This window comes from Acinetobacter sp. Marseille-Q1618 (assembly GCF_902809855.1).
GTDB lineage: Bacteria > Pseudomonadota > Gammaproteobacteria > Pseudomonadales > Moraxellaceae > Acinetobacter.
Window position 1 is genome coordinate 115344 of the sequence record NZ_CADDWJ010000001.1, and the last position, 57671, is coordinate 173014.

Here is a 57671-nt window from a genome sequence, read left to right on the forward strand (position 1 = left end):
TCACCTTGATTCTGATTCAGAATCACATCTTCAACCGCAGCTTTTAGTTCAGGGTCAATATCATCGTAAATCGCCATTTGACCAGCATTGACGATCCCCATGGTCATGCCTTGCTTGATGGCATGATAAAGGAATACCGAGTGAATCGCTTCACGTACAGGTTCATTACCACGAAATGAGAATGAAACGTTGGATACACCACCTGAAATCATGGCGTGTGGCAGGTTTTGTTTGATCCAGCCAGTCGCCTCAATGAAATCTACTGCATAGTTGTTATGTTCTTCGATCCCTGTTGCCACAGCAAATACGTTCGGGTCAAAGATAATGTCTTCAGCAGGGAAGCCAACATCATTGACCAATACATCATAAGAGCGTTTACAAATTTCTTTTTTACGTGCCGCAGTATCTGCCTGACCATTTTCATCAAATGCCATAACAATCACGGCTGCACCATACTGACGACATAAACGTGCTTTATGCACAAATTCGTCATAGCCTTCTTTGAGCGAGATCGAGTTCACCACAGGCTTACCTTGAACGCATTTCAAACCTGCTTCAATGATTTCCCATTTAGATGAGTCGATCATGATTGGCACTTTGGAAATTTCAGGTTCAGAAGCCACCAGATTAAGGAAATGCACCATCGCAGCTTGCGAGTCGAGCATCCCTTCATCCATGTTAATGTCGATCACTTGCGCACCTGCAACCACTTGTTGCAAGGCAACGTCTAAAGCTTCAGCGAAGTTTTCTTCACGGATTAAACGTAAAAATTTCTTTGAACCTGTAACGTTGGTACGCTCACCGACATTCACAAACAAAGAATCATCATAAATGTTAAATGGCTCTAAACCACTCAAACGACATGCAGGTTTAGTCTCAGGCACTTGACGTGGTTTAATATCTTTTACAGCATTGGCAATGGCGCGGATATGATCAGGCGTGGTACCACAGCAACCGCCTGTGATATTGATCAAACCACTTTCCGCAAACTCTTTTAAGAATGCTGCGGTTTGTTCAGGAGTTTCATCATAACCACCAAACGCATTTGGCAAACCTGCGTTTGGATGTGCTGAAACAAAAGTATCTGCAACATCAGATACTGTTTTTACGTGTGGGCGCATAGCATCAGCACCGAGCGCACAGTTAAAACCGATCGACAACAAATCACCATGACGTACTGAGTTCCAGAACGCTTCTGCCGTTTGACCTGTCAAAGTACGCCCTGAAGCATCGGTAATCGTGCCTGAAATCATTAGTGGTAATTCATAACCGATTTGATGAAAGACTTCTTTGACTGCAAAAATCGCTGCTTTACAGTTTAAAGTGTCGAAAACTGTTTCAATCAGCAGAATATCTGCACCACCTTCGATGAGGGCATGTGCAGCCTCAATATAGTTTTCTTTGAGTTCATCAAAAGTAATGTTACGAAAAGCAGGATCATTCACATTCGGTGAAATTGAACAGGTACGTGATGTTGGCCCCAACACACCTGCCACAAAACGTGGTTTATCAGGCGTTGAGTATTTCAAACAAGCTGCTTTGGCAATACGTGCTGCTTCACGGTTGATCTCAGGGACGAGGTCTTCCATGTGATAGTCAGACATAGAGACACGTGTACCATTGAACGAGTTCGTTTCAATGATATCTGCGCCTGCATCTAAATACGCTTCATGAATGCCTTGAATGATTTGTGGTTGGGTCAATACCAAAAGGTCATTGTTGCCTTTTAAGTCCGAAGCCCAATCGGCAAAACGCTCACCACGATAGTCGGCTTCTTCAAGTTTATGACGCTGAATCATGGTACCCATAGCACCATCAATAATCAGAATCCGTTGAGCCAGTAGCTCTTTTAGAGTGGTAAGCGTGGACATAAATAACCCAATCCGATGGAATATAAAATCGGCATATATGTTAGCAGAATTCACATCAGTTTTATTGTTATTCATGCTTAGAGGGGCTTAAATTATTTTTTTGCTGCCCTTTTATCAGCAATTTTTGAGAAAAATAAATGTATTTGTTCTTGAATATTCATGTAAATGTCATGCTCTAAGTGTAAATTGCTTCGCCCAAAAAAATAATCTGCAATTTTTTATTGCAAATATTACAAATATTTCAAGAGCTAAAAACAATGAAAAGTGTGCTTAAATGCTAATTAAAATTATTTAAGTATTTGAATTTAAATATTTAAATTAATTTTTTCATGATTTGTTGTGATTCTTAATATATATGATTCAGCAAAAATGTTGCTTTATATGATAGTTATTTGTCATATAATTGTCACAATTTAATTGAACAATAAGCGCATTTTATTATCCGCTTAAACCGTCTGCATGAATTCTAATTTACCTCCCGTTTCAGATGCATCACACTCATCGACTCCAAATAAGTCGACGAATGTTCATGTTCCGACACCAAAGTTTTTTATGCCGGTGTTTCTTACGATTATTATTTCAACACTTATTTATATCGGTGTTCAGCTTTCTGCTGATTTGGCGCATGTGCCGCCTTTAAGCTTATATTCGGTTGTATTGCTTGCGACTGCTTTATTTATTGCGTTGGGTTTTGAGTTTGTAAATGGTTTCCATGATACAGCCAATGCTGTCGCAACGGTCATCTATACCAATGCATTGCCTGCGCCTGTTGCAGTGATGTGGGCTGGTTTCTGTAACTTTCTTGGGGTTATGGTGGCAAGTGGTGCGGTAGCTTATGGCATCATCGCATTACTGCCTGTTGAACTCATTATGAATGTGGGAAGTGGTGCTGGCTTTGCCATGGTCTTTGCCATGTTGATTGCAGCGATCTTATGGAATTTAGGCACTTGGTTCTTAGGCATCCCAGCGTCAAGCTCACATACGTTAATTGGTTCGATTTTAGGTGTGGGAATCATGAACTACATTTTGCACTCGGCAAGTGGTGCAAGTGGTGTAGACATGGATCAAGTCATGAAAGTGGGTAAGGCTTTATTGTTCTCTCCATTGATTGGTTTTGCCTTTGCTGCTGTTGTGTTCTTGATTGTGAAAAAGATTTTCAAGAAACAATTGGAGTTATTCCAACCACCACAAGGTAATAAGCCGCCACCGCCTTTGATTCGTGCGATTTTGATTTTCACATGTACAGGGGTGAGTTTTGCGCATGGTTCAAACGATGGTCAAAAAGGTATGGGGTTGATCATGTTGATTTTGATCGGTTTAGTACCATTGGCATATTCTTTGAATAAGAACTTAGATCAGCAACATTTACAATCTTTCTCTCAACTATCTGAACAGACAGCATCTGCAATCTATGCACAGCATTCAGATATTCCAGATGAGCAAGCACGTAATACCATTACCAAATATATTCAAACCAAAGAAATCACACCTGAAGTTGTGCCTGCTTTGGCAAGTTTGACTGATCATTTGGGTGAGCGTGTTGGTAAATTTGGTGACTTAAAAGATATTCCTGAGTCTGAAGTTTCATCGTTGCGTAATGATATGTACTTAAGTACAACAGCTTTTAAACGTTTGGATAAAGCTGAGCAATTGCCAAAAATGGATGAAGCACAAGCAAAAACAGTGAAAGAGTATCGTAAGAATCTTGATTCATTCCTACAGTATATTCCGACTTGGGTGAAAGTAGCCGTAGCATTGGCACTTGGTCTAGGCACAATGGTGGGTTGGAAGCGTATTGTGGTTACTGTGGGTGAGCGTATTGGTAAACATCATATGACCTATGGTCAAGGGATGTCAGCTGAACTTGTGGCGATGTCGACAATTGCAGCAGCTGATGGTTTTGGTATGCCTGTTTCTACAACGCATGTTTTAAACTCTGCTGTAGCAGGGACTATGGTTGCAAATAAATCAGGTCTAAACTTTAATACCGTTAAAACCATTCTTTCCGCTTGGATTTTCACATTACCCGCAACGATCTGTTTATCAGGTGCTTTGTATTGGTTGTTATTAAAAGTATTTTAATAACGAGATGAATGTTTGAAGTTCAATAAAAAACGCTGCAATCGCAGCGTTTTTTATAGGATTATTTTTTAAATTTTCCAAGTACTTGTTTGATGGGTAATTTGTCATTGGCAAAGCCATAAATTGCTGCAAAAGGCAGGGCGGTACGAGCCAAATATGCGACACGCCATAAGCCACCATGGTTTGCACCTTCCATGATTAATTCCAAAGGATGTTCAATCTGCGTTTCAGGATTTGCCACTGAGGTTGGATTTTTTAAATCATGAACCCATAATGCTGCCATTAAGGCATTGGTCGTCTCAGGTGCAAAAGCTTCTACATCAAATAAACTTGCCCCATTAAATGCAGCTTTGAGTAATGGATTTTTAGTCACAGAAACTGTGGTAGTGGAAGGAGCAATATTAATACTGACTTTTTGCCCATGATGACGTGCTAAAGTTGCTCGCCACTGTTGGATACGTTTGGCTAAAGCATAGTTTGGCCCTTGCTCAATCACTAAACAATCGGCAATACCATAACTTTTTCCATTGTCGGAGTTGATTAATTGCTGACTATTATGTCTAAAAAAATGTTTCATAGATGCGGTTGCAACGCTTTTACTTAACCATTTTTCAATTTTTGAACGTTGGTGGTATTTTTGCGTAGACGCTTGAATGACGTCTTTAGGCACAGCATAGACATCGGTAGGCGTACACATATACATCAATGATGTATCTGGTTTTTGTGCGCTGACATGGCTCATGATGCTGTCCATTGCCATCGACACACGTACGTGTTTTTCACCATCTAAATAGGCAATTGCAGCTAAATCTAAAGTATTCGGATTTTGCGCTAACCATTGTGCGATTTCGGGTGTTTGGGTAAGTAGGTTTGCGCCTAGTTTATTTTTTAATTCATTTATTTCAATATCTCCAGTCAATGGTGCTGTAGTAGGTGCATATAATGTCGCATTGCCTTGCTGTATGGTACTGAGGATTTTTTCCCAAACTTTGGCATTTGGTAAATCAATGGCAATGATGTTGGCTTTCCATTTGGCAAGCCAAGTTAAGGGACCTGCTTCGGATGCTGCGCCAAATAACACCATAGAACGATCAGACAAATCAAACCATTCAGGATGTGCAATCACTTCCCGTAAGGCATCGGCATGGCTAGTTTCAACAATGCCATGATTTTCCCAAATTTGGATTTGATCAAGTAAGGCTTGCCCTTGCAGTTTTTGACCATGATAAGGCACGTACCATTCAGGTGAAGCCGTGCTTTGTCCTTGATATTTAAATGTATGGAATGTTTGAATATTGGGCACTTGCATGACATCTTTTAGACGATAGCATTGTCCATTTCGATAAAATTCAAAACGATTTTGTGCTTCGGCTAAACCTTGTTTTGCGATGGTGATGGGCGCATTCACTGAACGAATCCCATGCGCAACTAAGGTTTTAAAATGCCGAGGATAATTTTTACGCCAATTTTTTTCATTTAAAGCATTTTGTGAGCTGACCTCATCCACCAAAGAAAGCGCTGCTGCAATAATTTCTTTTCCTGTACTTGAAGAACTTGCTTTTTGGGTGTCAGGGTGGATGGGGAATTGTAAACCGTCAAATGAAGTAGACATGCAAAAAATCTCTATTTTTTCGTCATTAATATACAGATGTATACATTATCCACGTCAGGTTTAAATATACGGTAGCAATATCTGCCAAAATAGAGCACTTTTCAATAAAATATTTTGAAATTCAAGTTATGAAAAAGCCTCTAAATAGTGAGGCTCAAAAATTTAACAACGTCCTTTCTTAGCTTGTCCTGGTGGACAAAAATCACCGCGATCTCCTCGATCATGATAATGACCATCTGGGTCAACCACAACACTTCCTGCTGGCGTATGTACAGCACAAGCACTGAGTGAAAAGACAATAACAGCAGTCCATAAGCTGAGTATTTTTTTCATATTCATTCCCTTTTTTATCTCAATAATCCTATATAAATACCTTAAATTTCAAAAAAGAATAACGAGTTTTTTGAATAAATATGTAAATAGTTAAGTAATTTAAAATACTGTAAGGCTGAATAAAAATTTGGAAATTATTTCAAATTATATAAGTTTTTTAGCAAATTTAAAGCTAAATACCTCATTTGAGGAATAGAAGTATTTTTATAAAACAATACATTGAGCGTGGGGAAATTTGATCTAAGAATCTGTGAGAAATTTATGAAAATTCAATTCGGGGCATATCTGGTTAGTGGTTTAGCGCTTTTTGTTATGAGTAATGTACAAGCAAAATATATATTTACTGCGCAAATTAATGTAGATCAAGGACGTTATCAAACACAAGGATATAACAATATCAGCGATGCAATTGATCAATATGCATCAGTCAATATGAAGCAGTTATTTCCAAATTATACAGAAACCACATATGCGCATTCTGCATTAAATCTAAGAGGTGTGAATACGCAATTAGAGTTTGCAAAAGATTCATCACAACTCAAATTCAGCATTCCAGCTTTAGGGATTCAAAAAGTTTATGGTGAGGTAGGGGGAACACGTGAGCAAGCCAAAGATGCTTTTCTAGATGCGCTTAAAGGTCAAGACCATTATATTTTAAAAGCACTCACCAAAGAATGGGTAAAAAACACAGCCATTGATCCTGTTGCAGGTAATCCAAATAGCTTAATGAGTACAATGACAGTCAATACCACAGATGCGATGTCTGATATGACTTCAGATCACGCATTTGGTGTAAAAACTGAAGGCTCACGGACAAGTTTTGGTATTGCACCACGTTTTGGACGTTATACCCAAGGGGATTATGGTGTGGACGTTTATAATTTGCCCATCAGTTATAGCCATTGGTTTGCAGGCGATAAAGTCGGTTTAGCCATTGATGCGCCAATTACTTTGGTGGATACAGAAGGTGCATATTCTGCGAGTTTCAATTTGGGCTTGGGTGTAAACGTTAAAGCTTATGAAAATAAAGATCTAACTTGGTTTGTTATGCCACAAGTACGTGTGGGTGCAACTGGTTCAGAGGATTTAGGTTCGGCTGCCATCATTTATGGTGGTGGTTTAGTGAGTAATCTACAGTTTCCTTTAAGTTGGGATGCATCGATTAATATCATCAACATGGCAACGGTATATAAAACTGACTCTATCAAAATTGGTGATTATGAAACCCATTATGATTTAAAAAATACTGTACTTCGTAATGGTGTGGAATATAGCCAAGTCTTAAAACGTAGTATCAACAATAGTCCATTGATTGCAAAAGTCTCTTTGGCTCGTACAGATTTTCATGGCGATGAACTTTACACTGAAGTGTCACATGACATTTCTGCATCCATTGGCTTTAAAAACCTTAAACCCAATGCGTGGATTTCAGATTATCGTATTGGAGCAACCTATACCTACACTGACAATGACTTAAAAGGTTTCATGGTCAACATGGGCTATACCTTCTAAGTTTTTTCACTACTTTTTTGAAAATGCTTGTATTTTATACTACAAGCATTTTTATTTAATTTTTGACAATCGTTCTGAATCCCACATGCGTTGTGGCTAAATCGAGTTCTTGTGGATGACGACTACTGGCTCTAAAACGAGCACAATAATTATTGGCACATAAAAATGAGCCGCCTTTAATTACAAAGTTTTGTGCATGTATGTGTTGTTGTCTTAAATGACGATAATTTCCCATGTGTTCATCATGTGCACCTGTGTATGGTGAAGATGTCCATTCCCAAACATTCCCAATCATGTCATACAGTTGAAACGCATTGGCTGGAAAACAGCCTACAGGTGCAATGCCTTCAAATTGATCTTGTTTTAAATTCTCAAAAGGAAATTCACCTTGCCAATAATTTGCTATAGGTTGGTGTTCAGTATTTTGAGGTTCATGATGCATGGCAACATCTTGTGAGGTTGAGGTTTTGGCTGCATATTCCCATGAAATTTCATCAGGTAATTCATGATTTAACCACGCTGCATAATGTTCAGCATCATTCTTGGTTACATAGCGAACTGGCTCAGCAGGGTGTGGTTTTTGACCAGTTTTACCATTTGGGGTTTTCCATGTATAACCTGATTTGAGTTGCCACCATTGTTGAGGTTTTGTGGGATCTGGGCTAAAAACAGCAGCTTCATTTTGTTTTTCTGCATCTGTTTGATAATGCGTCGCGCTGACAAAACTTGAAAATTGGGCGACAGTGACTTCAGTTTGATCAATCCAAAAACCATTCACTTTACGATTTTTCTCGCCATGATTGATCTCATCGGGATAGGCAAGATTTGAACCCAGTTGAACGTGCCCTTTTTCAATCCAAACCATGCCAGCATGAGGATCTTTTAACCAGTTTTTAGGTAAACCTGAATAGTTTTTACATTTAGTCATTGAGCCTAAACTCACTGAATGTGTGGTTTTGGCTGTATTAGATGTTGATTTTTTATCTGAATGTGAAAAGTTACAACCTGTCAAAAACAGGCTGCAACTGATCCAGAATATTGGAAGTTTACGCATTATTTTTGATATTCCAATACACCATTTTGTTGTGTGTATTTATTATATACTTCTACAAGTTTAGCAACTTGTTCAGGATGTGTAGACGCAAGATTATTACGTTCTCCACGATCATTCTTAAGATTATACAGTTCCCATTGACCTGTTCCTAAATTGCTTTTTGCTTGTAATGCAATTTTCCAATCGCCTTGTTTGGCATATTTACTTCCATGTAGTTCATCTGCAAAACTAAAGTTATCAGGACGGATAGAAGCTTGTTTATTTTCTAAGGTTGCTTTCCAAGAGTAGCCTGTCGGATTGTTAATTTTCCGTCCTTTGTATTGATCCTTCGGTAGATTGATTTGTGCGAAATCTAATACGGTTGGCAATATATCAAGTACAGAAGCAAAACCATGATAGTGGCTTTGAGCTTGTTTTTGATTTGGAAGTTTAATGAGTGCAGGGGCTGTGGTTGCTCCTTCACCTGCAGTATCTTTCCAGAGGTGGAAAGGTGCAGCACTCACTTCTGCCCAACGTGGTCCAATGTAATGATAAGATTGATCTGTACCTACCGCAGCTAAAGAATGATCAAAGAGTTTATTATCCGCTCCGCCACGTACAAAGCCTTCCGCGCCATTATCTGAAACAAAGAAAATCAATGTGTTGTCATACTGACCATTGGCTTTTAAATATTGCACAATTCGACCAATATTATAGTCGAGGTTCTCTACCATGCCTGCATAGACTTCCATTTTTCGGGCTTCAATGGCTTTTTGTTCTGCTGTTAATTCATTCCATTTTGGATAGTTTGGAATATTGGTTGTGTCTAAAGGTTCGGCTGCTTGAAAGTTTTCAGGAATAATGCCGAGTTGTTTTTGACGAGCAATTCGATTATTTCGAATGATTTCATAGCCAACGTCATATTTACCTTTATATTTGTCACTATATTGTTGGGGTGCTTGAATTGGCCAGTGTGGCGCAGTATAAGCAGCATAGGCAAAAAATGGCTTATCCGATTTTTTATCATTTTCTAAGTATTGTAATAACTTATCTGTATAGAAGTCAGTCGAGAAGAAATTCTCAGGTAAAGCAGAAATTGGGACTTCTTTACCATCTTCTGTATAAGTTGCACCACGGTTATATCCACTCGGTGCATGTTTGAAGTGTAAATCTAAGCCTTGTAATAATGTAAAAGAATGATCAAACCCTTTGGCATGTGCATTTGTTTCAGGTGTTAAACCTAAGTGCCATTTACCACTGATATAAGTTCGATAACCATTGTCACGTAAAACTTCAGCAATGGACAATGAGCGATTATTTAAATACCCTTCATATCCAGCTTGATCACGTAAATGTTCAGGGGTTAACTCAGCCATTGCACCAATGCCTGCTTGATGGTGATCTGTACCTGAGATTAACTGCGAACGCGTGGGTGAACAGGTAGGAGCAGTATGATAATCCGATAAGATTCGTCCTTCATTGGCAAGTGCATCAAGATTCGGTGTGTGGATTTCACCACCAAATGCACCTAAATCAGAATAGCCTAAGTCATCTGCCATAATAAACAACACATTTGGTCTTTTCGGGGAAATGACTTCTGCCGTGTCATTGTCTTTATTATCATTACATGCTGTGAGATATGGCGTTAAAACTAATATGGAAATGAGCTGAACAATGGTTTTTCTTTTCATCTATGAAGGTCTGTTTTAAAGGGTTGTAGATAGACTAAAAGAAGGATTTAGGATAAAAAAATAATAAAAATTGAATTTTTTAGTATTTATATGTCTTAGCAAATAATATGAAATTGATATGTAAAACTGAGCAAATACTCATCCATTGGAACCAATGAATGAGTATTGTGTTGTTTAGAATTAGAAAGAGGGAAACTGCATCAACTGACTTAAAAAATTTGGAATGACTCTTGGTTCAATAATAATAGTCATGATCACACCATAAGCTGCACCCCACAAATGCGCACTATGATTGATATTTGAATTGCCTTTTTTACCTGACCAAATACTATAACCCACATATAACACTGCAAAAATAATCGCAGGAACAGGGATAAAAAAGACAAAAATTAATTTCCAAGGTTGAAATAAGATATAAGCGAACAGTACCGCAGACACTGCACCTGAAGCGCCTAAACTTGCCCAATGGCTGTCATTTTTATGTTTTAAATAGCTTGGAAGTATTGCAAAGATTAAAGCACCCATATAAAACAGCACAAAACCTAAGTCATATAAATATTGACGATAAAAACTTTCAATCACGCTACCAAAGAAAAACAAGGTAAACATATTAAACAGCAAATGCATACCATCGGCATGAATAAAACCATGTGAGATAAAGCGGTCATATTGCGCTTTTTGCTGAATCGCAGGTGGCCAAAAGATCAGACGATCCATAACTTGGCGATTTGAAAAAGCAATTAGAGAAATGATCACGGTAATTAAGATAATCGTGATGGTATGATTAAAGGGTAAATGCAGCATAAGTATGTATAAGGTAAAGGTAGAAGATCAATTTAACAGCAATTTAGCAGTTACACACGAGAAAATCATAGGCTTTAACATCAATTCCGACAAATTTAGTTGATTTTTTATCTTTTAGCCGCATCTTCAGTTAAAATAGCAGCTTCAGCTTGAGGAAATAGTTATGTCGACTGAGAACACCAACACTGCAGTTGCAGAAGAACTTCCAAATTTATTGATTACTCCGACTGCGCAAGAGTATTTAAAAGACTTGTTGGAGAAGCAAAACACTCCAGGGATTGGCGTTCGTGTATTTGTAGAAAATGCAGGCACGCCACGTGCTGAATGTTGTATGGCATATAGCGCTCCTGAAGAAGTAATTCCAACTGATTATCGTCAAGATTACGCAGACTTTCCAGCATTCATTGATACGCCATCTATCCCATATTTGAAAGATGCTGTGATTGATTACAATAAAGACCGTTTTGGTGGGCAGTTAACGTTTCGTGCACCGAATTCAAAAGTTCCACGTGTTGGTCCAGATGCTTCGATTGAAGAGCGCATTACTTATGTGTTACAAGCCGAGATTAATCCAGGTTTAGCAGGGCATGGCGGTAACTGTGCGTTGGTTGAAGTGCTGGAAGATGAAGAACATGGTTTAACTGCTGTCCTTAAATTCGGTGGGGGTTGCCAAGGTTGTTCAGCGATTGATGTGACCTTAAAACAAGGTGTTGAGACCACTTTAAAACAACATGTGCCTGAATTAATACGTGTGGTGGATCAAACTGACCATAGTCAAGCAGATGGTGCATATTTCAAATAATTTTTGAGCAAAATTGTTTAAAAAGCTTCTCAGATTGAGGAGCTTTTTTTTGTTTAACGTTTTTTAAATGATTTATTTAAAAAAATAATAAACCTAAAAATATTTTCAAAAAATAAATAATTTTGGGCAAAATCAAAATAAATTCTGTTTAATATAATGAGAATTATTATCATTATTATTGTAATTTAGATTTTATTTGTTACACTTAGTCACGAAAACCACACTTTTTATCCTTTTTTAATCATTTTAAAACGTCGGGGGATGCTTTTATGTCAAACCGTATTATCCAATCTGTGCTATCCATTTCTGTTCTATCCTTGATGATCGGACATGTTTATGCAGAAGATTCACAAGAAAATTCTAGTAATATTCAGTCACCCGTGCAATTAGATGAAATTGTAATGACAGCAAAAGGCTTTGAACAAAGTGCTAAGAAGGCTGCTGCTTCTATTTCTGTATTAACCCAAGCGCAAATTAATAAAAAAGCCTATCGAGATGTTACCGATGCTTTAAAAGATGTACCGGGTGTGGTGGTCACAGGTGGAGGAAGTTCGAGTGATATTAGTATTCGCGGGATGGGAAGTGCTTATACGCTCATTTTAGTTGACGGTAAAAAAGTAAATACACGTGCTGTACGACCAAATAGTGATAATTCAGGTATTGAGCAAGGATGGTTACCAGGAATTGGTGCAATTGAACGTATTGAAGTGGTGCGTGGTCCAATGTCTGGTTTGTATGGTTCAGATGCGATGGGTGGGGTGATTAATATTATTACTAAAAAAACCTCACAAGACTGGACGGGTACAGTGAAATTAGATTCAACATTGCAAGAAGATCATCACTCTGGAAATCTCTATCAAGCAAATGCTTATGTTTCTGGCGCTTTGATTGAAAATTTATTAGGGTTTAAAGCTAATGGGACTTTTTCGCATCGTGAAGAAGACGAAATTATTGGTGGCTATAAAAAGCAAAGAATGCGTGCAGGTGGTGCCACATTAAGTTTCACGCCAAATGATTTGCATACACTGGATTTGACATATCAGCGTTCTATTCAAAATCGTGATGGTACTGTAGGAAAAACCATTGAAGACAAAGCCAATAAAAATGGTCCTGCAACAAATGCTTATAATGATTATTACCGCACAGAATACACACTTAGCCATCAAGGCGAAATTGGGGCTGTTCGTACATCATCTTATATTCAACGTGAAGAAACTGACAATAAAACACGGGAAATGGAAGCGGTAAATACAACATTTAATACAATTAATCAGTTTTATTGGGGAGATCATGATCTGAGTTTTGGGGGCTCATATTTAAAAGAAGAATTAGATGATCAAGGAAATCAATTAATGATCAATGGTCAAAAAATCACAAGTCTAGACCGCTATAGTTGGGCATTATTTTTAGAAGATAACTGGAGAATTTTTGAACCTTTTACCTTAACAACATCTATTCGTTTGGATGAAGATGAGAAATTTGGTAGTCATTGGAGCCCAAAAGTTTATGGGGTGTGGGAATTAAATAATGAATGGATTGTCAAAGGGGGTATTTCCACTGGATATAAAACACCAGCTTTAAGAGCAACCGTGCCGGGTTGGGGACAAGTAACAGGTGGTGGACTGAGTAATGGGGTAATTATTGGTAATGAAAATCTGAAACCTGAAAAAAGTGTCAACTATGAAATGTCTTTGAATTGGGCAAATAATAAAAACTTAAATGCCTCTTTAACTGTGTTTAATAGTGAATTTAAAGACAAAATTACTGAAGTAGGAAATTGTGATGTCAAAGTAAATACTGAATGTGTGCTTTTTGGCGAGCAGTTTGATTTTATCCGTACACGGGAAAATGTAGATAAAGCCAATATGCGTGGTGTTGAAGCAACTTTTGGTTGGAAAATGACACCTGATTTGAACTGGACTGCAAACTATACATTTACAGATACCGAGCAAAAAAGTGGGCAGTTTAAAGGTAAGCCTTTAAATGAAATGCCTAAACATATGTTTAATACCACACTCGACTGGCAAAGCACAGATCAAGTGAATATGTGGGGGCGTTATAACTTTAGAAGTGAAACCTCAGATTATTTAGGTCGTACCAGCATGTCACAAGGTAAACCTGCCTATGGCATGATTGATATGGGAGTCAACTATAAACCAACCAGCCAAATTCAAATTGCTGCGGGTATTTATAATGTATTTGATAAGGAAATTGATACAGCCACATATAGTTATGTGTTAGATGGTCGTCGTTATAATTTGGGTGTGACTTATAATTTTTAAAGTTTAATTGATTAAAAATACCATACATTAAACTCATCAAGCCTTTATGTATGGTCAATATTTTTACTAAGAAAAACACGTAAATATTAAGATATTTACGTGTTTTAAAATAAGTAAATTAGACTAGGCATCATCTATCTTGAGTATCTTTAAAGTTTGCTCAGAATAATAAAACTTCTCTAAATAGAATCGAGCACGGGTTCTGAGTTGTTCTGATGAAATAAGATGTTGAATAATTGGACTAAGTAAATTTTTTAATTCACTTTCAATCAATGCTTCATCAATATTTAAATCACGTAATAATAAATCAAAAGGGCGTTCTTGATTACGAATGTACCATGCATATACACCATCATGAACTTGTTGTTGAAGATAATCCGTTTGGCGCAAATGCTCCCAAACTTCATGCCCCATACCTACGGTATTTGGCAAATCATTTACTTCGACATAATTACGCACAACATTTAAAGGCTGCTTTTTGATTTTATGCCACAAGTTTGCTTGGAAATGATAGAGCTTATCATCATCAAAATGTTGGTTAATCACTTGCTCACTGAGTTGACTGATCTTGATGATATTTTTTTGTAAATAATGTTTTACTGTGTCATCTAAATTGGTATCCGTTACCGTTTCTAATACGGATTTGCCCATTTTCATAAAGCGCCCAACGCCTGGCACTTTTTTACTCATGACTGAATTATCCATATAATCTTGGATTGAGTGATGAATCAATTGCGTAAGCATCACTGAAAATGCAGGGTTATTCACGACTCTATGAATCAATGCCTTACGATGCGAAGACTTGCTTGCAACGTATTGCGCAATTTTATCAATGGTTTTGACAGGGACAATATCTTCGATATTTGTATTGTCATTACTTGGATGAATCAGCGCAAAACGGATATGTTCCCAAATTTGCTCAATTAAAAACACACTTGCAGGTGTGGCTAAAATTTGTTTTTGCAACAATTGGTTGATTTGCTCAAAACTCCAAATATTTTGCAGAGTTTGCTTTCTAAACCAAAGATAAAATTCTTTAAATTCAGTTTGAATGCTTTCAGGCTGAGCAAATTCTTGATCTAAAAAAGCCAGTTGCGCATCGATTAATTGTTCAATTACTGGATGAGTCATAAATTAAACCTTGATTATAAAATCTTTTGATCAGCCAAAGGATTTTTTTGCAATTGAACTTTATTTAAAAAAGTGAGATAGGCATCCACAACTTTTGTCGGCGCTTCCAATAACGGCATATGACCTACACGGTCTAACAGTACAGGTGTTTCGCTACGTTTAATAATTGTTTTCAATTCTTGAGCAACTTCTACATTGACGATTTGGTCTTGTTTTCCCCATAAAATTAATGTGGGGGCTTCAATATTTCTGACCATCGTTGCAAATGAAGTCGTAGTGTAGAGTTTATTTAAGGCATCCAGTTGATCAATGACTTTTTTATTATCTTGTGCTTTTAATATCAATAATTTCTCACGTTCATTGTTGATAATGCTCGGGGTGAAAGGAGGATTATACATGACTTTTTTCATGACAAAATTCAAATCCCCCGACTGTGCCACTAACAACTGTTTGAGATAGACAGGGTTTTTTAAGTAATTGGTATTGTTACTTTTAAACACACCACCAGAACTCAGTAGAAATAAACTTTGCGTATCAAAAGGATATTGTGAGGCATAGAACATCGCAATCGAACCACCTAAGGAATGGCCAACCACATTTAAGTTATTTTGAATACGTGCAGCCTCAATAAAACGGCGCAATTGTTCTGTAACATTTGGAACAGAAACATCAAAATTTTCAGAAACTTGCGTGGTGCCTGCAAAAGGTAGATCAGGAATAACAACATGATAATATGGCGTAAGTTGCTGGGCCACATCATTCCATGTATCTCGACTGCTGCCTAAACCATGAATCAGCAAAATGGTAGGTTTACTACGATCACCACCTTCGCTATATGACCAAGCCACATCCCCTACACGTAACGTTTTACTCGATAGACCTGCCCAAGCTCTTTCTTCTTGTAATATTTTTTGGTAATCAAGCGTTTCTGCTGCTGCATGTGCGTTGCTCAAGCCTACGCCAGATAAACCGATACCGATACTACTGAAAATAACTGCTGCTCTACAAAATTTGAGAAAAGTTTTTGAGGGCATTTGAGGCATGTATCTGATTCCTTCTGAACAATTCATCATTATATAAAGCAAACACAAATTTTTGATGACCTTATTTCTGTAAAATCTTGGTATATTTTGCATAAGCTATTATTTTTAATAGATACTGTTTATAAAATAATCTGAAAATATGGTAAAAATGTTAAGTAATTCAAATTATTTGTTTATTGTGTAGATCATTTAAATAATAAAAGTATATTTGACTGAAAAATTAACATTTAACTTAAATTGTAACAGAGTTTATATTTAGTCAGTGACTTTCAAAAAACAGAAGATTAAAATAATTTAAAATTTAAAACATGAATGGAAACCCGCATGCTAACTGCAGAAGAAGCTTTAGAACGTTTGAAAAAGGGCAACCAACGTTTTGTTAATGGTGAAACCAATCACACCAAGATGTTGTCACATCAACAACGTGCAGAAATGGCAGAAAGCCAAGAACCTTTTGCTATTATTTTAGGTTGTTCAGACTCTCGTGTACCTGCTGAAATGGTATTTGATCAAGGTTTGGGCGATTTATTTGTGATTCGTGTTGCAGGGAATATTGTGGCACCTTCGCAAGTCGGTAGCGTAGAGTTTGCGGCTGAAAGTTTTGGGTGTCCTGTGGTGATTGTGCTGGGTCATACACATTGTGGTGCGATTAGCTCTACCATTAAGGCATTACAAAATCCACAAACACCACCGTCTGCAAACCTAATGTCGATTGTGAATCGTGTACGTCCATCTGTAGAAATTTTAATGCAAACCGAACTAAAAGATGATTTAGAAAAATTATCTAAGCATGCAGTTCGTGCCAATGTATTTGGGTCTGTTAATCAGCTTCGTCATGGTTCTGCAGTGTTAGAGAACTTGATTGCCAAAGGTAAATTGAGAGTAGTAGGGGCTGAATATTCACTTGAAACAGGTGAAGTAGTTTTTTATGACTTTTAAACTTTTCTAATGATTTTAAGACCTCACTAAGAGGTCTTTTATTTTATCTTCTAAAAATAAAAAATCCCACTTTCGTGAGATTTTTTATTGGTTTAAATCACTTAGAATTTATAACCGAGTTTTAGACCATATGCGATTGCATTATTGTCTGAAAAGTCTGCAACATATTCACTTCCACCAGCTTGTGCACCAGTTTGAGCTTTTGCATCACCTAACCAGAAATATTTTACACCACCCGCAATAAATGTCGCAGGTGTAGGGCTATATTGCACGCCTAAGCCTACATTCCAATAACCTTCAGTTGGGCCAAGTGTAGATACTGGGTCACCTGCACCAGAGTCCCAACCTACAGAAACGTTACCAGCCCATTTATCGTTAAGTTTACGACCTACACCAGCAGTTACAGAATATTGATCATCTGAGTATTCAACGAGATTAAAGCCATTAGGACGAGCAATTGTTGGTAATTGTCCAACCACATCAGAAACTAAACCAAACTTATATGGTCGAATAGAAAAATCTTTCCAATTCACCCAGCGAAGATTTGCAAATGCAACAGTATTTTCCATTACACCTGTTTGGAAGTCTAAGTTAACAGATTGAGGAGTTGTGATTTTTGTTTTACCTGAAGCAGCTGCAATTTGTTGAGCGGCAGCAGCACCTTCAGCACCCAACAATGAAAGAGCACCAAGGGTTGGTAAACTTTCTTGCGCATTTACATCATGATCAATTTCAGAACGATAAGTGATTGATGCTTTTAAGGCGATTTCAGGGATTTGATACGCAACACCTGCCAACCAACCTACACCGCTAGTTTCTTTAATTTGGGCATCATAGCCATTATAAAGACTATATGCTTGCCCACGAAGGCTAACATTACCTTTAATGGTTTGATATGCTGCACCACCATACACGTTCAAATTTTTAATGGGTTGAAAACCAAAAATCATCGAAAGGTTTTGAGTATCTACTTCTACACTTGTAGCGCCTTTACCAAGCGTTGAATTTACTTGATCAATCCCAGCATCAACAGCTTGAGTTACTCCAGCAGTTACTTTATCTGTAATTGCTTTTGTTACACCATCTGTAATTTGCTGCATTGCCGCAGCATTATTACGAATACCTGCTTCAACTAACGCTTGCGGAGTACCTGCTGGAACTTTCCCTGCGGCAATCATTGCTTGTGCTTGTGCTGTAACAGTTTGATCAATTCCAGGCTGTAAATTGCTAGCTAATTGACCTGGTAAAGTGGCATCAATATTTTTTGCAATTGTTGATGTGCGAATAGCCGCTAAGCTAGATGTTGGTAAAATAGTATTTGATGGATCAGATACAAAAATATTATTGCCATGATATTTTGCATCAGCACCAAATGGTTGATCATATAAAAGACCAAATGAAATATTGTCAGTAAGTTGCAGTTTTAATGCAGCTGAAGGGAAATAATAATCTTCCCCCATATCTTCAATTTCACGGCGAGTTTCGCTGGTTCCTGATTCACGACCTTCAACCGTTGGATCTAAAATAGAAATGCCTGCTTCAAAATAGTTGTCTGGCTGTAAAAAAGCTGACATCGATTGACCAGATCGATCTAACGCTGCTGCAAAAACGCTTGTTGCTGGTAGTGTTGCAAATAAAATTGCAGTTGTTAACGTTTTTAATTTCATTTTAGTTTTTCCCTAGACCATAAAATGAATGATTTGAAGCATTTGTAAACAAAACTTAGAATATTTGTGGTTTACAAATAATGTTTGAAATTTACCACTTTTTACAAAATAACATATAAAAAATAAGAGTAAATACTCTAAGTATTGAAAATGAGAAAAAAATGTAAACGGCATAGTTTATAATTTATGCTACATTTTATTAAGATTATATGAATCAATCGTTTAATCGGTTAAGTTTGGGTAAAAGTATATTAAAGTCATAATGTCTGTTTGTTGAATAAAAATACATTGAAAATACAGTGATTTTTCTTTACTGATGCTTAGCTTTTCTATGCTTAGATTTAGGTAACAATCATGTAGACCATTCACCATGATTTAATAGATAGCATTTGTATCAAACAACAGAATTTGAAAAAGCCATATAAGCTAGAAATAAGTTAAGTAATGAAAAGAGCATTGATTAGGTTATTGCACTTCGTATTACAATCTACATCACATGAAACAAATTTGAACAATAGGATATTTTTGTGGCAACCACATTTTTTGATTTAAGGTTAACGGTTCAACCTGAACATATTGATATTTTAGGACATGTTAATAATGTAGTCTATGTGGCGTGGATGCAAGATGTGGCAACAGCGCATATAGAAGCTTTAGGTTTGGGAGTTAAAGATTATTTAGAATTAAAACATGCAATGGTTGCGGTAGAGCATCATGTTCAGTATCGAAAAGCAGCATTAGAAGGTGATGAAATTATTCTAAGAACGTGGCTCAGTGACCTTAATGCTTTATACTCTTTTCGACAATATGCTTTTTTTCGTGTAAGAGATCAGGCGTTGTTATTCACAGGGAGTACTAAATGGGCATGTGTAGAGATTGCGACTGGTCGCCCAAAACGTTTATCTCCAACGTTTATTCAAGCCTATCAACCTTTAGATGAAAATATTGATCCTTATGATCTGAGTAAACTAAAATCACATTGAAATTGTTTTTGTTTGGTTAATTGATTTTTAAATTATTCAATTGCCTGATCATTATTATGGATACTTTAAAAAAACCATCTGCTATAATCCCTCGCAATTTCTATTCAGCTTTTGTTATGTATATCTTTTCAGTACATAGCGTGTTTTTCTTCAAGGTAGCCCATGGCGCAAGCTAAAAAATCTGTCGATATTAAAAATATTCGTAATTTCAGTATCATCGCGCATATCGACCACGGAAAGTCGACACTTGCAGACCGCTTCATTCAAACATGCGGTGGTTTACAAGACCGTGAAATGCAAGCGCAAGTTCTGGACTCAATGGAACTAGAGCGTGAGCGTGGGATTACCATCAAAGCAACCTCTGTGACCTTGTATTACACGCATCCCAATGGTCAAGAATATCAACTCAACTTCATTGATACACCGGGACACGTCGACTTTTCTTATGAAGTATCACGTTCTTTGGCAGCCTGTGAAGGTGCATTGTTGGTTGTAGATGCAGCACAAGGTGTAGAAGCACAGTCAGTTGCAAACTGCTATACAGCGATTGAACAAGGTCTGGAAGTTCTTCCAATCTTAAATAAAATCGATCTACCACAAGCAGAACCTGAACGTGTCATTCAAGAAATTGAAGATATTATTGGGATTGAAGCGACTGAAGCACCGACTTGTTCAGCAAAAACAGGTTTAGGTATTGAAGGTGTATTAGAAACACTGGTCAATGTCATTCCTCCACCAGAAGGTGATCGTGATGCACCTTTACAAGCATTGATTGTCGACTCATGGTTTGACAATTACTTAGGTGTCGTATCCTTGGTACGTGTAAAACAAGGGCGTGTGAAAAAAGGCGACAAAATGTTGATGAAATCAACAGGTCAGTCGCACATCATTACTTCTGTGGGTATTTTTAATCCAAAACATACTGAAACAGGTATTCTTGAAGCGGGTGAAGTTGGCTTCGTGATTGCAGGAATTAAAGATATTTTTGGTGCGCCAGTGGGTGATACCATTACTTTAGCAACCACGCCAGAAGTTGGCTCATTACCCGGCTTTAAAAAGGTGAAACCACAGGTATATGCAGGTTTATTCCCAATTGATGCCAGTGATTTTGAACCATTCCGTGAAGCATTACACAAACTACAAATTAACGATTCAGCATTATTCTTTGAACCTGAAAGTTCTGATGCTTTAGGTTTTGGTTTCCGTTGTGGCTTCTTGGGGATGCTACACATGGAGATCGTGCAAGAGCGTTTAGAGCGTGAGTACGATTTAGACCTGATTTCTTCAGCACCGACTGTAATTTATGAAGCGGTGATGAAAAATGGTGAAACGATTTATATCGACAGTCCATCAAAAATGCCAGATGGTTCAACTGTTGAAGATTTACGTGAACCGATCGCAGAGTGTCATATCTTAGTACCGCAAGATTACTTAGGTAATGTCATGACTTTATGTGTTGAGCGCCGTGGGGTGCAAAAAGACATGAAATTTATGGCAAACCAAGTGTCGATTACCTTTGAAATCCCGATGGCTGAAGTCGTGATGGACTTCTTTGATAAACTAAAATCATGCTCACGTGGTTTTGCCTCACTTGATTACAATTTTGTACGTTTTGAATCTTCATCTTTGGTTAAGGTTGATGTGCTAATTAATGGTGAAAAGGTGGATGCTTTAGCCATGATTTGTCACCGTCAAGATGCGCGTCATCGTGGTATTGCATTGGTGGAAAAAATGAAAGACTTGATTCCACGTCAAATGTTTGATGTTGCGATTCAAGCAGCAATCGGTGCACAAATTATTGCGCGATCTACTGTAAAAGCGATGCGTAAAAACGTATTAGCAAAATGTTATGGTGGTGACGTTTCACGTAAGAAGAAACTGTTATCGAAACAAAAAGAAGGTAAGAAACGCATGAAACAAGTGGGTAGTGTTGAAATCCCACAAGAAGCGTTTTTGGCTGTATTGAAAGTCGATAGATAAGAAGTAAGAGGTCGTATCGCTCATGGATTTTGATTTTAATTTAATTCTCGTACCTGCAACACTGGTATTTTTTGTGTTGTGGTTACTCGATAAATTCGTGTTTAAACAACGCGAAACAAAGGGTAAGGGGAATGAACATTTTATCATTTCATGGGCATATGATTTTTGGCCGGTCCTTGCGGTGGTGTTAGTTTTACGTTCATTCTTATTTGAACCTTTTAATATCCCATCTGATTCTATGGTGCCAACCTTAGAAACGGGTGATTATATTTTGGTAAATAAATACCAATATGGCGTACGCTTACCAATTACCAATACCAAAATTATTGATATTGGTGAGCCACAACGTGGTGAAGTTGCTGTATTTCGTTACCCAGAAAATCCAAAAATCAGTTATATCAAACGTATCATCGGCTTACCGGGTGATCATATTGTCTATGAACAAGGACAATTAATCATTAATGGTAAAAAAGTTGAACAAAAAGCAACTGAGTTTAGTCGTGAAAAAGATGTTTTGGATACACCAAAATCACTGTATTACACAGAAACTATGGGTGAACATAAACATCTCGTTCGTATTTTAGAAGGTCAAAATACGTTGGTCGGTGCTTTCCAATATGCACAGAAAAAAGAAGATTTGCCATTTGTTGCACGCGATAATGATCGTTTTGTAAAATCAAATGGACAAAGTTGGGAAGTTACAGTGCCGAAAGGTCATTATTTCGCAATGGGTGATAATCGTGATCAAAGTGCGGACAGTCGTTTTTGGGGCTTTGTACCTGAAGAAAATTTAACTGGACATGCAATTTATGTATGGATGCACAAAGAGCCCGGTTTCAAATTACCATCATTTAGCCGTAATGGTGCGATTGACTAAGTTTTATAATGTTTAAATGATAAAAAGACCAATTTATATTGGTCTTTTTATATTTGGGGCTGTTCTAAATTCACAAACAATAAAATTACAAAAATATAGATAAGATGTTTTAGTCTTTAAAGTTTTTCTCTAAATTATTCATGATCTTCGGCATCAAACTTTGTATTTTACTTTGCATCAACGTCATACTTTTATTCATGACCATTGGCATTTTTTCAATGGTAGATTGCCCAACAGGAGTTTTATAAAATGTAATTAATCCATCGATCTCTTCTTGGCTAAAAGATTCTGCATAAATTTGAATAAAATCTTGTTTGAGTGTTTTCCAATTCAATTCATTTAAGATCAGCGTATTACTATCTTTTAAATATTTTTCAATTTTAATTTTCTCTTTGTCAGTGAGTGTTCGTCCTTGTGATTCAAGTGACTGATTCATACTTTCTTGCATGACAGGTAGCACTTGGGCTTGGGTTTGTTCAATCAGTTGTTCGGTTTTGGTGATTTTTAAAAGTTCTTCAATTGATTGTGTCGATGCAGGTGCTGCAAAGCAGTATTGGATGCTGTATAACACTAAAAAAATTGTTGAAAAGTAAGTTTTTTTCATTTTTAAACTCTCATTTAAGCATATTATTTATATAAGCATTATATGTTATCCAATGGGATTGAACGATGAAGCATGGGGTTTAAATCTACTCATTTATCATACTATTAAAATATTGTAATAAAACAGTTTCACCATTGAAAATTTTCGTTAAAAAAACTATGGTGGAGCACAGCAATGTTTAGAGAATAAATGCGCATGTTTTTCAAGAAATCACTATATGCTGCTGTATTGGCAAGCTTATCTTTGCCTATTTTTGCCCAAGGTTTGGTACTAAATAACGAAGATATCCGTACAGATTTAAACTGGTTAAACCAACAAGGTGTCATTCAAATTAGTACATCAACTTGGCCAATGAGTGGAGATGAGATTCAACGTGCGCTTTTGGCAGCAAAGGTAAGCAATAACACGCAGCAAAAAGTTATTGATTCTATTCAAAATGCTTTAAAAGCAGATAATCAAACTGCAAAACTTGGTTTATTTGCTGAAACTGATCAAAAGAATGTGCCTCAAGCATTTGGTGATAGTCAAAAAGCACAATATGTTGGTTCACTTGAGTTTAATGCGGGTGGTGAAAACTGGGACGCAAAAATTCGTGTGAATGGTGAAAAAGATCCACAAATTGATAACGGTCAGGATGTCAATGTTGAAGGTTCTTATCTTGCAGGAAAATTATTTAACCAATGGTTGATTGCAGGGCAAATGCCAACATATTGGGGACCTGGACATGATGGAAGCTTAATTCGTGGTGATGCAAGTCGTCCTGTGTATGGCTTTACTGCGCAGCGCGCAGAACAAAAAGCATTTGAATCTAAATGGTTATCTTGGATTGGTCCTTGGCAATATCAAGCATTTTTTGGTCGTTTAGATGATTATAATGCTGTTCCAGATACGAACTTAGTAGGTTTACGTTTAACAGCACAACCATTGCCTTATTTGGAGTTGGGAGCATCTCGTACTTTCCAAATCGATGGAGAAGGTCAACCAGGTAGTGCAAAAGCCTATTGGAATGCATTTATTGGTAAAGATAATAAGTGCGATGATAATGGTTGTTCGAATGATGAAAATGCATCAAATCAATTAGCTGGTTTAGATATCCGTCTAAATCTACAACAATTGGCTGATGTGCCGATGAGCTTATATGCACAATATGTTGGTGAGGATGAGGCAGGTTTGTTGCCGTCTAAAAAAATGTATTTAGCTGGCGCAGATTATTCATCATCCTATAAAGATATGCCATTCCAACTTTATGCTGAATGGGCAAATACTGAAACCGATGGCGATGCAAAAGGCATTTCTTATAATCATCATATTTATAAAGATGGATATTACCAACATGGTTTCCCGCTAGGTCATGCGATGGGTGGAGATGGTGAGATGGTTTCTGTGGGCGGTGATATTCGTTTTGATCTCATGAACCGTTTAAGTGGTCGAGTTTTATTTGCTAAAGTGAATCAGTCCAATCGTTTAACAAATGTGGCTTTCCCAGAAGACGATAAAGTTAAAGCATTAGATTTAACTTGGACTCATTACATAAAACCGACGATTCCTTTGAAAATCAATGGCTGGATCAGTGATTCGGATCGTGAAGGGAATGATGCTGGTGCATCGGTAGGTGTTGAAATTCCATTAGATAAAGCAATATTTGGTTATTAATTGAGCTAAGTGTTTTCAAAATACCTGAACTCAGGGATATTTTTGAGATTTTTTGGCAATACAATGGAACTACTTCTTTAATGACCATAGAGAAGTAATTCCTACCATTAAAAATATAATTCATATTATATTTTTAATTGTGTTTAGCTTAGCTCCCTCCAGAGCTAAGCTTTTTTTATTGGATAGCAAGTTGAATGCGAACTTTCATCTGCAGTGCTTGTTGTAAAACAAAATCTTTTATCCAAGCTAAACTTTGACCTTGAGGATTAATTTTTAAAGCTGTATCTAAAAATTTTAATTTAGGTTGATTAAAAAGTTGCTGTTCAAAAATATGCTTAAACTCTGAGATTTGGGTAGTAAAAGGAATTTTGAGTAAATAAAACTTTTTCGGATAATTATAAAATGCATACATCAGATTAAAGGCACTTTGTTCTGCTTTTAAATTTCCTGCCGAAATTTCATAGCTTTTATCTTGATTGCTCAACGTTACACCGACCATATATTCAATATGTTGTTCATCGATTTGAATCGCAAACTGTAAGCCGATTTGCTCGCCAGAATGTTCATGTTGTGCAAAAACATTGAGTGCAGAACCGTCATCTTGATACGGCGCTTGTAAGACTAAGATATTGTCTTGCTGATAAATATTTCCTGCGAGTTTCGCATTTTCCAGCTTTTCTCGAATGTGTTGTATATTTTGCATAAGAAATCTTAAACTGAAATAAAGACTATGCTAAACAAAATATAGCAAGATGAGTGAGAGTTGTTTTCACTTATTGATAAGCTTTTAGGTCTAACTCTAGATTATAAAAATGCATCATTTTAGGTTTCTAAAGCTGCAAAGTGACGCATTTTAGAAACCTGATCAAATCTACAATTTGAGCCAAAGCAAAAAAATCTGCTTAATTTAGATTTTGCTTGTATTGAATAAATCCTGTTTTTGTTGCAATGCGATCATATAAAAGCTGAGCTGTAGTATTAGACTGTTGAGTTAACCAATAAACTCGATCAAAATCGCCTTTACATACTTGATAGCTATGTTCAATCAGTTTTCGTGCTAGACCTTGATTTCTAAAATTTTGATTAACGAATAAATCTTGTAAATAACAGTACGGCTTTTCAGTCCACATACTCATATGTGAAATAAGATGAACAAAGCCAACGACTTGATGATCTACCTGAATAGCAAAACCAAACATATTGGTTTGTTTGGGATCGGTGATACGTTGCCAAGATAAACGTGTTTGTTCTTCGCTCAGTGAGCATTGGTAAAAATTTAAATAGCTTTGCCAAAGAGGTTGCCATTGTTCAAATTCAATTTTTTCTAATGCAATAATTTGTATCGTCATCATAATCTCTGATTTTTTGTTTATGACGTTTTTATATATCAATATAAAAAAACAAGCAAAAGAATTGCAGTGCAAATCACTATAATGCATATAAATTTTAATATGTGTAATAAGTACACTTTATTTGTGAGTTGGTGCTGTCAATGTCTATATCTGAGGAAAGACTTACTCATCTGAAACAGCTTGAAGCTGAGAGTATTCATATTATCCGTGAAGTTGCTGCTGAGTTTGAAAACCCAGTGATGCTTTATTCGATCGGGAAAGACTCAGCGGTTATGCTGCATCTTGCTTTAAAAGCATTCTATCCTGCAAAACTTCCATTCCCTTTGTTGCATGTTGACACAGGTTGGAAGTTTAAAGACATGATTAAATTCCGTGACAATATGGCAAAAGAACATGGTTTTGATCTGATTGTGCACCAAAATCAAGAAGGTAAAGATGCCAATGTCAATCCTTTTGACTATGGTAGTTCAAAATATACCGATATCATGAAAACGCAAGGCTTAAAACAAGCACTTGATAAATATCAGTTCGATGCAGCCTTTGGTGGTGCACGCCGTGATGAAGAAAAATCACGTGCCAAAGAACGTGTGTATTCTTTCCGTGATAATAAACATCGTTGGGATCCAAAAAATCAGCGTCCAGAACTTTGGAATCTTTACAATGGTAAAGTGAACAAAGGCGAAAGTATTCGTGTATTCCCATTGTCAAACTGGACTGAGTTAGACATTTGGCAATATATTTATCAAGAGAATATTCCTTTAGTGCCTTTATATTTGGCTGCTGAACGTCCAGTAGTTGAACGTAGTGGTACGTTGATCATGGTGGATGATGAGCGTATGCGTTTAAAAGAAGGCGAAGTTCCACAAATGAAATCGGTACGTTTCCGTACTTTAGGTTGCTATCCACTCACAGGTGCGGTGGAGTCAACGGCGACAACATTGCCTGAAATTATCCAAGAAATGCTTTTAGCAACGAGTTCTGAACGTCAAGGTCGTATGATTGACCATGATGAAGCTGGCTCAATGGAAAAGAAAAAGCAGGAAGGTTATTTCTAAATTAATCTCCCCCTGATAAATCTCCCTTACGTAGCAGAGCTACTCACCTCTTTGGCAAAGAGGGGCTTAAAAGCAGTTAGAGGTGGCTCCTGAAAAAGAACGGAGCAAAAGTCCCCCTTTATAAAGGGGGAAACAGGGGGATTAAAGAAACCGATTTCTAAAGAATATGTGGAGTTTTGAGCAATGTCTCATCAATCAGAATTGATTAGCCAAGATATCTTGGCATATTTAAAACAGCACGAAAATAAAGACTTATTACGTTTTCTGACTTGCGGTAATGTGGACGATGGTAAATCAACTTTAATCGGTCGTTTACTTTATGATTCAAAATTGATTTATGAAGATCAATTACAAGCAGTAACTCGTGATTCTAAAAAAGTCGGTACAACAGGTGATGCACCTGACTTAGCTTTACTTGTTGATGGCTTACAAGCTGAGCGTGAGCAGGGCATTACCATTGATGTAGCATATCGTTATTTCTCGACTGAAAAACGTAAGTTCATCATTGCGGATACACCGGGGCATGAACAATATACCCGTAACATGGCAACAGGTGCGTCTACGGCTGATCTTGCGATTATCTTGATCGATGCGCGCTATGGTGTACAAACCCAAACACGCCGTCATACCTTTATTGCGAGTCTTTTGGGTATCCGTAATATCGTAGTTGCGATCAATAAAATGGACTTGGTTGAATTTTCTGAAGTGCGTTTTAATGAAATTCAACAAGAATATAATGCCTTTGTGAACCAATTGGGTGATCGTAAACCTGCCAATATTATCTTCACGCCAATCTCAGCATTGAATGGTGATAATGTGGTAAATCCTTCACCAAATACACCGTGGTATCAAGGTCAAACCTTAATGGAAACCTTGGAAACTGTTGAAATCACACGTGATACCAGTGCGCATGAATTCCGTTTCCCTGTGCAATATGTTAACCGTCCAAATCTCGATTTCCGTGGTTTCTGCGGTACGATTGCGCTAGGTGAAGTTAAAGTTGGTGATGAAATTGTCGCTTTACCTTCAGGCAAAAAATCGACTGTAAAAGAGATTGTAACCTTTGATGGTAATCTTGATCATGCGATTGCAGGTCAAGCAGTTACGTTAACTTTAAATGATGAAATCGACGTTTCTCGTGGGAATGTCTTAGTTAAAGCAGGTGAGCAACCGTCTTTATCTCGTTCTGTTCGTGCCACTGTGGTATGGATGGCTGATCAGCCACTGGTGGTTGGTAAGCTCTATAATGTGAAAATCGGCACACAAACTGTACCTGCAAAAGTTGAAAAAATTAACTACCGTACCAATGTCAATACTTTGGAAAAAACTCAAGTTGAGCAATTAGAGTTGAATGCTATTGCTGATGTTGAGATTGAGTTTGATGCACCTGTGTTGTTTGACCGTTATCAAGACAGTCGTTATACAGGTTCGTTCATCTTTATTGACCGTTTAAGTAATGTAACGGTTGGTGCAGGTATGGTTGAAGCTGCTGTTGAGTGGACTGCTCACAATGAGCCTGTAACAGCGGAAGTTCGTGCTGCGCGTTTGGGGCAAAAACCTGCTGTCGTTGCTGTATCTGCCAAAGTTCTTGAAAATGCACAATCTCTTGAAAGTTTGCTTATTCAACAAGGTATTGTTGCACTTGCAAAAGTAGGTTTAACTGCTGATCAAGTGGCATTGCTTCGTCAAACAGGTGTTGTAGTCGTCACTGATCTTGAGCAAGGTGCTGATGTGACTTTTGCGCAAGAAACGGTTGAAGAGTTGGCTGATAAGATTGTGGAATTGGTTCGCTTGTAATAGATTGAATTGATTGAAATAAAAACCCGCGAAAGCGGGTTTTTTAATAAGTTATCATTGAATTAATATACACTTAGAACACCAATAGTTAGGTTGAAAGAAAATGGATTTCATAAATAAGTTTAGTAAAATTAATTCTAGTTTTGAAATTCATGATTCAATAATTTATTTTACTTACAGTAGTTTTATATCGGTAGATAGTTTTCATTTAAATGATTTAGCTGATGAAATAATTAAATCTGGATTTGCTATTTGTATAATGAATAGTGAATGTGTATTCCAATGTAGATCAAACAAAGAGGTTAAATTTTATGCACAAACATATGTAGATGATCAACAATTAGAGCATGTTGAATTTATAAGTGATAAAGGAGAGTATTTAAGACTTAGTGATGGTAATGAAAATTATAATTATTTTTATGGTGCATACATGAAGCACCTATCTGAGCTGAGGCTCTTTAATAAAGATAGTTTAACAAAATATATAAAAATTTATCTTGATGATTTTGTGATTGAAATAGATGAGTTTGAGTTTTTAGTGAATCCTGAGATTTCTGTTTATGAGGATGGGATAGTTATAATAAAATATGGATTGGTTTATAATTCCCTCGATTTAGATGTTTTTAGTTATATTGATAATATCTTAAATTCAAGTTTTAAAAATATAAATAAACTTTTAGTATCTCCTTATTTTTGTAAGTTAGCATCAATTGCATATGGTAGTTTTAATAAGGTACCATTCTATAAAAGATATGAGCATTTAGGAATAGAAAAGCGGCATTGTATTGAAGTAGATAAATTGACTATAAATTATGAGTTTGGTGAGGAAGTAATAAAGTTAATCGAATTGCCGAGAAAATCTGGTGAGAGAGAGGACTTCTCTACAATTACTCAAACTATTTTAAATGTAATAGGTTATATATCAGTTACTCCTAATAAGGGGATGAGATACATATTGTTAGGGCAAAAAAATATTATTCCTAATGGAGAGTATTGGTCTGGAAGACCATATGTTTATTTAATCAATTTTACAAAAAATTATAATGATTCTAACCGTAATAATAAAGTTCATAGCAAATATTTTTCTATGTTATTAGCAAGAACTTCTGGTAGTGATTTTAATGGAAAATCTTTGCACGATTTAAGAGTATTTAATGATATTTCAGTTTTTATTGAATCATCAGGTGGTTTAGTGGTTTTTTCCAAAAATGTAGATGAAATAGCTACTATAGAAAATTATATAATTGATTATGAGTTAATTAATCAGTATCTTGAGTATGGATATATGATTAATAAGTTGCTGTTACAAAAAGTTTATGATTCTAAGAATAATGAAGATATATTTATATTAAGATGGCGAGTCAATATGATTAACTCTTTAGGAGAAAATACTTATGTTGGTGAATTTAGAGATTTGCTGAAACATGGTTGGAAAGAGTATGGTATTGAAAATATACAAAAGCAAATTTATGAAGCAATTGAAATAAGTAAGGATGAAAACCAATATCGCTATACTAGACAAGCTAATAGACGAAATTTAATGGTAATGATCTTATTTGGATTAATGGCTATACCTACTATAAGTGAAACAATTATTAAACCAATTTGGATTTATTTTGGAATTTATTTGCCTAAGGCTATAGTATTTCAAAGTTTATTTTTTTTCCTTGTTACAATGAGTTTAATTTTTATATTAGTAGTACCTTCATATTGGTTGATAATAAGGAGTACAAAGAAATAAAAAATTATTTAAAAATTAATTAATTTAATAGTTTAGATACAGTAAAAATTAGGTGATTTTATATTTAATATGCGTGTTGGCTTTCCTATACACCAAATAAACACCACTTAAAATTCCAAGATAGTCAAAAATGAATGGCAAAATTTTAAATCCTACATTTAAGAAAGCTATCGAAATAGCTTTCCTTTTTTGATCTTAGATTTTATCTAAAACCCCGAAACATTTCCTTTATTGGGATATGTAAACTGATGTTCTAGGTCTATACTAAATTTCTGTTTTGGACTTAACTTAATATTCCACTGGTTAATATTCGGCTGACCTTGCCAAGTTGTACTATTTGGCTGTGGTTGATAACTCGAATGCGTAACTAACTTCCCATTACGACTTTGTGGTTCAGCTTCAAATACAGTCAGTTGAACAGGATAGTTGTTCAGATTTTCAATGATATATTGCTGTTTTTGTGTGGTTTGTGATTTTGCACCTGTAATCGCTCTTTTTTGATTTGATAAATCTATTGTTCGAATCTTAATTTGATCATCATAACCAAAACTCATTTGCACATTTTCATTTCCAGAATTTGACCATTGACGTTCACCAACAAAATCACCATCACGATACAACTTAACTAAGCCATTAGGTAGGTTGGTATTGAATTGAGCAATATGAGCAACGATAGAAGCCTTTTCACTTTGTTTTGGAATTACCCAAACTGAAAGTTGAGCAGGGATATTTTCACTGCTTAATGGTAAATAAATCTGTTGTTGACTACTGTAAATGGTGGCTTGAGTATTGGAGCGGAACTCAGTACTTAAATTTAATTGATTGGCTTGAAATTGTGGGAATTGAGGTTCTTGAACATCATCAAGTGGAGCAACCTCTGCTATAGGTGCAGGCATTGCTGAATCTTTGAATGCATATCTGGCATTGAGAGGCATTACATGAATTGGCTGAGGCTCATAATAATCCACCCACCAACTCTGAGGTGTGAGTTGTTGTACATAACCTTGTGGCGTGGCAGTTGAAAGTGTCAGTTTGACATTGTTCCAATCTTCACCTGTTTTTTGTGCAATCATCGCCATACGTGTCAGTTTGACTTGTTGAGTGCCAGTATCTAACTCAGCTTTATACATCGGCTGCCAACGCGCATAAGGAACTAAATAACTCATTTTAATCACGCCATTTTGCGGTGCTTGAACATAAAACTTTAAACTACGCTGTTTAAATTGATGATCGCCAATAGCATTTAGATCTTGGCGAAGTTCATGTAAGCGTTGCTCTAATTTAACTTTTGCAGTTTTAGCTTGATCGATTGCGATAAAAGCATCATAAGCTTGTTGGCGAACTTTATTGGCAGAGCCTTTGGTGATATTGCCTAAAAATTTATTTTGTAATTCGGCTGCTTGAATAATGGAATTTTGTTCAGAAATTTGCTTTTCAATTTGTTCGATTTGTATTTTTAAAGCATGTGATTCAGCACCAGAGGGTTTGTCCAAAGCACTGTCTTGGTGTGAAACTGCATTCACTTCTATATTATTTTCAGTTTGATATTGCAGCTGTGAAATATCAAAATTAGCAGCAAGTCCTTGTAGAGTAACAATGTTCTCTCCAGCCTTTACGGGAATATTACGTTCGATTTTGGCTGTGCTTGGATATAAGGTTACGTGTTGAATAGGTGCATCTGCAAGTGTTAAAGCAAAACTTATGCTGATTGGTAAATTTAAAAGCCCAAAATAAATAATTGATTTTATTTTCATTTTATCACTACAAAATTTAAAGTAAGAAATATTTTAAAATATTAAACAGTTTTATTTGAAAAGCCAATCAACAAATAAAAAAGCCTCTTTCGAGGCGCTAAATTAATGTGAACTGACTGAAGAGAGGTATTTTTGAATATATTCTGCTCGTAATTCACTTCTTTGCACAGCAGTCGTCGCTTTTTGCATTTTTGTACGCATTTCATTGCGTTCAGATGTGCTCATTTGCTGCCAAACTTCACGCATTTTTTGCTTTTCTTCTTCAGGCAGTTGTGTAAACCAGTCCATGCGTTGCTGTAATGCCACACTTTGTGACTCTGGAATTTCTTTAAGATTTTGATAACGTTTAATTAAAGCACGTTGTTCATCTTCAGACAGCGTGTCCCACGTATCGCTGACTTGGGTATTGGCATCTTTAGAAAAAATCCAAAAACGCTCAAATCCTGCAAAACTTGTTTGTAGAAAACCAATCGCACAAAAAGCCAAAACGAGTTTTTTAGCTGCCATGGGAATGACTATCCTCACCAAATACAGACAACATCTCTAAATCTTCCATCATTTGCGGTGAAAGTTTTGGACTCACAGCCACATGCTGTGTTGTAGGGTTTGCTGGCTCAGCATCAAACACATTTGGTAAAATCACAATACCTGTTAATGCTGCTGCTAAGGCAAAACCAGTCATTTTCCAATTACCATAACGAGAAGTAGGCTTGTCATGAATATGTTCAAGTACATTATTCATCACAACCGCTTTGTTACGGTGATTGCGAGCAAGACCGTCAAGTTTTGACGTAACTTGTTTCGTGAAATCATCATTATTCATCCGATGATCCTCCATAAGGATTTAAATGCGATAACGTAGTTCTCAGTCCTTGAATCGCCCTATGGTAATGGGTTTTAACGCTACCTTCTGTACAGTTCATAATTGATGCTGTGGTTTGAGTATCAAAGCCTTCCCATGCTCGCAACATAAAGGCTTGTTGCTGACGCACAGGCAAGCGACTAATCGCTTCTTGAATTTCTTCAATGGTGAGGTCTTGATCTAAAAACTGTAAAGGATTGGGCGTTGACTCATCTACGATGTCCATCACTTCTTCATCATCGCTATCGATATCGACTTTGCGAAACAATGAAAAGGGTGAAGCTCGGCGTGCTTCTTTCCTACGCCAATCCTGTAACTTATTGTTTAATATCGTATAAAATAGGGGATACCATTCCTCGGTGGATTTTTCAGCATAGGATTTATGCAAAGAAATAAAGGCTTCTTGAACCAAATCCATCGCAATGCCATTATGACCCTGAGTCGCACTTTCCATCATCACCAAGGCACGACCTGTTACGTCTTGCATAAAAAACTTCAGACGTTGTTCAGCCGTACTCTTTAGAGCAGCAGTTGTTTCAGACTGTGACTTCTTTGGTGCTAAATCCATAGAGATGGAAAATCCCGTCATTGGGCACCCACCATAATTTTATAAACCTACATCTATAACGTTTAAAAACGAGGGTGGGTTGACAAACAATACAATTATTTTTATCAGTTTAAAGGATTTTTTAAGGTACAGTTCAAACAATAAAATAATTTAACGAATTAAAGGCGTTGACGTACCATTTCAAAGAAGCAAATTGAGCCTGCCACAGCAACATTAAGCGATTCTTGTCCACCCGGTTGCGGAATGGTTACGGCTTGTGCATGTCGAAGCGCAAATTCAGAAACACCTTGACCTTCATTACCTAAGATCCAAACGCATTGTGGGCGTAAGTTTTGACGATATAAACTTTCAGATTCATGTGAACTGGTGACATATACAGGGATTTTAAATTGCTTAAGAATGTCTTCTAAAACAATATTCTCATAGGTTTGCAATGAGAAATGCGCGCCCATACCTGCACGTAGGACACGTGGCGACCATAAAGATGCAGAACCTTTAGTACAGACAATTTGTTCAATGCCTGCTGCAGCCGCAGAACGTAGCAGTGTACCCACATTGCCCGGATCTTGGACATTTTCCAAGATTAGTGTGTCTTCAGTAAAACTCAAAGCTTGAGTCGATGTTGGTAGATCAACAATTGCTAAACAAGCTAAAGTTGTGCCGAGTGTACTCAAATCTTTATACAAAACTTCACTTAAGACAAAGATTACCCCTTGATAATGTTCTGAAATTTTTTCAAAGTCTTCATGTTCAAGCGCACGTTCAGTGGTAAAAATCGAGTTAATTTTACGATTTTTCTCAAGCCAAGATAGGCACAGGTGCGTACCTTCAAGTACAGTTTGAGCTTGTTTTTTACGATAACTATTTTGCTCAATCAAGCCACGTAAGTGTTTGATTTTGGGATTGTCACGAGATTCTAAAAAAATGGTGGGCATGGGAGTGTATCCAAAAGATGTAAATTGGGGTTGTGCATCTGCAACAACCCCTGAATGGACTTACTCCCTGTAATAGAGAGTAAAATTATTAAAACTATTACAACTTAATTGTGGTAACTAGTGACCAAATCAACTTCATTTTTAGAACCGATCACGACAGGGACGCGCTGGTGCAGTTCAGTCGGTTGAATATCTAAAATACGAACACGACCTGTAGTCGATGCACCACCAGCTTGCTCCATGAGCATGCTCATCGGGTTTGCTTCATACATCAAACGTAAACGACCTGCTTTTTTCGGATCTTTGGTATCGTATGGATAAAGGAAAATACCACTACGGCAAAGGATGCGATGAATATCACCGACCATACACGCCACCCAACGCATATTAAAATCTTTTTCACGGACTGAGGTTTTGCCCGCTTGTAATTCATCAATATAACGTTTTACTGGCGCTTCCCAATGACGTTGATTCGATGCATTAATTGCATACTCTTTGGTATCTGCAGCGACTTGGATATTTTCAGACGTTAGCAAAAACTCTTTGCTTTCAGGGTCAAACGTGAAGAATACTGTGCCTGCACCTACCGTTAACGCCATCATTGTAGATGGGCCATAAAGTACATAGCCCGCAGCAGCTTGCTCTTTACCTGCTTGCATAAAGTCTTCTGCTTGGGTGACTGCATTTTTAGCATTTAAAATAGAGAAAATCGTACCGACACACATGTTAATGTCGATGTTACTTGAGCCATCAAGTGGGTCAAATAACACAAGATATTTGCCATTTTCTTGTGCAGGGGTGAATTCGTCTAATTCTTCTGAAGCCAAACCGCCAACATTTTTATTGACTTTCAAGGCATCAATTAAATAATCATTTGAAATGACATCAAGCTTTTTCTGTTCTTCGCCTTGGACATTTTCATGTTGTGCACTTCCTAAAACACCAGCCAATGCACCTTTTTGTAGGAGTTGGTCAATAGATTTACAAGTGTTTGCAATTGTTTCAATAACATCAGCAAGTTCAGGTGTTAAATTCCCTTGTTGTTGTTCTAAATACTGGGATAAAGTGCGATTTGACATAGCAAAGCTGCTCCAATAAAGCGATAATTTTCTAACAAATTAAACAATCGGGTTATTTTAGATGAGTTTGCCTCAAAATAAAAATTATCCTGTGTTATTTGTCGTGATTTTGCCCTTGCAAGTATTCTAGAAAGTGCTATGTTGAAGATACTAAGGATAGCGTTTTAAGGAGCATCGTTATGACTACGAAAAAGTTTGAAGCAACGCCAACTCCAAGTGATGGTATTGATTTAGATGAAATTAGTGCTGAAAATGTGAAAGATGCATGGAAAGATTACGAAGCAAAACCTGAATATAAAAAATTCAATAAGCATGATTTAATTGAATCCATGCAAAGCCCCAAGCACACTGAAACTGAATCTTAACTTATAAAAAAGCGCCCATTTGAAATGAGCGCTTTTTTATTGTCACGAGGTTTGTCGAGCAATTTGCCTTGTAACGATTATTTTAATAACGGTGGAACAGCTTCATAGTTAAGTTCTACACGACGGTTTTCTTTCCATGCTGCTTCATTGTGACCAGCATTGATTGGCATTTCTTTACCATAACTCACCGCTTCTAATTGACCTGGATTTACACCATTCGTGATCAAGTAGCTTTGAACTGCTTTCGCACGACGCTCGCCTAGCGCCATGTTGTATTCACGTGTACCACGTTCATCCGTATGACCTGTGAGTGCGATTTTAGAGTTTGCATTTGCAACTAAGAATTGAGCATGTGCTTGCAAAGTTTGATAATCGTCATTTGATAGATCACTGCTGTCATAGTCGAAATGCACTACACGTTTTGCAAGATATGGTTTATTTGCCTCAGTGACACCTTTTGCAGATGCACCAGCTAAGTTTTGTGCATTGAGTGCCGCATCTTCACTTAAACCAGAAGTATTTACACTGCTGCTTGGCGTAGTTGTTGCGTTAGCATCTGTTGTAGGCTTACGGTTTGCACAACCTGTCATAACTAAGCTAACAGCTAAGAGGGGTAATGCTAAGTATTTAATCGTATTCATTGTTAACTCCATAAAGTTATTTTAAAAGTTACAGCATTATTGACATACAAATTGGATTTGAATTACTTCGGTGCCCATGCTGGTTCACGGACTTCACCTTGTTCACTTGGTAAATTCATACGGAAACGACCGTCAGTTGACATGATGGATAATAATCCACGATTGCCTTCACGAGTTGCATAGACCACCATTTGTCCATTTGGCGAGAAACTTGGCGATTCATCCAGACTTGTTGGCGTCAGGATATTGGTAATTCCTGTAGAAATTTCTTGAATGGCAACTTTATAGTTACTGCCAGACGGGCGATGTACCAGTGCAACATATTTACCATCTGCACTAAGCGAACCACGTGCGTTAAATGCACCACGGAAAGTTAAACGTTTGGTTGTACCATCTGCCAAGTTATAGCGATAAATTTGTGCTGAGCCACCACGATCTGAGGTAAAGATGAAGGATTTACCATCTGGTGCATAACGTGCTTCAGTATCAATCGCACTGTCGTTGGTCATACGTTTTACTTGACGAGTTTCTAAGTCCATTTGGTAAATTTCAGGATTGTCATGCATAGATGCGGTGAATAGCATGAATTTTCCATCTGGAGAGAAGCTTGGCGCGCCATTTAGACCACGGAAACTTGCGTATTTTTCACGTTGACCTGTTGCCAAATCTTGTACATAGATTGCAGGACGTTTGGTTTCAAAAGAAACATACGCAATTTTTTGAGCATCAGGTGTCCAAGCAGGCGATAAAATCGGATCACGAGAGGTCAAAATGGTTTTTGGTTGTTCTCCATCCGTATCGGCTATTTGTAAAGTATAGCGTTGTTCAGGTGTTGCAGGGTTACGCAGCACATAGGCAATGCGCCCACTAAAATCACCTTTAATTCCTGTTAATGCCTGATAGATCGCATCTGAAATCATGTGAGCAGCAGAGCGAAGGCGAGAAGCAGGTACAGTCAGTAATTCATTTAGTAAAAATTGTTGTTTTTCGACATCATAAAGTTGGTAATGTACAGCTAATGAGCCATCAGGATTGGCTTTACTTTCACCCACAACTACATAAGGTACACCGCTGGCTTTCCATGCAGCAGCATTTATATTATTAATACTTGCCGTTGCAGGAAGATTTTTTGATGCACTACTAAAACGACCTGAACGGTTTAAGTCATTTTCAACAATAGGATAAATCGTTTGGTCATTTCCAAATGGGAGAATCGCAATTTTGGGTGCTTGCTCTGGTGCTTTGGCAATTTCTAAATGCAATTGTGCATACGTTGATGTCACGAAGGCAGGGCTAAAAGAAGCCAAGATTACTGCCAAACCGAGTAAGTGTTTAGGCGTCATTTTCATGGGGGTTCATGTACTCAAATATTGATTTTTTAACTATGAATAGCTTTGTAGCATAAAGACATGATTTTAATCTATATAAAGCATGTAATTATGAATGTTCAATGAAATAGTAAATACGATTTGGCAAAGCGGGTATTTATTTCGATATTTCATTTTCTAAATAGTTGTTGGCAACTTTGACATAGTGTCGTGCCGAATAGGGTAAAAACTCTTTTTCCGCTTCAGTTAATGGACGAACTTGCTGTACAGGGCTTCCTACATATAAATAGCCACTTTTAAGGACTTTACGAGGAGGGACTAGGCTGCCAGCACCGATCATCACATCATCTTCGATAATCACATCATCTAAAACTACGGTATTAATACCGATCAAAACACGATGACCAATATGACAACCATGTAAAGTTACATGGTGTCCAACAGTTACATCTTCACCAATGATCAAGGGTGAACCTTCTGGTTGAGATGCTTTTTTATGGCTGACATGTAACATGCAATGATCTTGTACATTGCTATTTTGTCCGATCTGAATCGAATTTACATCCCCACGAATCACAGCAAAAGGCCACACAGAAACATTTTTTGCTAGGCTCACATCACCGACAATGACACTCATCTCATCAATATAGCAAGTCGAGTCAATTTTAGGATGATGTTCTAGATAACTACGAATATTCTTTTTCATAAGATCCATTTATTTTCAAAAAACAATTGATTTGATTATAAAAGAAAAGCACTCATATCCTAGACATGAATGCTTTCTTTTGTTGCTTTAAGCAAAATTAGAACAAGTTGCTAAAGAACATTTTAATGTGGTCGATCATACGGGAGAAGAAACCCGCTTCTTCAACAGCATTGATGGCAACTAACGGTTTTTCAGTAATGACTTTACCATTTAAAGTTGCTGTAAGCTTACCGATCACTTGTCCTTTTTGCAGCGGTGCATTTAAATTTGGTTGTACAGAAATTTGCGTTTTGATGGTATCCGCTTGACCTTTTGGCATGGTCACATTGAAAGCTTCAGGTAAACCAACTTGAACTTCGTTTTCTTTACCAAAATAAACTTTTGCTTTAGCAATAACTTTGTTAGCAGGTTGAACATTTACTGTTTCAAAGTTTGAATAACCCCAAGACAATAACTCACGTGTTTGTGATGCACGTTCGTTCATAGAGGGTGCGCCAAAAATCACGGAGATTAAACGCATTGGGCCACGTTTTGCAGAAGTTGTTAAGCAATAACCCGCTTCTTCAGTATGACCAGTTTTTAAACCATCAACACTTGGATCAGTGTAAAGTAGGGCATTACGGTTACCTTGCTTGATGCCATTAAACGTAAATTCTTTTTCTGAGTAGATTGGATAATATTTTGAACTGTCATGAATGATATGTTTTGCAAGCATTGCCATATCTTTTGCTGTTGAATAATGACCTTCAGCAGGCATCCCAGTGGCATTAATAAAATGCGTGTTGGTCATGCCAATACGTTTTGCTTCTTGGTTCATTTCATGGGCAAAAGTGCCTTCATTCCCAGAAATATGCTCAGCCATTGCTTTAGATGCATCATTTCCAGATTGGACAATAATCCCACGTAACATCTCAAGTGCGGTCGCTGTACCGTTGAGTGGGACATACATACAAGATTCAGTGCTACTACCACGACACCAAGCCGACTCGTTCATACGAACCTTTTCGTCTTCTGTCAGGTCGCCTTTTAGTAATTTTTGTTCGATGATATAACTCGTCATCATTTTCGTCATTGACGCTGGTGCGAGCTTTTCATTTTCATTCTTAGATGCGAGGATTTGCCCTGTTTCATAGTCCATCAAAACATAAGATTTGTTATTTAATTCTGGCGGATTCGATAAAACAGTTGCTGCATAGGAAAATGAAGGAAGGAGTAATAATGCAGCGAGGGCGCTTTTTCGGGTCATTCTAGGTAGTTCCAATCTTTGTACGAGCACTAAAAGAGCCTAGCATTTTAGGACAAAGCAAAGCCGACTTCTATGGGTTAAGTCGGCTTATTTGACAGGAATTGTAACTAATTCGTGACTGGCAGTTCGGTCAATCAGTTTTGTGGTTGATAGTTGAGCACATCTTCACACACGCCAGTATTGGCTGCTTTTCCTGCTTTTTTAGCATCATTTTGTGCTTCTTTTAACACACTTTTAAAAGATTTTTCTTTGGCTAATTTCTTTAATTCAGCCGCTGGGTCTGCCGAATCAGGTAAGAAATCTTTGAGTAAACGTGCATAACCTGCATCGAATGCTTCATCATCTTTGACCAGTTTTGGACAAATGTCTGAAAGTACATAGATTGCAGCAAGCTCTTCATTGGTTACATTGTGTTGAGTTACTTCAATATTTTCATCTTGCGTAGCCGCTTTTGCTTTTTTGTCAGCAGCAAATGCATTTGGCATTGCGATAAAAGAGGTAGATAAAATCCCTACAGCAAGTGTTTTTAAAAGAGTATGCATAACCAACCTTATTAACTTAATGATTCGACTAGAATAAACATATTCTATGAAAATAAAATAGAGAAAATGTATTGAAGATGTTGGATTTAAATAAAATTTACGTATTGGTTAGAAGGGCAGCATAGATTTAGCTACATGAATACCACAATTAATTCAAATGCTATCCACTTTTATCGGAGATGCTCCTGTTTATTTATAGTCAAAGTGTGATTTGCAGGGAATTTTTTAAACTTAAGGCTTAATTTTAAAAATTAGTTGGTGTTAAACATGACGCTTTAAATGATACCGCTTTAAAAACGGATGCAATAAAACCTTTAAACAAGCAAAGTGTAAAATGATGGGCATATATTTTTGCTACCATATCACGCAACTGTTCAAACTTATTTTGATGAAAGAGAAACTGTGTGAATATTTTGATAGCCAATGATGATGGTGTGTTTGCACCAGGAATACAAGCCTTAGCACAAGCATTAAAACCATTGGGTCGTGTGGTCATTGTCGCACCTGAAAGTGAACGAAGTGGGTTTTCCAGTGCCTTGACTTTGGATCGCCCTTTGCGTCCGATCGAGGTGAGTACCGATGTTTGGGCGGTAAATGGTACACCTGCCGATTGTGTGTATTTGGCAATGAATGGTTTGTTTGACTTTGAATTCGATTTGGTGGTTAGTGGTATTAACAGTGGGGCCAATTTAGGTGATGACGTGTTGTATTCGGGTACAGTCGGTGCAGCATTTGAAGGACGTTTGATGAGACAAGCAGCGATTGCTGTTTCACTTGCTGGGAGTAATGTCCGTTCTTATAACAGTCCAGAAGATTATGCTGTGGCAGCTAAATGGGTACATGATTTTATTGCAAAAGGTATTCCTGTCTTACCTGAGCGTCATATTTTAAATATTAATATTCCCGATGTTGCACAGCTCAAAGGAGCACAAGTGACGTATCAAGGACGTCGCATCCAATCAAAACCGATTACCAGTCAAGTTGATCCACGTGGTCGACAGGTGTATTGGATTGGGCTGGCAGGTGAAGCTGTAACCGATCCGAAAAAGAATGATCTAAATATTCAGTCAGACTTTTTTGCGGTAGCGAATGGTTTTGTGAGCATTACACCTATTCAGATGGATGCCACCAACTACAGTATTTTAAATCATTTGCAACAGCAGTTTTTACAAGCCTAAGTGCTTGCTCGAACGCTATGTTATAAGTTTGTGAAAAAGCTGAGTTAAACCGTCAAAAGCGAAGCTTTTTTGCTAATCTTAGAACATCTATTTAAAAAATTGTATTCTGGAGAGAAAATTCATGCTTTCGTTACGGTCACAGCCATTTTATCTATCCCCTAAAAGCTGGATAAAAGCAGTTGTATTATCATCCGCTGTGATTACAACCTTAGTCATGACTGGATGTGCATCAAAACCACAAATTAACAATCCTGTCCGCTATGCCAATGCGCCTGACTATTACACAGTGCGTTCAGGCGATACATTAAGTGGTATTGCTGCACGTTATGGATTGAGTTATATCAGTATTGCAGAAATGAATGATATTGCACCGCCATATCGTATTTATGTCAATCAATCTATTCGCTTGAAAAAGTCAGGAGGCTCAAATAACAATCGCCCAACGACACAAGCCTTAAATAATTCAAATACTGAAATTAAACGTCAAACGATTAATTTGCCGAATGTACAAACAGCCACCACAGCTCCTCAACCTGTAACACCAGTACCTGTTGTACCGACTGCGCCTGTCACAACTACCCCAAGCCCAACAATAACTTCTAATTTACGTTGGGTGAAACCTTCAAATGGTCCTGTGATTGCAAATTATAATTTGGCACAGAACATTAAAGGCATTCGTTTTGGTGGAAATGTCGGTGATCCAATTTTTGCTGCTGCGAATGGTCAAGTGGTTTATGCCGCAGATGGTTTAAAAGAATACGGTAATTTGGTCTTAGTGAAACATGTGGATGGTTACATCACAGCCTATGCACATAACAGCAAAATTTTAGTAAAAAGCGGTGATAACGTCACAGCAGGACAAAAAATTGCTGAAATGGGGGCGTCGGGTACAACAAGAACCATGTTGGAGTTCCAAATTCGTTTAGATGGAAAACCAATAAATCCAGCAAGTATTTTACCGTCTGTATGATTTATTTGGTGCAAATAAAAATTTTCTTCGTATAATACAATGAGTTGCTTTTAATAAAAAGTGTGAAGCATCTCATAATTTCAGAGGGAAATTTATGTTAGATCAACTTCGAGCAATGGGTGTCTTTGCTTGTGTCGTTGAAAAAAGCTCATTCAGTGGTGCTGCGCGCGAGTTAGGCATCACAACGAGTGCCGTCAGCCAACAAGTTCGATCTTTAGAACAAGAAATGGAAGTAACTTTACTTCATCGTTCTACAAGAAAATTGAGCTTAACAGAAGCGGGTCAAGCTTTTTTTCATAGCTGCCAAGAAATGTTAGCGGCAGCGGAGCGCGGCAAAATTCGTATTAATGAATTGCGTGATGATTTGGTCGGTGAGTTGCGTATTGCAACGACACCTGAACTTGGTGCAACGCATGTTGTTCCAGCGTTGTCACATTGGATGTCTGCACATCGTGGATTAATGGTACATTTTGAAGCAGATAATCAATTTATTGATTTAATTCAAGAGCGTATTGATATTGCGATTCGTATGTGTTCAAAAGTTGAAGATTCAAATCATTTAACTTGTATTCCGCTTGCACGTGTTGATCAAGTGCTGGTGGCATCGCCAAGTTATTTAAATCAAACAGCGCCAATCTCACGTCCAGAAGATTTAGTCAATCACGACTTGATTCCAATTAATATTATGAAAAATTATCAAAATTTTTCATTTCAACATGTGACATCGGGCGAAAATATTAAGGTAGACATGCGAAATCGTTTGCAAACCAATAATGTTTTTGTCGCAAAATCTTTATGTCAAAACGGTCATGGTATTGCACGAATTTTATATTTAGATGTGCAAAAAGAGTTGAAAAATGGCACATTGGTTGAAGTATTGCCAGAGTGGAAATTGCCAGCTTTTACTTTAAATGCAATGATTTTAAAACGTGAACAACAGCCAATGAAAATTCACCGTTGTTTAGATGCTTTAAAGCAGTATTTTAGTCAGCTCCCAGGCGGACGTATGTATCAGGAAGCGTCTTAAAGATGCTGCAACCCGATTCTCTAAATAGCCAATGTTGCTTGATTTATAGTATTGGTGAATTAAACCGAGTTATTTAAATAGCTCGGTTTTTTTATGTTTTGAATGAGATTAACATTTTAAAAAATATAATAGAATAAAAAAGGGCATCTGATGACACCCAATTTGATATTTAGTTTGAAGAATACATGAATATTATGCGACAAAGTTTTTAATTGCAGGCACTAAACGTTGCAGTAAATCATCTGCTTGTTCTTTGTTCATGTTCAGTGCAGGAAGCAAACGCACCACATTGCCTGAGGTCACATTAATGATGAGTTTATGCTCGTCACGGGCAATATTCACTAACTCAGCACAATCTTTCGGTAATTCAATGCCGATCATCATACCAAAACCACGTACAATTACATTTTGCTCAGCAAGTTGGCTACGGAATTGATCAACCAAATAAGTACCAATATTGGCAGCATTTTCAACGATGTTTTCTTTTTGGATCAAGTCAATCACGGTGTAGACAATGCGTGAACCTAAATGCGTACCGCTATAAGTAGAACCATGATTACCCGCAGTCAATACCCCAACACCACGACCTTGTGTCATCACCGCACCGATCGGAAAACCATTGCCTAAGCCTTTTGCAGTGGTTAAAACGTCAGGTACGATGTTGGTATGTTGATAGGCAAAGTATTTACCTGTACGACCATTCCCAGTTTGAACTTCATCAAGCATCATGAGCCAGTTATGTTGGTTACAAATGTGGCGAATCTCTTCGAGATAGCTAAAACCTTGAGGTGCAGTGTTTACACCACCTTCACCTTGGATCGGTTCAACCAAGATCGCCACGATATCAGGATGGTTGATTGCAGCTTCTTCAATCGCTTCAATATCACCAAACGGTACACGGATGAAACCTTCAACCAATGGTGCAAAACCTTCTTGAACTTTTTTGTTGCCTGTTGCAGACAATGTAGCAAGCGTACGACCATGAAAAGAATGATCAGCGACAATAATTTTAGGATTCGCTACGCCTTGCATATGACCAAATTTACGTGCAATTTTGATCGCACCTTCGTTAGATTCTGCACCGCTGTTAGAGAAAAATATTTCTTCCATACCAGACACTTCTGCAAGTTTTTGTGCAGCCGCAGTTTGCCAAGGCACTTCATAGATATTACTGGTATGAATCAAGGTTGCAGCTTGATCGGCAATTGCTTCAGCTAGTACAGGATGTGCATGACCTAAACCACACACCGCAATTCCTGTTAAAGCATCTAAATACTCAGTGCCATCTTCAGTATAAAGATAAGAACCTCGTCCTCGTACAAAGCTGATCGGTTGACGGCTAAATACAGGCATCAAATGCGATGGTTGATCAGTTTGTACCGGAGCGAGGGTAATGTTGTTCATGACTTACTCTTATCTGAGGAGTGAAAAATTAAAAGATTATATAAGCAAAAACTGAGGCAGATTTAAAGCCTAAATACAAATAAAATTGGAAATAATCGTCAAGTCATACTCTTTACGTTGGATTTAGGTATAATGCACGCAGATGAGTTGAGGATTTAATCAATGACTGAACAAGCGCGTGATACAGAAGCGTTAATTCGCGATCAAATTGCTAAACATGCTGTACTTCTTTATATGAAAGGTACACCACAATTCCCACAATGTGGTTTTTCTGCGCGTGCAGTAGAAGCATTAAGCCAAATTGGTCGTCCATTTGCTTATGTTAATATCTTGGAAAATCCAGATATTCGTGCAACTTTGCCACAAATTGCAAACTGGCCTACATTCCCACAACTATGGATCAATGGTGAGTTGATCGGTGGTAGTGATATTATGCTAGAAATGTTCCAAAATGGTGAGTTAAAACCATTGGTTGAACAATACAGCCCAGCACCTGAAGCTTAATCGCTGCAGATGTAGAAAAAGCACCGTCAGGTGCTTTTTTATTGCTTTAAGTAAGCTTATTTATATCACTGTTTTATTTATAATAAAATGAAGAGTTTATTAAAAGATAGCAAGCTTTTACTCCGTATTTATAGGTTATCTGTCCAATTTTTGCAAAATAGTCATTGAATTTAGTTGGTTTTGACCACATCTTAATGAAAAAGCATTTATCTTATTTTTAGAGACTAGAATTTATATGTTATTTCATTTACCTAAGTTGCCTGCTGAAATTCGTGTGAGCCATTTAAATACACGTATTAATGAACAACGAAAAAGAATTGCCCAAACCACAGCATCTAAGCTTGAGTTATTGCAACTTACTCAACAGTTTGCCAAAGAAGCGCGTGCGCGTAAAAAGACCAATCAAAAAATTTATGTTTTAGATTTTAAAGGTGATGTACAAGCATCAGCAGTAGAAAATTTACGTGAAGAAATTACTTTGATTTTAGCAACTGCCAAAGCAGGGCGTGATCGTGTTGTGGTACGCCTAGAAAGTCCTGGCGGTATGGTACATGGTTATGGTCTGGCAGCAGCACAGTTGGTACGTTTGCGTGATGCGGGTTTTCATTTAACCATTTGTGTCGATAAAGTTGCGGCAAGTGGCGGTTATATGATGGCATGTATTGCCTCAGAAATTATTTCTGCGCCATTTGCAGTGGTTGGTTCAATTGGTGTCGTGGCTCAAGTACCTAATTTTAATCGTTTATTGAAAGAACATAATATTGATTTTGAACTATATACCGCTGGGCAATATAAACGCACTGTGACCATGTTTGGTGAAAACACCGAAGAAGGTAAAGCCAAGTTTGAAGAAGAATTGCAACAAACCCATGCTTTGTTTAAACACTTTGTTGAAAAATATCGTCCACAGTTAAATGTAGAAAAAGTAGCAACAGGTGAGCATTGGTATGGTGAAGATGCTTTAAATCTCAACTTAGTAGATAAGCTGCAAACCTCAGATGAATATATTCTTGGTTTGTTGCCACAGCATGATGTATATGCGATTCAGACTCGCCGTAAACCAACTTTGGGTGAAAAGTTAGGTTTACAAGCAGCACAAATGGCAGATAGTCTGATTCCATCAGTGGTGAATAAGTTAGTAGATACTTTTACTAAAGCGAATGCCAATTTAGTGCAAATGCGTGATCCTAAACTTTGATTTAGATCATGGTAAATGAAGAAAAAGCACTCAATCGAGTGCTTTTTTATTAGTCGTCATCAGCATAATTAAGCCTGTAAATATCGCTCCAATGGTGGCTAAAAACATATCCTTATGTGCATCCCAAATATCCCCTTGTTGCCCATTATAATTTTCAGCTTGTTCTGGTGATAAGCCAATAGCAATCCACCATTCGATCCACTCATAAAATAGACTGCTTGCCATAATGAATTGAACTGTGATTAAAAATAAAACCTTGTGCGTTAAAGCAGGTAACCACACTTGAAATAAACGATAAAAAAATGGGTATAGAAATAATCCATATACGAGATGAACCAAACGATCATACATATTACGTTGCCAACCCATCATTTGATTTAAATCAAAATGGAAAATCGCTTTAATCCATTCATTATAAGGAACGTATGAATATAAATAATGTGCAGCAGAAACGTGGATGAGTAAAAATAAAATATAAAGTAAAAATGCAGAATAACTTAGTCCAACTTTTTTTAAACAAATAAACAGCAGGATTAGCATAAGTGCTGTGCCTACTTGGTGGAGCAGGTAGGATTCAAACTCTAAGGGTTGAATACTTGCAATAATAATCGCAATGGCAAGTACTGCTAAAGTTAGGCAATGTTTTAAAGTAAGTTGGTGATAGATCATCTAATTTTTATAGTCTAAAAAATAATGTGAATGATATAGGATAATAGATACTTCTAAAATATTTTTATGTCATAGATTTTATTTATAAGATCAGTGAATTTGAATATTTTGGATAATAAAAAAACGAAGCCGAAGCCTCGTTTTTTATTATATTTAAAATTAAATTTTAGACTTAGAGCTTAGCAATCAAATCTTTGATTTGTTTTGCTTGATCGGCAGCATTTCCTGTATAAGTCGCAGGTGTCATTTCTGCTAAACGTGCACGATCTGCAGCAGGCACAGCTTCAAGCTCATTACCATTAACAAAATCAACCATCATTTCACGTGTCATCGCTTGACCACGTGTCAGTGCTTTTAATTTTTCGTATGGTTTTTCAACATTGTAGCGACGCATTACAGTTTGAATTGGTTCAGCCAAAACTTCTTGTGCATGATCTAAATCTTCAAGTAAACGTGATGCATTTAACTCAAGTTTACCGATGCCTTTTAAGCAAGCTTCAAACGCAATTAAACTTTGCGCCAAGCCTACACCCATATTACGAAGCACTGTAGAGTCCGTTAAGTCACGTTGCCAACGAGAAATAGGAAGTTTTTCGCCTAAGTGTGCCAACACAGCATTAGCAATACCTAAGTTCCCTTCAGAGTTTTCAAAGTCAATTGGATTAACTTTATGTGGCATGGTAGATGAACCAACTTCACCTTCTTTCAAACGTTGTTTGAAGAAACCAAGTGAGATATAACCCCAAACGTCACGGTTAAAGTCGATTAAGATCGTGTTGAAACGACGTAAAGCATCAAACAATTCAGCGATGTAATCGTGTGGCTCGATTTGTGTGGTGTATGGATTGAAAGTTAAACCCAAAGATTCAACAAATGCTTGAGAATGTGCAGGCCAGTTGATTTCAGGGTAAGCAGAGTAGTGTGCATTGTAGTTACCAACCGCGCCATTGATTTTACCTAGCAATTCAACTTGGTTAAATTGTTTGATTTGGCGTGCTAAACGGTAAGCTACGTTTGCCATTTCTTTACCCAAAGTGGTTGGGCTTGCAGTTTGACCATGCGTACGTGATAACATCGGTTGTTCTGCATGTATTTCAGCCAAAGCTGCAATCGCATCTACGATTTGTTGCATCGATTCAAGCAGTACAGTACGACCATTTTTCAACATTAACGCATGAGATAAGTTGTTAATATCTTCAGATGTACATGCAAAGTGAATAAACTCACCCGCATTCTTAAGTTCTTCGATGTCTGCAATTTGCTCTTTTAAGAAGTATTCAACTGCTTTTACATCATGATTGGTAGTACGTTCGATTTCTTTAATGCGATTTGCATTGTCTTCAGAAAAGTTGGCAACAATCGCATCTAAAGCTGCATTGGTCGCAGCAGAAAAAGCAGGAACTTCAGTAATTTCAGGACGGTTAGCAAGCGCTTGTAACCAACGCACTTCAACAGTCACACGAGCATGGATCAAACCAAACTCAGAGAGGAAAGGACGTAGTGCATCACATTTGCTTGCATAGCGTCCATCTAATGGCGAAAGTGCAGTTAAAGCGTTCATAGAGATTCCTTAGACTTTGGAATTAAACGAAAAGCGAAAAAGTCGCCTCATTGTTCAAGTTATACAACCTGATATTGAAGGCGAGCAAGGTCTTGAATATCACGTAGCAATTTACGTTTGCTAAAAATCATTGCCCAAGAGCTACCACCAAGCTGACGCCACAAATGCGCCATTTGTAAACCTGTAAATAGACATGCTCGGATACGGTTGGTATGTGCAGCATCTTTAAATGCTTCTGCATTGCCACGCACTAAAATGCGTGGGTTAATTTGTCCTGCGGTATCCACATAGGTTTGTGCAAGATTGGCAATAATACTAGGATGGGTATAATCATTATCAAAAAAAGACAGTTGTTTTAATATTTTTTGCTGAGATTTTTCGATAATTTCGACAAATTGGGGATTGCCATATACTTTTTTTTCTAATGCCAATAAAGCCATTGCATAGGACATCGGTAGTTTAGCATTGGATAATTTCGGAATTTTTGATTTTGGCGTAGGGGTGAAAGGCTGAGTAATACTACTTTCTAAACTCTTTAAACCTAAAGAAATATCAGATAATTTACAAAAAAAATCTAAAGTTTGAGAGGATTGATTATCCGCAGGACGGATATTTAGGCTGGCTTTGATGAGTTGCTCAAAATAGAAATTACCACTTTCACCAATACTTTGACGCCCTGTCATTGCAGTCATATGCGTCAGTTGTGTTGCTTGGAACACCGCTGCCAACGCCAAAGCTTTATTTTGACGTTGATTCAAAGTTTGAGGCTGTTGAAAGGGAAGATCAACCATGCCTAAATTCCTTTCAGTCTGTTAAATAATTTTAGTCAATAAAATCAGGCTTTGGTGCATTGGTATGATGGATAACACCACCACCTAGACACACTTCACCAACATAGAACACCACGCTTTGACCTGGTGTCACTGCACGTTGCGGTTCATCAAACTCGACACGCACACCATTTGGCGTACTTGGGTCTTTAAATAAAGTACAGGTTTGATCAGGCTGACGATAACGTGTTTTAGCTGTACATTTAAAACCTGATTCAGGAATCTCTTGTTCACCTGCTACCCAGTCAATCGCTTCAGACCATAAAATGGTACTTTGCATGAGTGGATGTTCATGACCTTGACCAATCACTAAACGGTTATTGGCAATATCTTTATGCAGTACGAACCAAGCACCTTCTTCAGCACCTTTGAGACCACCTAAACCGATCCCGCCACGTTGGCCGAGCGTATAGTACATTAAGCCATGATGTTCACCAACCTCTTTTCCTGTATCAAGGACAATTTTTCCAGGTTGGGCAGGCAAATATTGTTTTAAAAAATCATTAAAACGACGTTCGCCAATAAAACAAATCCCTGTGGAATCTTTTTTCTTAGCCGTTGCTAAACCAAGTTCTTCCGCAATTTTACGTACTTGTGGTTTTTCAATTTCCCCGACAGGAAACAAAGTCTTGTTAATTTCACGGCCATGTACAGCATGTAAGAAATAAGTTTGGTCTTTATTTTGATCCACACCACGCAGCAAAGGTGCGTATTCTTCACCACGAGAATTGGTTAGGGTTGCACCACGACGACAATAATGTCCTGTAGCAATAAAGTCCGCACCCAAGTTCACAGCATGGTCTAAAAAGGCACGAAACTTAATTTCTTTATTACATAAAATATCTGGGTTTGGGGTACGACCAGCGGCATATTCTTTTAAGAAATGTTCAAAGACACGATCCCAATACTCCATTGCAAAATTGGCGGTATGTAGCTTAATACCAATTTTGTCACACACGGCTTGTGCATCGGCAAGGTCTTCCATCGCCGTACAATATTCCGTGCCATCATCTTCTTCCCAGTTTTTCATGAAAAGCCCTTCAACTTGATAACCTTGTTGAAGTAAAAGTGCAGCAGAAACAGATGAATCTACACCACCCGACATACCGACGATGACACGTTGTTGCATAGGACTAAGCATCCAAATTTGAATTTAAAGGAGAGTTTTGATGCTCATAAATGAGCGAAAGCGGGTATTTTTGCCCAGAAAGTGCATCTTGTACAGCTTTAATCACCAACGGACTACGCGCACGTGCTGTATCTAACAGCTCTTCAAGGGTCATCCATTTAGGACCCACGATCCCTGTATCTAGCTCAGCTTCAGGAAAATATTCGAGTACATGAGCAAGAAAACAAAATCTGTAATAGGTACGATCTGGAAACATTGGTGGTGTATAGGTATAAATACCTAACAAGGCATCAACGTCTACCGCATGTCCTGTTTCTTCCATGGTTTCACGAATCGCGGCTTGGACAATAGATTCACCACATTCGACATGCCCAGCAGGTTGATTAAATACCGTGTGCATTACACCTTCAGTATGTTCTTCAACAAAAAGGAATTTTCCGTCTTTTTCTACAACTGTAGCGACAGTCACATGAGGTGTCCAAGAGGTCATAACCAAAACCGTGGGAAATAAAGCGATATTCTACAAAATTTAGGCGACGGTGGCTATGTTTGAATAAATATGACTTGGAAATAATCCAATGAGATGAGGGGAAGAGCGATTAGTTCTATAATTTTGGATTGAAAATACTAAAAGTGAAAAATAATATATTTTTGTATATTCAATATATTTGTCCCCAGATACTTAAAATAAATCCTGCTGAAACAGGGGCTTATTATTTAAATTATTTCACTGTAAAGTGCGCTGTAAAGCTACGAGCTTCCCGCCTTGCATCTGGATCGGAGGGCATTGGAAATGGTGCAGCATTTCGTATAGCGTGTTCTACACTTTTTCTTAGCGCTAGGTCAGAGGCATTTACGACAATAGAAGATATCGCACCATTTTCAGTGAGCGTTACACGCGCAGATGCTTTTTGTCCTGAAGGAGCTACTGGCATATGCCATGTGCTAAGAACTTTATTGGCAAAATCACGTTTGGCAGAAAATGCTATCTTCTTTGATTCTATTGTTTTTGTAGAGTCTTCATCTTTGGCTTTTTGAAGAGCAGATGGTTTTGACTGAGGAGGCGGTTCTTCTTCACTTTGTTTATGAGCTAAAGTTACATTCTCATTTTCAATTCGCTTAGATCTATCAAGCTTAGAATTATCCATTTGAGTGAAGTGATCAGTGCTACAACTCTGGATTAAAAATGCTAAAGGTAAAATAAACAATACATATTTTTGAATATTCAATATATTTGTCCTGAGATACTAAAAATAAACCCTGCCGAAACAGGGTCTTATTATTCAAATCATTTCACTGTAAAGTTTGCTGTAAAGCTACGGGCTTCCCTTCTTGCATCTGGATCAGATGGCATAGGAAATGGTGCAGCATTTCGTACAGCTTGTTCAACGCTGGCTTTTACATCTGGATCAGACGCATTGACAACAACAGAAGCAACACCGCCACTTTCTGTCAATGTAACACGAGCAGATGCCTTCTGTCCTGAAGAACCACTAGGCATACGCCAAGCACTACGGACTTTATTCTCAAAATCACGTTTCGCAGAAGATGCAATTTTCTTTGCTTCTGCTTTTTTGCTTGCAGCTTCTTCTTTGGCTTTTTGAGCAGCAGAGGCTTTGGCTTCAGCGGCTGCTTTCTCTTTGGCTTCTGCATCTGCTTTACGTTTTGCCTCTGCTTTTGCAGCAGCATCCGCTTTAGCTTTTTCATTTGCCTCTTGCTTAGCTTTGGCAGCAGCGTCAGCTTTTTCACGTTTGGCTTTGTCCGCAGCCTCTTGTTTAGCTTTGGCAGCAGCATCGGCTTTTTCACGTTTGGCTTTTTCTGCAGCGTCTTGTTTGGCTTTAGCAGCGGCGTCAGCTTTTTCACGTTTGGCTTTTTCGGCAGCATCTTGTTTAGCTTTGGCAGTAGCATCAGCTTTTTCACGTTTGGCTTTTTCGGCAGCATCTTGCTTGGCTTTTGCAGCTTGTGCAGCTTTTTCCTGTGCTAATTTTGCAGCACGATCTTGACGTGCTTTTTCAGCAGCATCAGCTTTAGCCTTTGCATTTGCTTCTTGTTTCGCTTTTGCAGCAGCTTCTGCTTTTGCCTGACGTGCTTTTTCATTGGCTTCCGCTCTCGCTTTTTCGGCTGCTTCACGTTTAGCTGCGGCTGCAGCTTCTGCCTTAGCTTTAGCGTTTGCCTCAGCCTTAGCTCTTTCAGCATCATTTTTAGCTTGGCGAATTTTTTCAGCAGCTTCTTGACGGGCTTTTTCTGCTTCTGCTGCTTTTAAGCGTGCTGCATCAGCAGCTTTGGCCTGTGCTTTGGCTGCTTCAGCGGCTGCCTTTTGTTCCGCTTCAGCGGCTTTTGCTTCGGCAGCAGCTTTTTGCATATCTACTTTGGGTGTAGGCGTAGGAACAGTTACTGGAATGTTGGGCGCATCTTCAACAGGGTCAGCCGTTTGTTGTATATTTTCGGCAACATTGGTGTCTGCCGTTTCCGTTGCATCCGTGATTTCCAAAGGCTCTGCTTCTGGTGGTGGAATGTCCTCTGGTTTGACCAATACAGTTTTGATCTGCTTAGGTGGTTCAAGTGGTTTACTCATACCCAAAAAAAGTAAGCCAACAATCGCCACCACATGGACACCAAGGGTGAACCCAAGTGCAATCGCATTTTCTTTGGATTGTGGCTTATTAAAATCTTTCATAGCTTACTTTAAAGGCTCGGTCAGTAGTCCAACTTGGTTAAGTCCTGCTTCTTGCAGGGCAGACATTAAACTCATCACATCGCCATAAGGACGAGATTTATCTCCATTCACCAAAACACTAAATTTCTGATTTTTAGTTTCAGCATCAGTTTGTGCTTGGTTTAAAACTTGTTTGAGTTCGTCGAGTGTTAAAGCTGTATTCTGATGTTCACCATCTTTGAGGAGGTATTGTCCTTGTTTATCTAAGGTCACGATTGCTAAGGTTTCTTTAGATTCGATCGGTGTACTGTTCGCTTGCGGAAGATCAACATCAATTCCTGTAGTGATCATGGGTGCAGTGACCATAAAGATCACCAACAGCACCAACATTACATCAATATAAGGAACGACATTCATGTCGCTCTTTAACGGCTTTTTGACGCGTTCAAAGCGTCCTGAACGTTGAATTGCCATTAGTCATTTTCCTGTGTTGAACCCACAGATTGACGTTGTAATAGCGCCACCATTTCTTCAGCAAATAATGCACGATCAGAATAGATCTCTTCACCTTTGGCAGTGTAATGGTTAAATGCTAATACCGCAGGAATCGCAGCAAAAAGACCAATTGCAGTTGCAATCAATGCCTCAGCAATACCTGGTGCAACAGTTGCTAAAGTCACTTGGTCGACTTGCGCCAAACCGATAAAGGCATTCATGATGCCCCAAACCGTACCGAATAAACCGACATAAGGCGCAACAGAACCAATACTCGCCAAAGCACTTAAACCTTGTTCTAAGCGACTTTGATCACGGCTTAAGCCAACACGTAAAATACGTTCTGTCCCTTCGATCATCGAGGCAGTTTCCGCATGACGTTTTTTAAGTTTTAAAAACTCGCTTAAACCTTGATAGAAAATATCTTCTAAACCATCACGTTTAGAGTTGAGCTGAGCATTGTTATATAAAGTATTTAACTCTGCACCAGACCAAAAGATTTTTTGGAAATGATCATCGCCTTGGCGAGCTTTTTTATAGCCTATATGTAACTTGGCAATCAGATACCAGCTAAATAAAGAGGCGAGTACCAGAACCAGCATGACCAACTGTACCACTGGACTTGCTTGTAAAATTAAATCAGAAACGTGAAGAGAAGATTCGAGTTGAGTTGCCATAGTTACATGTGCCAAATAAATTTTTTTTATTCGTGGGCTAATTCTCTTAGAATCAACTCACGGATTTCATCAGGAATACGGCGCGGTTTCATTTCAGTACTTAAACATGCCAATTCAACCTCGCCAGAAGCAAGCATGATTTCACCACGATAAATATTTTGTTGCAATACAAATGACGTTGCTTTACACGAAACTACACGAGCTGTAACAGTAATTAAGTCATCCATAAGGATTGGACGCATATATTTGACGTTTATTTTATGTACGACAAAGTTATAGTCTTTTTGATGCCAATAATGGTCAATACCTGAAGCACGCAACCATTCAGTGCGGGTACGCTCCATAAAACGAATGTGATTGGCATGGTAAACAATTCCACCTGCATCGGTATCTTCAATATATACACGGATTTGAAACTCAAATTTGTTTGCCATGACCCTTTCCAGTTTTTACATTTAGCAATGAACTAAGCTTTTTGATTTTTACAATTATAACTGATTAAAAATTGTATAAAACCAAGCGCTACAATGGCTTGCAGTTTAGCATTCTGATTTGATTGTCCAATGGCACAAGGTTTCAAATCCTTAAGTATGATATTGATCGATACTCAGAGATAGTTTTGATGATGCGATTCAGCATTACAGGAATCTTTGAATCAAGTAAAGCGCTGTATCATGAATTATTTTGATTGAAGATTGTGGGTGAATTTTTCGATACATGAATTGGTGAGATGTTCTTTTTCTTGCTTACTCAGATTTGGATGATTAAGAATTTGATCAATTTCTCGATCAAATTCTAAAAGATTCTGATTTACAAAATCGTTGATTTTTTCATTCTGTTTTTTTATCAGACGAGATTGATGAATTTTTTGTCCAATTCTAAAAATGAAATAAACAGAAACAATAATAATTAGTATGTAAATGCTCATATTAGACTATCCTGTACACCATCTTCATTTTTAGAATGATCATCGTTTAAGCTGTTTAGGCTTAGTCCATAGCGTTTTTTAATAAATACTGTTCAGCATATTCATTGCTCAAACGCTCTTTGTCTGCATCTGAAAGATGTGGGTTATTTAAAATTTTATTAAGCTCACGGTCAAACTCAAGTAAATCATCACTGCTGAGCTGTTGTGGTGAATGCTCAATGGGTTCTGAATGAGCGTGATTTAAATGATGAAAACGAAAATATAATACAAACGCGAAAACAGCAAAACTAACTAAAATTATGGTCATCGAAAAGCTTAGCATTTTTTGTGCTCCTTTTTATATTTGTAGCAAAATTAATATTTTAATTTGATTAAGTATTGAGTGAATTATATTTAAATAAAATGCGGTGAATATTATTTCTTGTAATACAATTTTAAAAAATTGAATAAAAAAAGGAGAAGCTTTTCTTCTCCTTTTACATTCAACTTGGCTTTAAATTTTAGGTTCAGGCGGTGTCATACCAAACTGTAAATATGCTTGATTAGTTGCAATACGCCCACGTGCGGTACGCATTGCATAACCTTGTTGGATCAAATAGGGTTCGATCACATCTTCAAGCGTGCCTGAGTCTTCTGCCATTGCAGCCGCCAAAGCTTCTACACCAGCAGGCCCTCCATCAAAACGTTCGAGTAGCATAGATAAATAACGACGGTCTAAGGTATCTAAACCATCTTTATCAACATTGAGCATATCTAAGGCACGTTGCGCCATTTCTTGGGTAACTTCACCAGTGCCTTTAACTTGGGCATAGTCACGTACACGGCGTAACAAACGATTGGCAATCCGTGGTGTACCACGTGAACGTCGTGCAACTTCGATAGAACCTTCATGGGTAATTGGGACATCCATCAAATTGGCTGAACGAGTGACGATATGCGTCAGGTCTTCAACTGAATAAAACTCAAGTCGTTGTACAATCCCAAAACGATCGCGTAAAGGCGAAGTCAGTAGCCCAGCACGTGTAGTCGCAGCAACTAAGGTGAATGGTGGTAAGTCGAGTTTGATCGAACGTGCTGCTGGTCCTTCACCAATCATGATGTCAAGTTGGTAATCTTCCATTGCAGGGTAGAGAATTTCTTCGATCACAGGTGAAAGTCGGTGAATCTCATCAATAAATAGCACATCACCTTCTTCAAGATTGGTCAGCATCGCAGCCAAATCACCAGCACGTTCTAAAACAGGCCCTGAAGTTGATTTTAGATTTCCACCCATTTCTCGGGCAATAATATTCGCCAAAGTGGTTTTACCTAAACCAGGAGGGCCAAAGATGAGGGTATGATCGAGTGCTTCACCACGTCCTCGTGCCGCACCGATAAAGATTTCCATTTGTTCACGTACTACAGGCTGACCAATATAGTCATCCAGTGATGTTGGGCGAATAGCACGATCAAAATGATCTTCGGGTTTTTCAGAACCACTGATTAAACGGTCTTGCATGTTTGATCTATCTTATTTATTCATGGATTTAAGAGCTGCACGGATAATGTCACTGGCTTCTGTAAAGTCACCTTTGG

The 57671-nt window shown here is 37.7% G+C and carries 55 protein-coding genes (2 of these 55 cut by a window edge); 18 read left to right on the forward strand and 37 right to left on the reverse strand.

Annotated features, from left to right (window positions below):
• Positions 1–1871, reverse strand: the 5' portion of a protein-coding gene (gene metH / locus HUS24_RS00570; protein WP_173910138.1) for a methionine synthase. The gene continues 1819 nt to the left of window position 1, outside the view; the window shows 1871 of its 3690 coding nt (coding positions 1–1871); the start codon lies at positions 1869–1871; its stop codon lies beyond the left edge, outside the window.
• A 459-nt stretch (positions 1872–2330) separates the two neighbouring features.
• Between metH and HUS24_RS00575 the strand changes: the two genes are divergently transcribed.
• Positions 2331–3953, forward strand: coding sequence for an inorganic phosphate transporter (locus tag HUS24_RS00575; RefSeq protein ID WP_173910139.1), 1623 nt, complete (start codon positions 2331–2333; stop codon positions 3951–3953).
• A 61-nt stretch (positions 3954–4014) separates the two neighbouring features.
• On the opposite strand, the gene HUS24_RS00580 is transcribed toward HUS24_RS00575, so the two are convergent.
• A complete protein-coding gene (locus tag HUS24_RS00580) occupies positions 4015–5565 on the reverse strand; it encodes a hypothetical protein (RefSeq protein ID WP_173910140.1) in 1551 nt (516 codons plus the stop codon).
• Positions 5566–5727: 162 nt separating this feature from the next.
• Positions 5728–5898, reverse strand: coding sequence for a hypothetical protein (locus HUS24_RS00585; protein ID WP_173910141.1), 171 nt, complete (start codon positions 5896–5898; stop codon positions 5728–5730).
• A 261-nt stretch (positions 5899–6159) separates the two neighbouring features.
• On the opposite strand from HUS24_RS00585, the gene HUS24_RS00590 reads away from it, so the two are divergent.
• Positions 6160–7410, forward strand: a complete 1251-nt coding sequence (locus tag HUS24_RS00590) for a hypothetical protein (RefSeq protein WP_173910142.1) — start codon at positions 6160–6162, stop codon at positions 7408–7410.
• 55 nt (positions 7411–7465) lie between these two features.
• On the opposite strand, the gene HUS24_RS00595 is transcribed toward HUS24_RS00590, so the two are convergent.
• The 3 genes from HUS24_RS00595 to HUS24_RS00605 all read right to left on the reverse strand — a co-directional run bounded on the left by HUS24_RS00595 (position 7466) and on the right by HUS24_RS00605 (position 10938).
• Positions 7466–8464, reverse strand: a complete 999-nt coding sequence (locus HUS24_RS00595) for an SUMF1/EgtB/PvdO family nonheme iron enzyme (RefSeq protein WP_173910143.1) — start codon at positions 8462–8464, stop codon at positions 7466–7468.
• Positions 8464–10134 (reverse strand): arylsulfatase, encoded by a 1671-nt coding sequence (locus HUS24_RS00600; protein WP_173910144.1) that lies wholly within the window; start codon positions 10132–10134, stop codon positions 8464–8466. Before HUS24_RS00600 ends, HUS24_RS00595 begins: the two co-directional genes overlap by 1 nt.
• Positions 10135–10314: 180 nt before the next feature.
• Positions 10315–10938, reverse strand: coding sequence for a rhomboid family intramembrane serine protease (locus HUS24_RS00605; RefSeq protein ID WP_173910145.1), 624 nt, complete (start codon positions 10936–10938; stop codon positions 10315–10317).
• Between the two features lie 163 nt (positions 10939–11101).
• Between HUS24_RS00605 and nfuA the strand changes: the two genes are divergently transcribed.
• Entirely contained in the window at positions 11102–11740 is a 639-nt protein-coding gene (nfuA, locus tag HUS24_RS00610; protein WP_173910146.1) for a Fe-S biogenesis protein NfuA, read from the forward strand.
• 269 nt (positions 11741–12009) lie between these two features.
• A complete protein-coding gene (locus HUS24_RS00615) occupies positions 12010–14022 on the forward strand; it encodes a ligand-gated channel protein (RefSeq protein ID WP_173910147.1) in 2013 nt (670 codons plus the stop codon).
• A 123-nt stretch (positions 14023–14145) separates the two neighbouring features.
• Here HUS24_RS00615 and HUS24_RS00620 read toward each other — a convergent pair whose 3' ends face one another.
• Positions 14146–15153, reverse strand: a complete 1008-nt coding sequence (locus HUS24_RS00620) for a hypothetical protein (protein WP_173910148.1) — start codon at positions 15151–15153, stop codon at positions 14146–14148.
• A gap of 14 nt (positions 15154–15167) precedes the next feature.
• A complete protein-coding gene (locus HUS24_RS00625; RefSeq protein WP_173910149.1) occupies positions 15168–16196 on the reverse strand; it encodes an alpha/beta fold hydrolase in 1029 nt (342 codons plus the stop codon).
• Between the two features lie 324 nt (positions 16197–16520).
• Between HUS24_RS00625 and HUS24_RS00630 the strand changes: the two genes are divergently transcribed.
• Complete coding sequence (locus tag HUS24_RS00630) at positions 16521–17135, forward strand: carbonic anhydrase (protein ID WP_173910150.1); 615 nt, start codon at positions 16521–16523, stop codon at positions 17133–17135.
• 101 nt (positions 17136–17236) lie between these two features.
• Here the strand turns inward: HUS24_RS00630 and HUS24_RS00635 are convergent, their stop codons facing one another.
• A complete protein-coding gene (locus HUS24_RS00635) occupies positions 17237–18802 on the reverse strand; it encodes a long-chain fatty acid transporter (RefSeq protein WP_173910151.1) in 1566 nt (521 codons plus the stop codon).
• A gap of 527 nt (positions 18803–19329) precedes the next feature.
• Between HUS24_RS00635 and HUS24_RS00640 the strand changes: the two genes are divergently transcribed.
• The 3 genes from HUS24_RS00640 (at position 19330) to lepB (ending at position 22642) form a co-directional block, all read left to right on the forward strand.
• Positions 19330–19785 (forward strand): thioesterase family protein, encoded by a 456-nt coding sequence (locus HUS24_RS00640; RefSeq protein ID WP_173910152.1) that lies wholly within the window; start codon positions 19330–19332, stop codon positions 19783–19785.
• 162 nt (positions 19786–19947) lie between these two features.
• A complete protein-coding gene (gene lepA, locus HUS24_RS00645; protein ID WP_173910153.1) occupies positions 19948–21765 on the forward strand; it encodes a translation elongation factor 4 in 1818 nt (605 codons plus the stop codon).
• A 22-nt stretch (positions 21766–21787) separates the two neighbouring features.
• Entirely contained in the window at positions 21788–22642 is an 855-nt protein-coding gene (lepB, locus tag HUS24_RS00650) for a signal peptidase I (RefSeq protein ID WP_173910154.1), read from the forward strand.
• A 109-nt stretch (positions 22643–22751) separates the two neighbouring features.
• Here lepB and HUS24_RS00655 read toward each other — a convergent pair whose 3' ends face one another.
• Positions 22752–23246 (reverse strand): DUF2059 domain-containing protein, encoded by a 495-nt coding sequence (locus HUS24_RS00655; RefSeq protein WP_173910155.1) that lies wholly within the window; start codon positions 23244–23246, stop codon positions 22752–22754.
• Positions 23247–23441: 195 nt separating this feature from the next.
• On the opposite strand from HUS24_RS00655, the gene HUS24_RS00660 reads away from it, so the two are divergent.
• On the forward strand, positions 23442–24899 hold the full coding sequence (locus tag HUS24_RS00660; protein ID WP_173911357.1) for a capsule assembly Wzi family protein: 1458 nt from the start codon (positions 23442–23444) through the stop codon (positions 24897–24899).
• Between the two features lie 175 nt (positions 24900–25074).
• Here HUS24_RS00660 and HUS24_RS00665 read toward each other — a convergent pair whose 3' ends face one another.
• Complete coding sequence (locus HUS24_RS00665; protein ID WP_173910156.1) at positions 25075–25602, reverse strand: hypothetical protein; 528 nt, start codon at positions 25600–25602, stop codon at positions 25075–25077.
• Positions 25603–25801: 199 nt separating this feature from the next.
• Positions 25802–26248 carry a GNAT family N-acetyltransferase gene (locus HUS24_RS00670; protein ID WP_173911358.1) on the reverse strand — a complete coding sequence of 149 codons (447 nt, stop codon included), beginning with the start codon at positions 26246–26248 and terminating at the stop codon, positions 25802–25804.
• Positions 26249–26397: 149 nt separating this feature from the next.
• Here HUS24_RS00670 and cysD point away from each other — a divergent pair, with 149 nt between their 5' ends.
• The 3 genes from cysD to HUS24_RS00685 all read left to right on the forward strand — a co-directional run bounded on the left by cysD (position 26398) and on the right by HUS24_RS00685 (position 30844).
• The gene (gene cysD / locus HUS24_RS00675) at positions 26398–27306 is read left to right on the forward strand and encodes a sulfate adenylyltransferase subunit CysD (RefSeq protein WP_171488602.1); all 909 of its coding nucleotides are present in this window, start codon (positions 26398–26400) and stop codon (positions 27304–27306) included.
• A gap of 183 nt (positions 27307–27489) precedes the next feature.
• On the forward strand, positions 27490–29103 hold the full coding sequence (cysN, locus tag HUS24_RS00680) for a sulfate adenylyltransferase subunit CysN (RefSeq protein ID WP_173910157.1): 1614 nt from the start codon (positions 27490–27492) through the stop codon (positions 29101–29103).
• Between the two features lie 103 nt (positions 29104–29206).
• A complete protein-coding gene (locus tag HUS24_RS00685; RefSeq protein WP_173910158.1) occupies positions 29207–30844 on the forward strand; it encodes a hypothetical protein in 1638 nt (545 codons plus the stop codon).
• A gap of 206 nt (positions 30845–31050) precedes the next feature.
• Here the strand turns inward: HUS24_RS00685 and HUS24_RS00690 are convergent, their stop codons facing one another.
• The 6 genes from HUS24_RS00690 to HUS24_RS00715 form a co-directional block, all read right to left on the reverse strand.
• Positions 31051–32598: a DUF4139 domain-containing protein gene (locus tag HUS24_RS00690; protein ID WP_173910159.1), complete on the reverse strand. Its 1548-nt coding sequence runs from the start codon at positions 32596–32598 to the stop codon at positions 31051–31053.
• Positions 32599–32700: 102 nt separating this feature from the next.
• Positions 32701–33105, reverse strand: a complete 405-nt coding sequence (locus HUS24_RS00695; protein ID WP_173910160.1) for a DUF3106 domain-containing protein — start codon at positions 33103–33105, stop codon at positions 32701–32703.
• Complete coding sequence (locus tag HUS24_RS00700) at positions 33095–33421, reverse strand: hypothetical protein (RefSeq protein WP_173910161.1); 327 nt, start codon at positions 33419–33421, stop codon at positions 33095–33097. The genes HUS24_RS00695 and HUS24_RS00700 overlap by 11 nt, the downstream gene beginning before the upstream one ends.
• Positions 33414–34028: an RNA polymerase sigma factor gene (locus HUS24_RS00705; RefSeq protein WP_065993592.1), complete on the reverse strand. Its 615-nt coding sequence runs from the start codon at positions 34026–34028 to the stop codon at positions 33414–33416. Before HUS24_RS00705 ends, HUS24_RS00700 begins: the two co-directional genes overlap by 8 nt.
• A 158-nt stretch (positions 34029–34186) precedes the next feature.
• The gene (locus HUS24_RS00710) at positions 34187–34963 is read right to left on the reverse strand and encodes an RNA methyltransferase (protein WP_173910162.1); all 777 of its coding nucleotides are present in this window, start codon (positions 34961–34963) and stop codon (positions 34187–34189) included.
• A 104-nt stretch (positions 34964–35067) separates the two neighbouring features.
• A complete protein-coding gene (locus HUS24_RS00715) occupies positions 35068–36042 on the reverse strand; it encodes a class 1 fructose-bisphosphatase (RefSeq protein WP_173910163.1) in 975 nt (324 codons plus the stop codon).
• A gap of 179 nt (positions 36043–36221) precedes the next feature.
• Between HUS24_RS00715 and HUS24_RS00720 the strand changes: the two genes are divergently transcribed.
• Positions 36222–36407 carry an NF038105 family protein gene (locus tag HUS24_RS00720; protein ID WP_065993589.1) on the forward strand — a complete coding sequence of 62 codons (186 nt, stop codon included), beginning with the start codon at positions 36222–36224 and terminating at the stop codon, positions 36405–36407.
• 77 nt (positions 36408–36484) lie between these two features.
• Here the strand turns inward: HUS24_RS00720 and pal are convergent, their stop codons facing one another.
• From pal to HUS24_RS00745, 5 genes are all read right to left on the reverse strand, one after another.
• Positions 36485–37048 (reverse strand): peptidoglycan-associated lipoprotein Pal, encoded by a 564-nt coding sequence (gene pal / locus HUS24_RS00725; protein WP_173910164.1) that lies wholly within the window; start codon positions 37046–37048, stop codon positions 36485–36487.
• A gap of 62 nt (positions 37049–37110) precedes the next feature.
• The gene (gene tolB, locus HUS24_RS00730) at positions 37111–38397 is read right to left on the reverse strand and encodes a Tol-Pal system beta propeller repeat protein TolB (protein ID WP_065993587.1); all 1287 of its coding nucleotides are present in this window, start codon (positions 38395–38397) and stop codon (positions 37111–37113) included.
• A 136-nt stretch (positions 38398–38533) separates the two neighbouring features.
• A complete protein-coding gene (locus tag HUS24_RS00735; protein WP_173910165.1) occupies positions 38534–39082 on the reverse strand; it encodes a gamma carbonic anhydrase family protein in 549 nt (182 codons plus the stop codon).
• A 97-nt stretch (positions 39083–39179) separates the two neighbouring features.
• Positions 39180–40328 (reverse strand): D-alanyl-D-alanine carboxypeptidase PBP5/6, encoded by a 1149-nt coding sequence (dacC, locus tag HUS24_RS00740; protein WP_173910166.1) that lies wholly within the window; start codon positions 40326–40328, stop codon positions 39180–39182.
• A 134-nt stretch (positions 40329–40462) separates the two neighbouring features.
• Positions 40463–40813, reverse strand: a complete 351-nt coding sequence (locus tag HUS24_RS00745) for an MCR_0457 family protein (protein WP_254433818.1) — start codon at positions 40811–40813, stop codon at positions 40463–40465.
• A 461-nt stretch (positions 40814–41274) separates the two neighbouring features.
• Here HUS24_RS00745 and surE point away from each other — a divergent pair, with 461 nt between their 5' ends.
• The 3 genes from surE to HUS24_RS00760 all read left to right on the forward strand — a co-directional run bounded on the left by surE (position 41275) and on the right by HUS24_RS00760 (position 44045).
• Positions 41275–42048, forward strand: coding sequence for a 5'/3'-nucleotidase SurE (surE, locus tag HUS24_RS00750; protein ID WP_173910168.1), 774 nt, complete (start codon positions 41275–41277; stop codon positions 42046–42048).
• A 121-nt stretch (positions 42049–42169) separates the two neighbouring features.
• On the forward strand, positions 42170–43018 hold the full coding sequence (locus tag HUS24_RS00755; protein ID WP_173910169.1) for a peptidoglycan DD-metalloendopeptidase family protein: 849 nt from the start codon (positions 42170–42172) through the stop codon (positions 43016–43018).
• A gap of 94 nt (positions 43019–43112) precedes the next feature.
• Entirely contained in the window at positions 43113–44045 is a 933-nt protein-coding gene (locus HUS24_RS00760) for a LysR family transcriptional regulator (RefSeq protein WP_173910170.1), read from the forward strand.
• A 192-nt stretch (positions 44046–44237) separates the two neighbouring features.
• Here the strand turns inward: HUS24_RS00760 and HUS24_RS00765 are convergent, their stop codons facing one another.
• Positions 44238–45449 (reverse strand): aspartate aminotransferase family protein, encoded by a 1212-nt coding sequence (locus tag HUS24_RS00765; RefSeq protein ID WP_173910171.1) that lies wholly within the window; start codon positions 45447–45449, stop codon positions 44238–44240.
• A 162-nt stretch (positions 45450–45611) separates the two neighbouring features.
• On the opposite strand from HUS24_RS00765, the gene grxD reads away from it, so the two are divergent.
• Positions 45612–45953, forward strand: coding sequence for a Grx4 family monothiol glutaredoxin (gene grxD / locus HUS24_RS00770; protein ID WP_173910172.1), 342 nt, complete (start codon positions 45612–45614; stop codon positions 45951–45953).
• Positions 45954–46188: 235 nt separating this feature from the next.
• The gene (gene sohB, locus HUS24_RS00775) at positions 46189–47151 is read left to right on the forward strand and encodes a protease SohB (RefSeq protein WP_173910173.1); all 963 of its coding nucleotides are present in this window, start codon (positions 46189–46191) and stop codon (positions 47149–47151) included.
• A gap of 30 nt (positions 47152–47181) precedes the next feature.
• Here the strand turns inward: sohB and HUS24_RS00780 are convergent, their stop codons facing one another.
• The 13 genes from HUS24_RS00780 to ruvA all read right to left on the reverse strand — a co-directional run.
• Positions 47182–47820, reverse strand: coding sequence for a DUF2238 domain-containing protein (locus tag HUS24_RS00780; protein WP_173910174.1), 639 nt, complete (start codon positions 47818–47820; stop codon positions 47182–47184).
• A 172-nt stretch (positions 47821–47992) separates the two neighbouring features.
• Positions 47993–49381, reverse strand: a complete 1389-nt coding sequence (gene purB / locus HUS24_RS00785) for an adenylosuccinate lyase (protein WP_173910175.1) — start codon at positions 49379–49381, stop codon at positions 47993–47995.
• 59 nt (positions 49382–49440) lie between these two features.
• The gene (gene hflD / locus HUS24_RS00790) at positions 49441–50172 is read right to left on the reverse strand and encodes a high frequency lysogenization protein HflD (protein ID WP_173910176.1); all 732 of its coding nucleotides are present in this window, start codon (positions 50170–50172) and stop codon (positions 49441–49443) included.
• 31 nt (positions 50173–50203) lie between these two features.
• On the reverse strand, positions 50204–51340 hold the full coding sequence (gene mnmA, locus HUS24_RS00795) for a tRNA 2-thiouridine(34) synthase MnmA (RefSeq protein ID WP_173910177.1): 1137 nt from the start codon (positions 51338–51340) through the stop codon (positions 50204–50206).
• Between the two features lie 4 nt (positions 51341–51344).
• Positions 51345–51830, reverse strand: a complete 486-nt coding sequence (locus HUS24_RS00800) for an NUDIX hydrolase (RefSeq protein ID WP_173910178.1) — start codon at positions 51828–51830, stop codon at positions 51345–51347.
• 232 nt (positions 51831–52062) lie between these two features.
• Positions 52063–52569 carry a TonB C-terminal domain-containing protein gene (locus HUS24_RS00805; protein WP_254433781.1) on the reverse strand — a complete coding sequence of 169 codons (507 nt, stop codon included), beginning with the start codon at positions 52567–52569 and terminating at the stop codon, positions 52063–52065.
• A gap of 59 nt (positions 52570–52628) precedes the next feature.
• On the reverse strand, positions 52629–54017 hold the full coding sequence (gene tolA / locus HUS24_RS00810) for a cell envelope integrity protein TolA (RefSeq protein ID WP_173910179.1): 1389 nt from the start codon (positions 54015–54017) through the stop codon (positions 52629–52631).
• A 3-nt stretch (positions 54018–54020) separates the two neighbouring features.
• Positions 54021–54470 (reverse strand): protein TolR, encoded by a 450-nt coding sequence (gene tolR, locus HUS24_RS00815; RefSeq protein WP_173910180.1) that lies wholly within the window; start codon positions 54468–54470, stop codon positions 54021–54023.
• Entirely contained in the window at positions 54470–55168 is a 699-nt protein-coding gene (gene tolQ / locus HUS24_RS00820; RefSeq protein WP_173910181.1) for a protein TolQ, read from the reverse strand. Before tolQ ends, tolR begins: the two co-directional genes overlap by 1 nt.
• Before the next feature lie 26 nt (positions 55169–55194).
• Entirely contained in the window at positions 55195–55602 is a 408-nt protein-coding gene (gene ybgC, locus HUS24_RS00825) for a tol-pal system-associated acyl-CoA thioesterase (protein ID WP_065993568.1), read from the reverse strand.
• Between the two features lie 555 nt (positions 55603–56157).
• Positions 56158–56418 (reverse strand): hypothetical protein, encoded by a 261-nt coding sequence (locus HUS24_RS00830; RefSeq protein WP_173910182.1) that lies wholly within the window; start codon positions 56416–56418, stop codon positions 56158–56160.
• A 171-nt stretch (positions 56419–56589) separates the two neighbouring features.
• Positions 56590–57594, reverse strand: coding sequence for a Holliday junction branch migration DNA helicase RuvB (gene ruvB / locus HUS24_RS00835; RefSeq protein WP_173910183.1), 1005 nt, complete (start codon positions 57592–57594; stop codon positions 56590–56592).
• A 12-nt stretch (positions 57595–57606) separates the two neighbouring features.
• Positions 57607–57671, reverse strand: the 3' end of a protein-coding gene (ruvA, locus tag HUS24_RS00840; protein ID WP_173910184.1) for a Holliday junction branch migration protein RuvA. It continues 538 nt past the right edge of the window; the window shows 65 of its 603 coding nt (coding positions 539–603); its start codon lies beyond the right edge, outside the window; it ends in the stop codon at positions 57607–57609.

Coding starts and splice junctions, on each gene's coding strand:
- HUS24_RS00575 (WP_173910139.1), top strand. CDS start 2,331: ATGAATTCTAATTTACCTCCCGTTTCAGATGCATCACACTCATCGACT.
- HUS24_RS00580 (WP_173910140.1), bottom strand. CDS start 5,565: ATGTCTACTTCATTTGACGGTTTACAATTCCCCATCCACCCTGACACC.
- HUS24_RS00585 (WP_173910141.1), bottom strand. CDS start 5,898: ATGAAAAAAATACTCAGCTTATGGACTGCTGTTATTGTCTTTTCACTC.
- HUS24_RS00590 (WP_173910142.1), top strand. CDS start 6,160: ATGAAAATTCAATTCGGGGCATATCTGGTTAGTGGTTTAGCGCTTTTT.
- HUS24_RS00595 (WP_173910143.1), bottom strand. CDS start 8,464: ATGCGTAAACTTCCAATATTCTGGATCAGTTGCAGCCTGTTTTTGACA.
- HUS24_RS00600 (WP_173910144.1), bottom strand. CDS start 10,134: ATGAAAAGAAAAACCATTGTTCAGCTCATTTCCATATTAGTTTTAACG.
- HUS24_RS00605 (WP_173910145.1), bottom strand. CDS start 10,938: ATGCTGCATTTACCCTTTAATCATACCATCACGATTATCTTAATTACC.
- nfuA (WP_173910146.1), top strand. CDS start 11,102: ATGTCGACTGAGAACACCAACACTGCAGTTGCAGAAGAACTTCCAAAT.
- HUS24_RS00615 (WP_173910147.1), top strand. CDS start 12,010: ATGTCAAACCGTATTATCCAATCTGTGCTATCCATTTCTGTTCTATCC.
- HUS24_RS00620 (WP_173910148.1), bottom strand. CDS start 15,153: ATGACTCATCCAGTAATTGAACAATTAATCGATGCGCAACTGGCTTTT.
- HUS24_RS00625 (WP_173910149.1), bottom strand. CDS start 16,196: ATGCCTCAAATGCCCTCAAAAACTTTTCTCAAATTTTGTAGAGCAGCA.
- HUS24_RS00630 (WP_173910150.1), top strand. CDS start 16,521: ATGCTAACTGCAGAAGAAGCTTTAGAACGTTTGAAAAAGGGCAACCAA.
- HUS24_RS00635 (WP_173910151.1), bottom strand. CDS start 18,802: ATGAAATTAAAAACGTTAACAACTGCAATTTTATTTGCAACACTACCA.
- lepA (WP_173910153.1), top strand. CDS start 19,948: ATGGCGCAAGCTAAAAAATCTGTCGATATTAAAAATATTCGTAATTTC.
- lepB (WP_173910154.1), top strand. CDS start 21,788: ATGGATTTTGATTTTAATTTAATTCTCGTACCTGCAACACTGGTATTT.
- HUS24_RS00655 (WP_173910155.1), bottom strand. CDS start 23,246: ATGAAAAAAACTTACTTTTCAACAATTTTTTTAGTGTTATACAGCATC.
- HUS24_RS00660 (WP_173911357.1), top strand. CDS start 23,442: ATGTTTTTCAAGAAATCACTATATGCTGCTGTATTGGCAAGCTTATCT.
- HUS24_RS00665 (WP_173910156.1), bottom strand. CDS start 25,602: ATGCAAAATATACAACACATTCGAGAAAAGCTGGAAAATGCGAAACTC.
- HUS24_RS00670 (WP_173911358.1), bottom strand. CDS start 26,248: ATGACGATACAAATTATTGCATTAGAAAAAATTGAATTTGAACAATGG.
- cysN (WP_173910157.1), top strand. CDS start 27,490: ATGTCTCATCAATCAGAATTGATTAGCCAAGATATCTTGGCATATTTA.
- HUS24_RS00685 (WP_173910158.1), top strand. CDS start 29,207: ATGGATTTCATAAATAAGTTTAGTAAAATTAATTCTAGTTTTGAAATT.
- HUS24_RS00690 (WP_173910159.1), bottom strand. CDS start 32,598: ATGAAAATAAAATCAATTATTTATTTTGGGCTTTTAAATTTACCAATC.
- HUS24_RS00695 (WP_173910160.1), bottom strand. CDS start 33,105: ATGGCAGCTAAAAAACTCGTTTTGGCTTTTTGTGCGATTGGTTTTCTA.
- HUS24_RS00700 (WP_173910161.1), bottom strand. CDS start 33,421: ATGAATAATGATGATTTCACGAAACAAGTTACGTCAAAACTTGACGGT.
- HUS24_RS00705 (WP_065993592.1), bottom strand. CDS start 34,028: ATGGATTTAGCACCAAAGAAGTCACAGTCTGAAACAACTGCTGCTCTA.
- HUS24_RS00710 (WP_173910162.1), bottom strand. CDS start 34,963: ATGCCCACCATTTTTTTAGAATCTCGTGACAATCCCAAAATCAAACAC.
- HUS24_RS00715 (WP_173910163.1), bottom strand. CDS start 36,042: ATGTCAAATCGCACTTTATCCCAGTATTTAGAACAACAACAAGGGAAT.
- HUS24_RS00720 (WP_065993589.1), top strand. CDS start 36,222: ATGACTACGAAAAAGTTTGAAGCAACGCCAACTCCAAGTGATGGTATT.
- pal (WP_173910164.1), bottom strand. CDS start 37,048: ATGAATACGATTAAATACTTAGCATTACCCCTCTTAGCTGTTAGCTTA.
- tolB (WP_065993587.1), bottom strand. CDS start 38,397: ATGAAAATGACGCCTAAACACTTACTCGGTTTGGCAGTAATCTTGGCT.
- HUS24_RS00735 (WP_173910165.1), bottom strand. CDS start 39,082: ATGAAAAAGAATATTCGTAGTTATCTAGAACATCATCCTAAAATTGAC.
- dacC (WP_173910166.1), bottom strand. CDS start 40,328: ATGACCCGAAAAAGCGCCCTCGCTGCATTATTACTCCTTCCTTCATTT.
- HUS24_RS00745 (WP_254433818.1), bottom strand. CDS start 40,813: ATGCCAAATGCATTTGCTGCTGACAAAAAAGCAAAAGCGGCTACGCAA.
- HUS24_RS00755 (WP_173910169.1), top strand. CDS start 42,170: ATGCTTTCGTTACGGTCACAGCCATTTTATCTATCCCCTAAAAGCTGG.
- HUS24_RS00760 (WP_173910170.1), top strand. CDS start 43,113: ATGTTAGATCAACTTCGAGCAATGGGTGTCTTTGCTTGTGTCGTTGAA.
- HUS24_RS00765 (WP_173910171.1), bottom strand. CDS start 45,449: ATGAACAACATTACCCTCGCTCCGGTACAAACTGATCAACCATCGCAT.
- grxD (WP_173910172.1), top strand. CDS start 45,612: ATGACTGAACAAGCGCGTGATACAGAAGCGTTAATTCGCGATCAAATT.
- sohB (WP_173910173.1), top strand. CDS start 46,189: ATGTTATTTCATTTACCTAAGTTGCCTGCTGAAATTCGTGTGAGCCAT.
- HUS24_RS00780 (WP_173910174.1), bottom strand. CDS start 47,820: ATGATCTATCACCAACTTACTTTAAAACATTGCCTAACTTTAGCAGTA.
- purB (WP_173910175.1), bottom strand. CDS start 49,381: ATGAACGCTTTAACTGCACTTTCGCCATTAGATGGACGCTATGCAAGC.
- hflD (WP_173910176.1), bottom strand. CDS start 50,172: ATGGTTGATCTTCCCTTTCAACAGCCTCAAACTTTGAATCAACGTCAA.
- mnmA (WP_173910177.1), bottom strand. CDS start 51,340: ATGCAACAACGTGTCATCGTCGGTATGTCGGGTGGTGTAGATTCATCT.
- HUS24_RS00800 (WP_173910178.1), bottom strand. CDS start 51,830: ATGACCTCTTGGACACCTCATGTGACTGTCGCTACAGTTGTAGAAAAA.
- tolA (WP_173910179.1), bottom strand. CDS start 54,017: ATGAAAGATTTTAATAAGCCACAATCCAAAGAAAATGCGATTGCACTT.
- tolR (WP_173910180.1), bottom strand. CDS start 54,470: ATGGCAATTCAACGTTCAGGACGCTTTGAACGCGTCAAAAAGCCGTTA.
- tolQ (WP_173910181.1), bottom strand. CDS start 55,168: ATGGCAACTCAACTCGAATCTTCTCTTCACGTTTCTGATTTAATTTTA.
- ybgC (WP_065993568.1), bottom strand. CDS start 55,602: ATGGCAAACAAATTTGAGTTTCAAATCCGTGTATATATTGAAGATACC.
- HUS24_RS00830 (WP_173910182.1), bottom strand. CDS start 56,418: ATGCTAAGCTTTTCGATGACCATAATTTTAGTTAGTTTTGCTGTTTTC.
- ruvB (WP_173910183.1), bottom strand. CDS start 57,594: ATGCAAGACCGTTTAATCAGTGGTTCTGAAAAACCCGAAGATCATTTT.